The sequence below is a fragment of the Paenibacillus sp. FSL F4-0243 genome, assembly GCF_037963295.1.
Taxonomy (GTDB): domain Bacteria; phylum Bacillota; class Bacilli; order Paenibacillales; family Paenibacillaceae; genus Paenibacillus_AQ.
This window is the reverse complement of the sequence record NZ_CP150151.1, coordinates 5301643-5359313: the sequence shown is the minus strand read 5'-3', so window position 1 is coordinate 5359313 and position 57671 is coordinate 5301643. Positions and strand designations below refer to the sequence as shown.

Here is a 57671-nt window from a genome sequence, read left to right as displayed (position 1 = left end):
GTGCTTGTGATTGGTCTGATGCCTTTCTTTGAAGCTACCTTTGGCATTCTATCTGCCTTGAAGCTGGTAGAGTTGTCTAATCCGAACCATCCCTTATTGCGCAAGCTTCTTACGGAAACACCAGGAACCTACCACCATAGCGTAATGGTAGGTAACCTGTCAGAAGCGGCCGCAGAAGCGATTGGAGCAGATGGCTTATTGTGCCGGGTAGGATCGTATTATCATGATATTGGTAAAACAAAACGTCCGTTTTATTTTATTGAAAATCAGAATAATATGGAAAACCCACATGACTCTATTGAACCGAAGCTTAGTAAATCTATCATTGTAGCTCACGCCCGCGATGGGGTGGAAATGCAACGAGAATATAAGCTGCCCAAACCGATTCGTGATATAGCTGAGCAGCATCATGGGACGACGTTCCTGCATTATTTTTACCATAAAGCCCTGAAGCTAGCGGAAGAAAAAGGTGTAGAGCCTGATTTTACCGAGGAAGATTTCCGTTATCCTGGCCCTAAAGCCCAGTCGAAGGAATCGGCTGTTGTAGGAATTGCCGACAGTGTTGAAGCTGCGGTGCGATCCTTGCGCAAACCAACCGTCCTTCAGGTGGAAACGATGATTGAGAAGATTATTAAAAGTCGACTGGATGATCATCAGTTTGACGAATGTGATTTAACGATTAAAGAATTGGACATTATTGCACGGACGCTGAAAGAAACGGTCATGGGGATTTTCCATTCACGGATCGAATACCCAGAAGATGTGCGTAAGCCGAAAAAAGAGGAAGGGGCAGCTAACCCATGAGTTTGGAGATCGTTTGGGATAACGAGCAAGAAGAATACGAGATAATGGACGATCTCATAGCACTGCTGGAGAGCATTTTGCAAAAAGCAGGTGAAGCGGAAGGGATCGATCAGGGAGAGGTTGCGCTTACTTTTGTCGATAACACTCGTATTCATGAGTTGAACTTGGAATACCGGGGAATTGACCGTCCGACGGATGTACTTTCTTTTGCGATGAATGAAAGCGGAGAGGACGAGCTGGACATTATATACGAAGTAGAAGAAGGCGAAGCGCTGGAAGATGTTCCGGATGTACTGGGAGATATCATCATTTCCGTAACTCGTGCTCAGGAGCAAGCGCAGGAATATGGTCATTCGCTGGAGCGTGAGCTTGGTTTCCTCTTTGTGCACGGGTTTCTGCATTTGTTAGGATATGATCATCAGGATGAAGCTTCAGAGGCTGAAATGATGTCTAAGCAAGAGAAAGTACTAGCTCAGGTTGGGTTGACTCGCTAATGGTGAAGAACACGGCGGTAGGACATAAGAAGTTCTGGCACTCTTTTCGGTTTGCATCGCAAGGCATCGTGTCGGCATTCAAATCCGAGCTTAACATGAAGGTGCATTGCTGTTTGGCTGTGGTTGTACTTGTTGCCGCTGCCGTGTTCAGACTTCCGCTGGTCAGTTGGATGTTGCTGCTCTTCTCCATCACGCTTGTCTTAACCGCCGAGTTGCTCAATACAGCAATTGAAGCGACGGTAGACCTGATCTCGCCGGAGATTCACCCACTGGCTAAGAGGGCAAAAGATACCGCCGCAGGAGCTGTGCTTCTTACGGCGGTGTTTGCTGTCTTAGTCGGGGTCTATGTTTTTTACCACCCGGTGATGGACTGGATTACCGGACTTATGTCATAATCAGGTTACAATTCAATTCAGGGGAGAGGCGGACCCGCGTTTTGCGATTCCGCCTCTTTGGCTACTGGATGTTTAGGATGCGAGTTTTGTACGAAGAAAATTCAATGAAGTAATGCTAACAAAACTAAGTGGATGCTTTCGAAGCAAGTTTTGTACGAAGCAAATCAGTGAAGTAATGCTAACAAAACTTTAGGAGGACCCAAATATGGATTCCGCTCTTCTTATGCAAGAAGCGATTAAAGCACGTGCTAAGGCATATATTCCTTACTCCCGATTCGGAGTTGGAGCCGCCCTCCTTGATCAGGATGGTCATATTCATCACGGATGTAATGTAGAAAATGCTGCTTTTGGCCCAACCAATTGTGCAGAGCGGACTGCGTTATTCCGTGCCATTGCCGACGGTCATGCTATCGGTTCTTTCAAGGCAATTGCCGTTGTTGCCGATTCCGATGGCCCCGTATCTCCTTGTGGTGTATGCCGCCAAGTTCTGATTGAGTTGTGTTCACCAGACATGAAGGTTATCCTTGGAAACATGAAGGGCGATATTGTTGAGACCACGGTGGGAGAATTACTTCCCGGCGCTTTTGGTCCCGTAGATCTGAAGCAAGGACAAGCTCCAGAATAAAATGAGGGTTTGATTTAATGCCTGTTTAAAGGCGAATCAGGTATAGTTAGACGAAGGTTGCTACTTTAATTGCACAATGTACAGTTAAATGCTACTCTTTCGCACAAAAATGAAATTAGTTGCAGATAGTGCAATTAAATTTATGATATAGTCTATATTTGGCTCTTAAGACAGGATTTAATTGCACAGAATACAACTAAAACACCAAAACATAAATTCAAACTCAAATTAGTTGTACAAAGTACAATTAAAATTGTGCAGTCATCATCAATTAAGCTAGAATGATGCAAATTATGTGTTGTTAGAGTAACATTACGAGGTGAGCGCCGCGGCGAAGCCGCTAGCGATTCTTTGCACATCGTAACTTGAAACCCTGCCTGTAAGCTGCATCTCAGTAATCTTTATCCATGGTGAGCTTAATGCGAACCGTGTGAATAAGCGACAGTGAAGCGTGTCCCCGATAGGGGACGAAAGCGCTCATGCACGACCGTTTCTAATCCCGCCGAACGTTGCAGGTACGCCTATTTCCGGGTGTCCAGAGGGCCGGGGCCCCTGGGGTCCCCCTTGGCTAAGGGGGATTTAGGGGGATCGAAAAAGCTTTAAAAAAGATTGAATGATTGAAAAAGATTGAACTAGAAGGAAAGTATGGAAGGAAGATAATATGAAATTCAAATCAGGCTTTGTCGCAATTATCGGCAGACCGAACGTAGGCAAATCGACACTCATGAACCAGGTTATTGGACAGAAGATTGCAATCATGTCGGATAAGCCACAGACCACTAGAAACAAAATCCATGGGGTCTATACAACGAATAATTCGCAAATCGTGTTCCTGGACACACCAGGTATTCATAAAAGACAGTCCAAGCTAGGCGACTACATGAACCAAACTGCAATGAGCACGCTGGGTGAAGTTGAGGCTGTGCTGTTCCTTGTGGATGCTGCAGATGGTTTGGGCGGTGGAGACCGATACATTGCTGAGCAATTAAACGGACTTAAGACGCCAGTTATTCTTGTACTCAACAAGATCGATAAAATAGAGCCGGAAGCATTGCTCCCACTTATGGCTCAGTATAACAAGCTGCATAACTTTGCTGAAATCATTCCAATTTCTGCCAAGATGGGTAGCAATGTTAACACGCTGTTAGAGCAAGTCGCTAAGTATTTACCAGAAGGTCCGCAATACTACCCAGAAGATCAAATTACGGATCACCCTGAGCAATTTGTGTGCGCAGAACTAATTCGTGAGAAGATTCTGCATTTGACGCGCGAAGAAGTACCGCATTCCATTGCTGTGGCTATCGAAGATATGAGGGTTGAGCCGAATGGTGTTGTGCATGTGTCTGCCGTTATTTTTGTTGAACGTGATTCTCAGAAGGGGATCATTATTGGTAAGCAAGGTGCGCTGCTGAAAGAGGTTGGCAGACGTGCTCGGACTGACATTGAGAACCTTTTGGGTTCGAAGATTTTTCTGGAGCTATGGGTAAAAGTGAAAAAAGACTGGCGTAATCAGGACCGCGTTCTGCGGGATTTGGGCTTCCATAAAGACCTTTAAGATCTTTATCCGTCATTCCTCGTTTGGCAGGAATTGCAAGGATAGAACCTGGCTCATCGCACATCCTAATTCTTGAAGAGACATCGTCTTTCCCAAGAAAGGATGAATACGAATGCGAAACTTTTCGTGGAAGTATTTTGCAATGACAGGAGACGTCGATGCTTACCTGCTATACAAGGAAGCTGGCTATCCACTTGAAGACAGTGGATTACAGCTAGTGGAAGAAGAGAAGGTCTGTGATGAAGAAGCGCAATAAGGACTGGTTGCTTGCCGAATGGTTGGGGGAAGAGGCATGCTACACAGGGTGGAAGGGATCGTCATCCGCAGCATGGACTACGGCGAGGGGAACGCAATTATTACGCTTTGCACCGAGAACGCCGGGAAAGTAGGAATTCTGGTACGAGGTGCTAAGAAGGTTAAGAGCCGCCATGCTGCCCTGATCCAGCTGTTCACCGTCGGGGAATTTGTTTTTTTTAGAAATAACGGAGGTCTTGGAACGCTGAATTCCGGCGAGATCACGAAGTCTCACCACCCTCTGCGTGAGGATTTGATTAAAGCAGCATATGCATCATACGCTTGTGAACTGCTTGATAAAGTCCTGCATGATGAGGAGACGGGGAGCTTCTGGTTTCGCCAGCTTACGGCCTGCTTGAACGCACTTGAAGAAGATAAGGAACCTGGAGTTATCATAAATGTTTATGAAATGAAGATTTTGCAAGCAGCCGGTTATGGTCCAGAGTTCGACACCTGTGTGATATGTGGAGCAGAAAAGCCTGATGAACAACTGCTGATAAGCCCTCGCCTTGGTGGAGCACTCTGCCGCAGCTGTAAACATAATGATCCTCCAGCAATGGAGGTCTCTGCTCGTGCGTTGAAATTACTACGCTTATTCGCCAGACTTGATCTAACTAGATTAGGGAATGTGGATGTCAAAGAAAGCAGCCGTGATGAGCTAAAAAAAATTATGCGTGCCTTTATGGATGTGCAGCTTGGATTAAAGCTAAAATCACAGAATTTCCTGGATCAGCTCGACAAGTACAAGATTTGACGAAATCTGATTTTTCCGTTACTATAGGAACAGTTTAATTATAAGATTATCGCCGTTTTGCTCCACTTCGGGAGAACGTGCATTGATCGGGAAAGTAATGAGCGATATTGTCGCGATTCAGCGAGCTGGGGGTAGTGAGAGCCTGGCGGGACAATGTTCATGAACATGGCACCCGGGAGTACGGATATGGCGAATGAAAGTGGATTTCGTTCTTGTCTTTAGCAAGTGATATTGCTGAATCAAGGAATGGAATCAAGTAGGGTGGAACCGCGGGAGAATAAGTTAAGCTCTCGTCCCTATGTCTGTTAATCAGGCATGGGGGCGGGGGTTTTTTGTTGCTGTCAGGAGCGAAAAATGCCGCCTCCATGGTAAGAAGTTTTAAGCAAGATGAACTAAAAAACTTGTAAAGCGAAGGAGACGGTATTATGAACTTTCAGCAGATGATTTTGACGCTGCAGCAGTTCTGGGCTGAACAGAACTGTATTATCGTACAGCCTTATGACACTGAAAAAGGCGCCGGCACGATGAACCCTATGACATTTTTACGCTCACTAGGTCCTGAACCATGGAGAGTTGCGTACGTAGAGCCTTCACGTCGCCCATCCGATGGACGTTATGGGGAGAATCCGAACCGTCTGTATCAGCATCATCAATTTCAAGTCATTATCAAACCATCGCCTGATAACATTCAAGAGATTTACTTGGATAGTTTGAAAGCACTCGGCATTGATCCGCTCTTGCATGATATCCGTTTTGTTGAGGATAACTGGGAGAACCCTTCACTGGGTTGTGCAGGTCTAGGATGGGAAGTATGGCTAGATGGTATGGAAATCACTCAGTTTACGTACTTCCAACAGGTCGGTGGAATTGAGGCCAATCCAGTTGCCGTAGAAATTACTTACGGAATGGAGCGGCTAGCATCCTACATTCAAGATAAAGAAAATGTATTTGATCTTGAATGGGTTAGCGGCATGACTTATGGTGATGTTTTTCATCAACCGGAGTTTGAACATTCTACTTACACCTTTGAAGTATCTGATGTAAAAATGCTATTTTCACTGTTCAACATGTACGAAGAAGAAGCGCGTAGAGCGATGGAGCAGCATCTTGTGTTCCCTGCCTATGATTACGTGTTGAAATGCTCACATAGCTTTAATCTGCTGGATGCACGTGGAGCCATCAGTGTTACTGAACGGACTGGATTTATTACCCGAGTGCGTAATCTTGCCCGCTCTGTAGCGGCAACATATCTTGAGGAACGCGAGAAGCTTGGCTTCCCGCTGCTGAAGAAAGAAGGTGCTGACCGTGTCTAAAGATATCCTGTTTGAGATCGGTCTGGAGGAAATTCCTGCACGTTTTATCCGCGCTGCGATGGAACAGCTGCAAGATAGAACATCCAAGTGGTTGGATTCTGCACGGATTACCCATGCTGGAGTTACTGCTTATGCAACGCCACGTCGTCTCGCTGTTTTTGTTAAGGATGCGGCTGAGAAGCAAGAGGATATCAGCGAAGAAGTCAAAGGACCATCACGCAAAATCGCACTGGATGCAAACGGAGACTGGAGCAAAGCTGCTTTAGGATTTGCCCGTAGTCAGGGTGTATCTCCGGAGCAATTTACGTTCAAAGAGTTAGCTGGAGTAGAGTATATATATGCTACTAGAAATAGTGCTGGGGTAGAGACAGCTTCGCTTCTTTCAGAAGGGCTTTTAGGGATTGTAAATGCGATGACTTTTCCGAAAAACATGCGTTGGGGAGCTTACGATTTTAAATTCGTGCGTCCGATTCGCTGGTTAGTTGCTCTTTTCGGGAAAGATATTATTGATTTGGAAATTACGGATGTAAAAGCGGGTAATGTGAGCCGTGGACATCGTTTTCTGGGTACAGAGACTGTAATTTCGGAGCCTGCACAATATGTTGAGAGCATGCGTGCGCAGCATGTCCTTGTAGACGTGAAGGAACGGGAAGAATTGATCCTGAAACAAATCAATCAATTGGCTGAAGAAAAAAGCTGGACGATTGCGATCAAAGAGGATCTTTTGGAGGAAGTACTGTTCCTAGTTGAAACACCAACCGTGTTGTTCGGAACCTTCGACCCATCTTTCTTGAACATTCCACAGGATGTGCTGATTACTTCGATGCGTGAGCATCAGCGGTATTTCCCGGTATTTGATGCAGCGGGCAAACTTCTGCCTTTCTTCGTAACGGTGCGTAACGGGAATGCAGTATCTTTGGATGTTATTGCTAAGGGTAATGAGAAGGTACTCCGTGCTCGTCTATCAGATGCCAAATTCTTCTATCAAGAAGATCAAAAGATGAAGATTGATGATGCACTAGCCAAATTGGAGAATATCGTCTACCATGAAGAGCTTGGCAGTGTTGGAGATAAAGTGCGTCGTATTCGCCAAATCTCCGATCGTCTTGCTGTAAAGTTGGGATTGTCTGATATAACCCTTTCTGAAGTAAGTCGGACTGCTGATATTTGCAAATTCGACCTTGTGACTCAAATGGTTTATGAATTCCCAGAACTTCAAGGCACCATGGGTGAAGATTATGCACGCAAAGCAGGAGAACCTGAAACTGTGGCAAAAGCAATCTTCGAGCATTATCAGCCAAGGTTCGCGGGTGATGCAGTACCATCGACGGATGCCGGTTCAGTTGTCAGCATTGCGGACAAGATCGATACGATTGTAGGTTGCTTCTCTATCGGTATTATCCCAACAGGCTCTCAGGATCCTTACGCACTGCGTCGCCAGGCTGCAGGGATTGTTCAAATCGTGCTGGAGCATAAATTGCCGATTACGCTGCGCGAGATTTTTGAAGCAGCGATTGAAATTCATAAAAATTCAGGGAATTCGAAACATTCTGACGATGAACTACGTATAAACCTGTACGAGTTCTTCGGTCTGCGTGTTAAACGACTTTTATCCGACAATGTACGCTATGATGTTGTGGACGCTGTTACAGCAGCTGGCTTTGACAACGTGGTAGATGTTGTGGGCAGAAGCCGTGCGCTTATGGGTACTGTGTTAGACCAAGCAGACTTTAAAATTACAGTAGATTCACTCACTCGTGTCAGTAATTTGGCAGCTAAAGCAACCAGTGAAGTGATTGATCCTTCTTTACTTAAAGAAGATGCTGAGCTGAAGCTGTACAATACATGGCAGGAATTACACACACCGTATCTTGAAGCGATGTCCGCGAATAATGCCGAAGAAGCACTCCGTATTCTCTCGGGTCTAAAAGATGCTGTTACAGCATTTTTCGATTCCGTTATGGTTATGGCAGAGGATGAGCAGGTACGTGCTAACCGTTTAGCTTTGCTAGCTGGTATTGATGCTGACTCCAAGGCGTTTGCTGATTTTGGCAAGCTCGTTTGGTAAACGACTTAGCACCGAAGTTCCCGGCTGAATTCAAGATTCGACATTTGATTAAAGGACAGCTTTTTGAACAACATCTATAAGAAAAGTTTGTGTCTTATGGTATAGAATGTTGGTTTGGGGTATAAATATACGGAACGGTGCCAATGCGTCATTTGACATCCGTTCCGTATTTATGCATAGAAAGAAGGATTTCTTGCGGTAAGGGCGTATATATATTACACAGGAAATTGGTGATGATCATGGAGAAGAAGTCCCGGTCTAGAACTATAGTCGTGGATGGGGATGCTTGTCCGGTCAAAAAAGAGATTGCTGAAGTTGGCCGCGCCTTTGGTGTGCCGGTACTGATGGTATCTTCTTATGACCATGCACTGAAAGCTGAAGAGGGTGTAACGGTTGTGCAGGTGGACCGGGGAGATCAGAGCGCCGATCTATATATTGCCAATCATATTTCTGCTGGAGATGTGGTATTGACTGGGGACTATGGTCTCGCAGCACTTGCGCTCGGGAAACGTTGCAGTGTTCTTTCTTTTCGTGGCCAGGAATATGACGATTCCAAAATGGATTTTATGTTGGAAGGCAGGCATGCCAGGGCCGTGGAACGAAGACGGGGACATTATTCTAAGGGTCCAAAACCTATAACGGCAGAAGAAAAAATATATTTTCAACATAAAATGACAAAACTTTTAATACTTTTGCAGGAGAATGTGGAGCAATAGCGAATTATATTTATTTGTTAAGAATTGAAGGTGGTTGAAGTGGCTAGCGGACACGGGAATATTCCGGAAGAAGTTATCGAAAGCGTGCTTGCACGTCATGATATTGTCGATACAGTCGGTAAGGTAGTCCATTTGTCCAAGCAGGGGAAATATTTATGGGGCCTCTGCCCGTTCCATTCGGAGAAAACCCCTTCCTTTACAGTTACCCCCGACCGGGGAGTATTTCATTGCTTTGGCTGCGGCATGGGTGGAAATGCCATCAAATTTAGGATGGAAATCGAAGGATTAACCTTCCCCGAAGCCGTCAAAATAATGGCTGAAGAAAGTGATATTCCCGTTCCTGAAGGTAAGGGAGGCCTAATGTCTCCTCCTGATCCGGAACGCGATCGGTTGATTCAAGCTTATGAATGGTCTGCAAAGTTTTATCATTACTTGCTGAAGAATACGGAACACGGCAAAGCCGCAATGGAGTATTTAAGAGCCCGGAACTTCAGCGATAAAATGATTGACCAGTTTCAGATCGGATATGCTCCGGACCGCTGGGATACTTTGCTACAATTTTTGGAGAAACGGAATTTTGACCTTGCTGAGATGGAGAAAGGTGGACTCTTGTCTGCCCGAGGTGAGGGTAAAGGCTATATAGACCGTTTCCGTGGTCGGATTATTTTTCCGATTGCGAACCGCACAGGCAAGGTGATTGCGTTTGCCGGAAGAATTTTTGGTGAAGGACAACCCAAGTATCTTAATTCTCCAGAGAGTAGATTGTTTAACAAAAGCCGGATTTTATACAATTTGCACCAGTCTAAAGCATCCATCCGCAAAACGCGGCAAATCGTCCTCTTTGAAGGATACGGAGATGTCATTTCGGCCTGGGAAGCAGGTGTGCATAACGGTGTAGCAACAATGGGAACATCTTTAACTGAAAGTCATGTAGCACTGATGAAGAGTCTGGCCGATGAAATTGTACTGTCTTATGACGGTGACCGGGCAGGACAAGCAGCTGCTATGAAGTCCATTCCAATGCTTGAAGGCAGTGGCTTGCGTGTAAAGATCGCCTTACTGCCAAGCGGACTCGATCCAGATGAATTCATCTCAATGCATGGTGGAGAAAGGTTTATGGATCAGGTTATTGATTCAGCGGTTTCATCCATAAAATTTAAGCTTATATATCTGAAAAAAAACCATATACTCCTAGAGGAAGATGGCAAAATTGCCTACGTCAAAGAAGCTTTGGAGGTCATTGCTTCGTTACATTCCTCGACAGAGAGAGAGGTTTACCTAAGGGAAATCGCTTCTGAGCTGGAACTTTCATATGATAGTTTGAAGCAGGATTGTAATTTACTTAGGGCATCGATGCAAAAAAACATCCCTGAAGGGGATAATAACGACAAAAGGTGGAATAATGGTAGGCATAAAAAAGGGCAAGTGCAGACACCAACTTTGCTGCCCGCTTATCATGTTGCGGAACGGCGTCTACTGTCCTTTATGATTCAGGACCCGGAAGCCGCCACGTATGTGGGCGAACGCCTCGGAGAAGATTTCAACATCGATGATCATGCGGCAATTGCCGCTTATCTATATGCCTATTACGCGCAAGGCAAACCACCCGGCATTAGTCGGTTTCTATCATCGCTTCAGGATGATCGTCTAGAGAAAACTGCTACATCAATTTCCATGATGGATACACCTCCAGACTGGAATATGCAGGTGCTGGATGATTGTATCCGTGAAGTACGGAAATACCCACTGCAGCGCAAGATGGATCAGAAGCGTGAAGAGATGATTCAGGCGGAAAAGTCAGGTGACTTTTTGCGTGCGGCACAAATAGCAAGTGAGATTATAGCCCTAGAGAGACAATGAAATGTTGACAGGATGTACCTAGGGAGGAGGGAGTCGAATTATGGCGAACGATCAGCATACTGAATTGGAAGCAGAATTTACTTTGGATCAGGTTAAGGATCAGCTTATTGAGCAAGGCAAGAAAAGATCATCATTGCTATACAAAGATATTATGGAGAAATTATCGCCGTTTGATCAAGACCCCGAGCAAATGGAGGAGTTCTATGAACAACTCAGTGATTTGGGGATTGAAGTTGTAAACGAGAACGATGAGGAGGTTAACAGCCTCCGGCCAAATGAGGACAATGAAGACAAAGAGGGCGATGAGTTCAGCTTTGATGATGATTTGTCACTGCCGCCAGGGATTAAGATTAATGACCCTGTCCGTATGTATCTAAAAGAAATTGGACGCGTTCCGCTGTTGTCGGCTGACGATGAAGTAGAGCTTGCTATGCGGATTAAGAATGGTGACGAGGAAGCCAAACGTCGTCTCGCTGAAGCGAACCTACGTCTTGTAGTAAGTATTGCTAAACGTTATGTTGGACGCGGTATGCTGTTCCTTGATCTGATTCAGGAAGGTAACATGGGTCTGATCAAAGCGGTAGAGAAATTTGACCATAACAAAGGGTTCAAATTTAGTACGTATGCAACTTGGTGGATTCGTCAGGCTATTACCCGCGCGATTGCGGATCAGGCACGTACGATTCGTATTCCTGTACACATGGTCGAGACGATCAACAAGCTGATTCGTGTCTCTCGTCAATTGCTGCAAGAACTGGGACGTGAACCTTCGCCAGAGGAAATTGCGGCTGAGATGGAGCTGACGGTTGAGAAAGTTAGAGAAATCATGAAGATTGCCCAAGAGCCAGTATCGCTCGAAACACCGATCGGTGAAGAAGACGATTCTCATCTGGGAGATTTCATTGAGGATCAGGAAGCCTTGGCTCCTGCGGATGCAGCAGCTTATGAACTGCTGAAGGAACAGCTGGAGGATGTACTGGACACGCTCACGGAGCGTGAAGAGAATGTACTTCGTCTGCGTTTTGGCCTAGATGATGGCCGGACGAGAACACTTGAAGAAGTGGGCAAAGTGTTCGGTGTTACCCGCGAACGGATTCGCCAGATTGAAGCTAAAGCATTGCGTAAGCTTCGTCACCCTAGCCGCAGTAAACGGCTTAAGGATTTCCTTGAATAGTATTTCATGAACTGGACCTTCTGCTGCTCAGTAGCAGGAGGTTCTTTTATTTGAATTACGACCCTAAAAGTGCTGACCCTGTGTATCTGGAAAGAAGGATGAGCCAGTGAATTTGGAAAAACGCGAAATTATTATAAAAGAGATTCAATATTGGAGAAACAACAGATTGCTACCAGAGCAATATTGCGACTTCTTAACCAACCTGTATGATGATGAAGCTGCGGCGAAGGATAGAAATCCGATTTCGCTGAAGAATCTACAGCAGGGAAACATCAAAATTTGGCTGTTTGGTTTTGGAATTATTTCCTTGATTTTCTTGATTAGTCTTTATTTTAGCGTTTTTCCCTGGCCTTTGCAACTTGCAACAGCACTATCCGTATTAATTATTTGTTATGGATACTCAGCGGTTTACAGGACCCGAAATCATGTTATTAGTCTTATCCTGGCGGGGCTGGGCAGTGTGTTATCGCTTGGTTTTGGGCTATGGCTGATTGCTTTGCATGATCTTGATCCTCAGCTCTGGAGACCGATTCTGATTGGGGCTTGCGGCTTGTTATGGTGTATTCTGGGATTTGTGCTCCGTATAGGCTTGCTGCAGTATTGCGGTTATGCTTTTTGGGCCTTATTATATGCGGGATTCTTCGGTGGAAAACGCCCTGAGGCTTCGATGCTAGAGCTTGAGCTCTTATGGCTTCCACTCTGTGTAATGATGGTGTGGCTGAGCTGGCTATTACATCACAAAGTTAAAGGCGTTGCCAGTGTTTTTTTTGCAGTGGGAGTATCACTATGGATGATGCCGGAACTCGATGCTCTTTTATTGAGGCAGGATTATCCACAGTGGATTTCGTTTATGCTAATTCTAAAAATTGCGGTAGGCTTGGCCCTGCTGTTCTTGTTTCGAAAAAAATGGATAACGTGGGTGGCAATATGAACAATGTGAAATTATCAGATCGACTTCAGCAATTGCTGGAACAAATTCCGCAAGGAGGCAGGTTGGCAGACATCGGCTCTGATCATGCTCTGCTTCCTGTGGCTGCTGTAGAAAGCGGTAAGGCTGTATTCGCAGTAGCAGGTGAGGTAAACCCGGGTCCCTTTGAGGCTGCTTGTAAGGGCGTTGCAGAGGCCGGACTAGGGAAGGTAATCTCGGTGCGTCGAGGAGATGGCCTTGAGGTACTGGAACCTGGTGAAGTTAATTGTATCACGATCGCTGGCATGGGAGGGGCTTTAATTGCTTCGATTTTAGACCGTGGTCAGAGTCAAGGCAAGCTAAAGGATGTTACAACACTGGTACTTCAACCGAATGTGGGCGAGGATATTTTGCGCCGCTGGCTGTTAAATAATGAATGGGTTCTTACCTCTGAAAGTATTCTGGAAGAAGACGGCAAGTTATATGAAGTATTAACAGCTGTTCCAGAGGATACTAATGCTGGAATTACGAATGCCAATGTATATCGTGAGGTAACGCTAGGTAATTCTGCTATGGTTCGTGGTCAGGATACCTTGCTGCAGATGGGGCCTTTTCTGATCCAAGCACCGAATGAAGTGTTTTTTGCCAAGTGGCAGGGAGAGATTCAGAAATTGGAAGGCATCCTGACATCATTGTCACGTTCAGAACTCGAATCTGCGGAGAATAAACGGAAATTAATTCGAGAACAGATCAAGGAGATAACGGAGGTGCTGCAATGCTTGCCAAAGGACAAACAGTAATTCAATATATGGAGCAGCTGGCTCCAAAGCATTTAGCTGAAGATTGGGACAAAGTCGGTCTGCAACTAGGTTCCTTACAGAAAGAAATAACCAATGTGCTGGTTGCACTGGATGTTAATGATGAAGTCGTCGAAGAGGCAATTCGTCTCGGCTGTAATCTAATCATTGCCCACCATGCGATTATTTTTCGTCCGCTGCAAGGGATTCAAACAGACACTCCAATGGGCCAAATGTATGAAAAATTGATTAAAAATGACATCGCGGTTTACATCAGTCACACTAATTTGGATGTTACCGAAGGTGGAATGAACGATTGGATGGCGGAAGCACTTGGCATAGAAAACGGAGTGCCTATCAAAGACATTCATTCAGAGCAATTGTCAAAGCTGGTTGTGTTTGTGCCGAAGGATCATCATCAGAAGGTACTGGATGCCATTTTGAATGCAGGAGCAGGGGCAATCGGCAACTATAGTCATTGTAGCTTCAATATCGAGGGATACGGGACTTTTATTCCGGGAGAAGGCACAGATCCTTATATCGGGGAAAAAGGGAAGCTGGAGCGTGCTGAGGAGATCCGTATTGAGACAATCGTGCCACACAGTATCCGCAATAAAGTGGTACAGGCTATGCTCAAGGCTCATCCTTATGAAGAGGTTGCCTATGATTTGTACACGATGGATCTTAAAGGCCGCAGTTTAGGGCTTGGGCGGGTTGGAAAGCTCAAAGAGCCTACCACACTTGGGCAATTCGTTGAGACGGTAAAAAAAGGTCTGAAAGTTGACCATGTACGTGTTGTGGGTGATTTGGATCGTCCAATTCGTAAAGCGGCTGTTCTCGGTGGTTCGGGTGGAAAGTATTATAACAGTGCTATTTTCCGCGGTGCGGATGTGTTGGTTACGGGAGATCTTGATTACCATACAGCACAGGATGCCGTGCTCGCTGGGATCACTCTGATTGATCCAGGACATAATGCAGAGAAGATCATGAAAGAGAAAGTAGCAGAGTGGATGACTGGGAAACTGGTGGAGCATAAGTACGATACAGCTGTACATGCTTCGCAGGTGAATACGGAGCCATTTAAGTTCCTATAAAATTGCCATTTAATAATGCTTGTGCCAGACATGTGATGTCTGTATAATATATAATGTTGTTCGGAAAGTTTGACAGACAATCGCCGGTGACGTGAAGACGTCACGGGAGGAAAGTCCGGGCTCCATAAGGCAGGATGCTGGATAACGTCCAGTCGGCGCGAGTCGAAGGATAGTGCCACAGAAATGGACCGCCGATGGCCGCCTTAGGGCGGCACAGGCAAGGATGGAACCGAGGTGTAAGAGACCCCGAGGAACGCTGGTGACTTCGTTCCTGGTAAACCCCATCTGGAGCAAGACCTAATGAGACGCAGCAGATTCCTTTATTGGAATAGGCAGCCTTAGCCTGAGGCGCGTCTAGGTTGGTCGCTGGAGCTGTGCAGTAATGTACGGCCTAGATAGATGATTGTCGCTTATGGTGGGAGGGTAGTTCCCGATTGAACCACGACGAGCACAGAACCCGGCTTACGGCAAACTTTCCTAACTGCAACGTTATGATAACAACAACAACCATACAAGCGGCGGCGTATCTCGGGAAACCGGATCACGTCGCTTTTTTAAAATATAAGAAAGTATAAGTTTCACTTTATACATTATCCTTATATTTCTCGCAACGCTTACCATCCTTATAAAGACGCCGAAGGTGTTTATGCTCGTGGCAAGAAGATATGTAGAAAGTGGGAAACGTGTAGCATGGGTAATTATCAGATTTGCGGGTTCTGCGGACATTTATATGAACGAAACAATAAGAGGATGTGCAATAGTTGTGATGAGATGTATCAGAGAATCAGGCGTATCGTAGAGACTTCACCCGACACGATGGTATTAAATATATCCCTTCAAACAGGGGTAAGTGTCAGTCGAATCATGTCTTTCGTTGAAAATGGATATTTTAGGCTCAATAAAGATAGCATAGAAGTATCTAAGAAATAAATTTAAGCATGGCTGAGAAATAAAAAAACCCGGCTTACTCATCCCACAAAGGATGAAGAAGCCGGGTTTTTTAGCATGATTACGATTGAACGGAGGGTTGACTCTCCCGCCATTGTACCAATGCCTTCTCCAGACGCTGAACAGCAACGGGTACAAGCTCAGGTGGCGTATGTGTGAAATTCAGACGCATCTTATTCTTAAGGGGCTGTGATGAATAGAACACTTCACCTGGAACAAAAGCAACACCATTCTCTACTGCAAGAGGAAGTAATTCCTTCGTGTTGATCTCTTGGGAAAGCGTTAGCCATAGGAACATACCGCCTCGTGGCTCCAGAAAATGAGCTCTTTCCCAGTTCTGTGATCGGAGTTCCGCCGATAAGAGCTTCATTCGAGAATAATATTTTCGTGAGATGACACGGATATGCTGCTCAATATCGAAATGCAGCAGCAGTTCATCTAAAGCGCGCTGGTCAATGGTGCTAGAATGCAGATCAGCTGCTTGCTTTGCTTTGGCGATGGTCTTGATTAGATTGGAATTGCCGATAATCCAGCCGGTACGCAGGGCAGGGGCTACGATTTTGGAAAAAGTTCCAGTGTAAGCGACACAATAATCGCCACCATAACTTCTGTCGATGGACGCTAGTGAGGGTGGATAAAGATCTTTTTTCTCCTCAAAGGTTATTTCACCGTAGGGATTATCCTCCAAGATAAGAACATTGTAGCGGCGGCAAATTTCCACCACTTTTTCACGGCGTTCCTTACTCCAGGTTGCTCCTGAAGGATTGTTGAAGGTCGGAACTGCATATAGGAGTTTGGGCCGTAATTTTTGTATTTGATCTTCCAGGTGATCTGGCAGAATGCCTTGCTCGTCATTATTTATCGTATGAATATCAGCTCGGTAAGAGCCGAGTACCTGTAAAGCTGCTAGATAAGTGGGGGCTTCAACAAGTACAGCATCACCGGGATCAAGTAGTATTTTACATAGTAGATCTATGGCTTGCTGGGAACCTGTGGTCAGAATCATCTCAGACGCTGTTACAGGGATTCCTTGCCGAGTAAGTCTTTCAGCGATTTTGTCACGTAGTGGAGTAAAGCCCTCGGTTAGTCCGTATTGAAGCGCTGAGGTATCGCTGGAGAGTACACGGTTATAAGCGTCTCGTACTGCCTCTAAGGGAAACAAATCCTCCCCAGGCAGCCCGCCCGCAAGTGAAATAATGTCATTGCCCTGTGTAACCTTTAGGATCTCACGAACGGCTGACGATCCTAGATGATTGGCTGCGGCCGAGTATTTGATATCCATAAATGAGTTCTCCACCTTTCAATTTGGTGCTATCATAATAGGAGTACTGTATAACAGTAAAGCGTTGAATATAACAGTGGAGGTGAAGGGTTCATGCATATCGATTTGATTCGCACCAGCAGTAAATCTCTGCCTCATCAAATCAGTGAAACCCTAAGTCAGCGGATCTCATCAGGATTGCTCCAGCAAGGTGTCCGGCTGCCCTCCGTAAGAAGTTTGGCTACAGCTTTGAGAGTAAGCCAGGTTACAGTAAGCAAGGCATACGATGTGCTTGAGAAGCGGGGACTTATTTATTGCAGACAAGGAAAAGGCTGCTTTGTAGCCGACCCTGAACACACCAGATGTCAGGAAGATGGTCGCTGGCAGGATGTATATGATGATTATTTGCCGCGAGCTCAGCTTTGGCGCAATTTTGATTACTCTGAAGTTAAGTATCCCTTTCATATAGCTGCAATTCATAGTGAGTTACTTCCTCTAAAAAATATTGGGGACTCCTTCGCATCATTAGTTACGCAGCAGCCGGAGCTTATGGCAACCTATGGGAACTTCCAAGGTGATCTGGAGCTGCGAGGAATTATGAGAGATCATTTAAAAACACGTGGAATTGCACTTACTTCCTCTGATGTAATGATCACAAGCGGAACTCAGCAAGGCATTGATCTGGTTGCTCGTACGTTTGTCGGACCTGGGGACACAGTGTATCTTGAGGCTCCTAGTTATACAGGAGCTATAGATGTTTTTGCAGGACGAGGTGCAGAGATGATTTTTGTACCTACGGACGGTGAAGGGATGCGGGTGGATATTCTCACAAGAATGTGTGATCAAAGACCGCCTAAGCTAATTTATACCATCCCTACTTTTCAGAATCCAAGTGGAGTAACCATGAGCATAGCAAGAAGACAACGTCTGCTGGAATTAGCCCGCAGTTACCGTTGCCTTATTGTTGAGGATGATCCATTTAGTGATTTATATTTCCATGCGCCTCCGCCGCCTACGATCAAATCGATGGATTCCGAAGGGCATGTAGTATATATGAAGAGTTTCAGTAAAGTTATTGCACCCGGCTGCAGAATTGCCTGTGTAGCCGCTAGTGGGAATATTCTGTCACGACTTATCGCTGCCAAGTCCGCAAGTGATTTAGGGAGTCCGCTGCTTACACAAAGGGCGGTACTGCCATTCATAGCGGGCAAGTATGAAACCTATGCTGCTCAGTTACGAGTTACACTCCGTGGTCGCATGGAAAAGGCGGCGAAGCTTCTGAAGCTTTACGCGCCGCCTGGAGTAAAATATATTCTCCCAGAGGGTGGTCTTAATCTCTGGCTGGAGTTGCCGGCTTCACCTGATATCGGAAGGCTACATGAGCTGGCCGAACAGGAGAGCATTTCTTTTTTACCGGGTGATGTTTGTTACTCTGCGGAGACCCCTTCCCGGCATATCCGTTTGTGTTATTCACAAATGAATGAAAAGGATATGGAGGAAGGCTTACGATTATTTCTCCGTTTACTTGGTAGATTTTTGAAGATGGGTGGTTAAGGTTGTTACTTAGAGTTACTTAATCTTTGTTTCAATTGATTCATTTGTTTTTGTACATGCTGTGGCCATAGCTGTAGTGGAACCTGATTGCCGCTAGCGGCTTGCAATGTTTTATAGATATCGACCTGACCCCAGCCAAAATATTTGTCATGCCCGGGAGTGCCTAAATCAACAGCATTTTTGGTCATAAGATCCATAACTTCCGTATTCGTTAGATTCGGATTTAGTGAACGCACCAGACCCGCCAGCGCAGCGACATGAGGACTGGCCATCGATGTACCGGATAACGCGGCATACTGGCTGTCTGGGTAAGTGCTTGCTATGCTTTCTCCGGGTGCTGCGACATCAATATAATCGCCGTAGTTGGAGAAGGAAGCTTTTTCCCCTGAAGCATTTGTTGCAGCTACTGCAATCACTTCGGGATACGCAGCAGGAAAACCTGGTCGTTCTGTATTATCATTGCCTGCAGCAGATACGAGGACGATATCTCGGTCGTAGGCATATTTGATCGCGTCATGAAGAAACTGGGAATCCGCATAGTTACCTAAACTCAAGTTTATGACTTTCGCACCGTTGTCCGCTGCCCAAATGATTCCTTCTGCAACAGAATAAGTGGTACCTGCTCCTGAATTATCGAGTGCTTTTACCGGAAGGATCTTGTTGTACCAGCTGATTCCAGCTACTCCCTCTCCATTATTGACCAGGGCGCCTATAATTCCAGATACATGTGTGCCATGTCCAACATCATCTTCTGGAGTGGAGCCATTGGTGATCGCGTTATACCCTGTCAAAAGCTTACCCTTCAAATCCGGATGATTGATCTGGACTCCCGTATCCACTACGGCTACGATCACTTCTTTACTTCCCTTAGAAAGATTCCAGCCCAGCTCCGTTTCGATCGCTGGCAGATTCCATTGATAGGTGGAGAATAACATGTCATTTGGAGTAACTGTTCCCTCTGCGTTTTTAGATATCGTATCATTGGTTAAATACATATAGTGAGGCTCCGTATATTCGGGGTGCCATTTATTGGTGAAATAGTCTTTGAGCTCATAATAAGTCATCTTCTCCGAACGGAAAATATAGGCATACCCAAGCTTACGTGGCTTCTTGCCGTTGATATCAGCGGTTATCGTTTGAAGCTGCCCCGGAGTAGGTGAGTTGTTGCGGAAACGTACGACAATTTCATTCTCATAAAAATGGCTGGCGTTTTCGTTATCATGACCGGTCTTAACGGTGATATCTTTTAAATTATCGGTATGAACGGATTCTACACGGTACTTACCTTCCTTCGGATAAGGAATGAGACGCAGGTTCTTCAGCTGATGGTCTGCCACACGACCAAGCACCTTTTGGTTAATAAGTGCAATGATGCCTACATTTTTTTCTTTGTTCCGCTGAGCGATAAAGTAATATTTCTCCTTACTGATTGTAAACGTTGGAGATTCATAGGATTGATGACCATGGATCGCTGATTTCGCCGTCTTAAGATATTTTTGCAGCTGCTGATTCTCCTGTTCGGTTCCTTGAGGAAATGAAGAGGACTTAAAGGTTTCCGTTTTTTGCTTGCGAAAATCAATCCACATAAGCATAGTGATAAATCCGTGGTTCTGCTGCAAACGTTTTGCATACACTGATTTATCATGAAGCGAAGTCATTCCATCCGTTTCAGAGAGGAGCTTAGTCAAATGTCTGCTGACATCCACTCTATTCAGATGATCCGTCGCATCAACATCTTGAGATAAGGAGCTTTTCTTCAATGATTTTTCCTGTGAAGGGTTTGGTGCTGAATGTAGGGCTGAAGTTGGAGCAGGATTTGGTACAGCAACATTAGCGACTTCTCTGGTCGTCGTCCCATTAGTGGCAGGACGTAGCGCAAAGGTAAGTAATACAACTGTGAACGCAGCTGTTACCAAACCTGCAACCGTTAGATTTTTACGTGACATGATTTCCGCTCCTCTACGCATTGTAATGCCTATAGGTTTAGAAGAGAGCGTATGTTTTATGCATCTTAGAAAAGGATACCTTCCTAACGTTTTTTATGATAATATCAGAGAGAATAAGCATCTTGAGTTCGCATCCTGATATTGCAGGAGATACGTCGATAGATGTTCTTTTAATTTTCAGAAGGTTAGACTTCTCTGTGTTTGCATCCTGATATTGCAAGAATAAAGAGATATGTCTAAAGACTATTTCTTCATAAGATTAACTTTATTGACTACAAGAGCAGGGAATAATAAGGGGGAGCAACCGCCATGTCAGCAGCCAATGTGCAGAAATTATGTGAATCGACGAGAGACAAACTTAAAGATGTGATTGATAAGATGGAAATTTTTCTGAACGAGCATGCATTGCCTCAGCTTGTAACAGAAGATGATGAAGAAACTGTACAATTTTATCAAGGATTTCTGTCCGATGTCCGTCATCTGTTAGTGTTCTCGGAAATGTCTTATGAGAAGCTGGGAGTTGCGCTGCGTCGTGCTACATTCGATGAATCTTTTGCGCAGAAAGCGCTTTATAATGTATATCACTATGGCGTGAATAACTTCTTCTATCCAAAGAATGAAAGCTATTCTGAAGATGGACGTTATGCTTATACTGGACAGGATGCTATCCGTTTCCGTAAAAAGCCAGTTCGTCCGGCGCGTGATATCATTCTAGAAATTACCAAGACCTATGAAGAGCTACGCGATGACCTTACTTATTATGAGAACGACTATTTGACTGAGAAACGTATGCAAAATCAGGTTTAACAGTTCACTAGTTCGTGTAAAGGATCAGCACTTCGTCATAATGACGAGAGCTGATCCTTTTTTGACGTATTAGAATTTATATATTTGGAGCCCGCACAAAGTACCTGAGTACGTATCGAAGCACCCCCCCCCACTTTGTGGGGATATTTTGCGTGGGCATCGTTACATCAACTGGAAACCATCCTGTCGAATAGGGGGTAAATCGTGCGGACATAATGAAGCCGAGGTGATAAATATGTCGAGTGTAAAGCCATTAGTCAAATGCAGTGTAAGCAATTGTCATTATTGGGGCGAGCATAATTTATGCCGGGCAGAAGAAATTATTATTGAGATCGACAAGCACGCTGGCAGTGGATTTAAAGAAGAATATGCTGAAGAAATGACGAATGAAGGTCACCACGATCAAGTCGCAACATCGTCTGCAACATGCTGTTTAACATTTAAGCCGAACTCCTAGGAGGCCGCCCTAATGGACAGAGAAAAGGAACATGAATCAGGTTCATCAAATGAACAATCCGGTCCGAGAAAAGTTATTTTGCGTCCGCGCAGAGTAGACTATCCACGCCGGGACAGAGAACATCAAGAGGAATATGCCGCAGAGGTGAATCCGGTTTCGATGCCGATCCGGGATACAACACCACGCGTGGCGAGTGAAGCTAAGGAGCATGAAGAGGAATATAGTGGAAGCAAAGCGATAGGTTATACTGGGCTAGCTATGGGTATTGCCTCCTTGTTTCTCTGGTCCATCATACTTGGGCCCATTTCAGTTGTGATTGGTTATTATGCATATGCCAAGGAGCAAAAAACGCTTGGGGCATGGGCGATGGGGTTAGGGATTGTATCCACACTTAGTTACTTTGTGATGATACCCTTTGCTCGCTAAAAATGAACTGGTAAGTTTGAATTATAACAGGCTTTAGACCTAAATATCAGGGTCTGAAGTCTGTTTTTCATTCCAGCATATAGCAATAATCTCGGATAAAATGTAATATTAAGCCGTAATTCATCGAAATCTAAGGTTAGACCAATAGATATGATTCAACAGGATCAAAGGAGTGCGCCGGTATGGAGATTAATCCCGCTGTAACCAATGGGTTAGGGCAGCTTAAATGGGTAAGCTTAAAGAGTGCAACCGACAAGAGTAGCTCAGCAAATGAAACTAAAAGATCGGGCGCGTCAGCCTCTCAATTTGCAGCAATGCTTCAAGCTTTATCTTCTAACTCGTCTAATGGCAGGGATACAAACTTCTTGACGTCACTTCCGGATGCTTCATCAGTTAGTAGCTTGTTATGGCAACAGATCGGAACAGCTGAAAGCATCGATAGTGTAATTTCCGGGGAAATAACGGATACTAAACCAACAAGCTATGATGATCTGATTCAAACGGCGAGTGCTAAGTACGGGGTGCCAGTCGATTTGATAAAAGCTGTGATTGATACAGAATCTTCCTTTAATCCAAACGTTGTCTCTTCGGCTGGTGCTAAAGGATTAATGCAATTAATGGATGGAACAGCGCGTGGGTTAGGGGTTTCTGATTCATTCAATCCTGCTCAAAATATTGATGGTGGTGTACGCTATCTGTCTTATCAATTGAAACGCTTTGACGGACAGGAAAAGATGGCATTAGCGGCTTACAATGCAGGGCCTGCAAGGGTAATTAACCTTGGAGTTAGCAATGATCAGGAATTATTGGAGAAACTTACACTGCTCCCTAAAGAGACGCAGTCTTATCTCACTAAAATAGAACGCGCTCGCGCGGAATACGCTGTATAATAAAAAGGATCAAACAGGTATTTCCCTTAAACCACATGCTGGTATTTGGGATCACCGTTTGATCCTTTTTCGAAATTTAAAAAAAGAATGATTCTGTACTTTAAAGAAGTAAAGGAGACAATCGATATATGCTTTACTGGGATTATGCCGCCGCCACACCACCCTATGAAGACGTGGTGAAGACGATGGAACAAATTATGAAGCTGCATTATGCTAACCCGTCCTCCTTACACCGTGCCGGTAGTGAAGCGGCAAAGCTGATCAGGCGTTCACGAGAAGTATGCGCGGCTGCGTTATCTGTACAACCAAAGGAGATCCTATTTACATCTGGGGCTACGGAGAGTAACAATTTAGCCATTAAAGGTGCTGCTTTGCAATATCAGTCAAGAGGACGTCATCTGATAACTACGGAAATAGAACATCCCTCTGTGTATGAAAGTTGTCTGCAGCTGCAGCAAAATGGCTGGGAGATTACTTTTGTAGCACCTGACAGCACTGGAATGATTGATCCAGAGCGAGTGGCTGCTGCAGTACGGCGTGATACCGTACTCGTAAGTGTGATGCATGTAAATAATGAAATTGGAACAATACAGCCGCTGATGGAGATTGGCAGGCTGATTAAATCCGTAAATCCACGAACCTTATTTCATGTGGATGGCGTTCAGGGATATGGTAAGCTTGCTGTTGACCTTAAAGGATGGAAAGCGGATCTTTACAGCTTGTCTCCTCACAAAATTCGAGGTCCTCGCGGAGCGGGGCTTCTCTATATTAAAGAAGGAATCCAACTGTTCCCCTTACTTTCAGGTGGTTCTCATGAAGAGGGACTACGTGCTGGAACTGAGAATGTACCTGCAATTGTTGCTTCTTCCAAAGCCGTGCGGATGGGTGTTGAGCAGCGCGAAACCTTCTATGCCCGATTGCTCCCACTTCGGGATCGGCTGTTACGCTTCTTGCACAGCGTTCCTGAATTTGTTATAAACAGCAGAGAGGATGGAGCCCCTCATATTGTGCATTTCTCATACCCTGGCATGAAAGGGGAAGTGTTCGCCCGTAAGCTGGAGGAACTAGGGATGGCTGTTTCTACTCGATCGGCTTGCTCCTCCCGGCTGGCAGAACCTAGTCGTGTTCTATTATCTATGGGGAAAGATGTCTCTGTAGCTTCAGGAGGCATCCGCATCAGTTTCGGTGATAGTCACACTGAAGAAGATGTCGCAGCGCTTGAGAAAGCACTAATTACTGCGGTACGAGCTTTAAAGATTGCTGAAGGAGGTATGAAGTAACTAATGAGTGTGATGAATCAAGAATCTGCTAAAGGCAGTGCCAATAGTATTGATTATGCCGATATGCTGCTTTTGCGTTTCGGGGAGTTTACATTAAAGGGCAAAAACCGTGCCAGATTTGAGAAAACGGTACTACGTCATGTGAAAGAAATGATTAAGCCATATCCAAAGGTGGTTCTAACCAAAGAATTTGGAAGAATTTACGTGGAACTGAATGGAGAAACTGCTGCCCCATTGGTAGAAGCATTGAAGAATGTATTCGGAATCGCTTCTGTCAGTCCGGTAAAGGTGGCCAAGTCAGATCTCGAGGATATTGTGGCTGTCAGCCGTCATTTTTTGGAGATCATCGCTCCTGCACCGGGAACTACATTTAAAGTTAATGCACGCCGGGTGTGGAAAGAGTTCCCATATGGCTCCATGGAGATGAATAAGCTAGTCTCGACACCACTGCTGCAAGGCTATTCCGGACTTACTGTGGATGTAAAGTCACCTCAATTGGAGCTGAAAGTCGAAATTCGTCAAGGTCATACTTTTATATTTTGTGAAAATATTGCTGGTGTTGGTGGATTTCCGCTTGGTACGAATGGAAAAGCGATGTTATTGCTGTCCGGAGGCATTGATAGTCCTGTAGCCGGTTGGTCATCCATGCGTCGTGGACTCGAAGTGGAGTGCGTACATTTCTATAGTTATCCTTATACGAGTGAGCTTGCCCGGCAAAAGGTGGTTGATCTTACGCGGGTATTGTCACGATATGCGGGAGTCATCAAGCTACACTTAGTACCTTTTACAGAGGTGCAGACATCTTTTACCGGAATAGGTCAGGATAATCTGATTATTACGTTGATGCGTCGAGCTATGCTGAGAATTACTACACAGCTTGCTGAACGTGAGGGTGCCCTCGCGATCGTAACCGGTGAAAGTCTTGGACAGGTAGCTAGCCAGACGTTACCAAGTATGAATGTGATCGGTCGTGCGACAGAACTTCCTCTTTTACGTCCGCTGGTAATGATGGACAAAAGTGATATTGTAGAGCTGTCTAAGAATATCGGCACCTATGACCTGTCAATTCTTCCTTATGAGGATTGCTGTACATTATTTGTACCTAAATCACCTACAACGAATCCGAATTTACGGATTGTAGATAAGATTGAAGCTACGCTCCCAGGTTACTCTGCATTACTGGACGCAGCGATTGAAGCCACGGAGACCGTGCTGATCACTCCGTATGGAGATGAGAAGCCTAAAGATGTAGTAAGTGCTCAGGCTGGATTACAGGAAGAATGGTTCTAATATTATAAACAAAAGGCTGTCTCATTCGTAGCAACATCTACGGTTGAGGCAGCTTTTTTGAATTATTATGGCTTGATTGGCGTCTCCAGTGTCCTCCAATTAAGATGCCAACAATGATCACAAATATAAACAGAGCTCTCAATAGTGGATGCTGCTCAAAAAATGGGGATAGCTGCTGCTCATCTGTAATCATGCTTGAGGCTGTAAACCCTAGGACTGCTGAGCCAATATAAATAATCCATGGATATTTGTTGATTAATTTAATAAAGAGAGTGCTTCCCCAGACCACAATTGGAACGCTGATTAACAGTCCTATGACAACTAGAGAGATATTGTGCTTAGCGACTCCCGCAATGGCGATGACATTATCCAGCCCCATCGCAGCATCGGCTAGAATGATTGTACCCACAGCGGCCCCTAAGCTTTGACCAGCCTTGATATTCGTTGAATTGTTCTCATCTGTTAACAGCTTATAGGCAATTAGAATAAGTAAAATCCCGCCTGCCAGCAGTAACCAAGGGATTTTTAATAACCATACGACCAGAACCGTTGCGAAAATCCGTAATACGACGGCACCTGCTGTTCCAAGCACAATTGCTTTTTTTTGAGTGCTGTTCGGCAAATTACGCGCAGCAAGTCCGATGACTATGGCATTGTCTCCCGCCAGAATGAGATCTAGAAAAATAATATTGAGCAGTGATAATACAAACTCCCATATGGATGTATTCAAGGCATAGTCACCCCTAAAGTTAGTTAAGATGAGCACGAAGATATGCTTAGTTTTGTATACGCAAAAAAAGGGGCATACATGCTTTCATCCTCAAAAAAAAGTTGGACAGGAAGCATAGCTTGTCACTTCCGAACATACATGTAGTTACATGTGATTCGGGGAGGTAAAAGCGAATGGAATCATTATTGCTCCTTGGTGAAATATTGATGATCAATCTTGTGCTGAGTGGAGATAATGCTATGGTCATCGCGATGGCCAGTAAGGACCTTCCGGAGAAGCACCGGAAGATTGCGGTATGGTGGGGAGCTGCGGGAGCTGTTATTCTGCGCTGCTTGCTTACTTTTGTCGCAGTATTACTGTTGAAAATCCCTTATATCCAGGCTGGAGGAGGAATTCTGCTGCTATGGATTGCGTTCAAGCTGCTGCTGGAAGAAGAGGAGGACCTTAGAGTCGCGGAAACATCCTCCGTATGGAAATCCATCCGAACGATTCTCGTGGCTGATTTTATTATGAGTCTTGATAATGTCCTGGCAATTGCCGGTCTAGCCAAAGGGGATTTGGCTTTAATTGTCATCGGGATTGCGCTCAGCATTCCGATTGTAGTATGGGGAAGTGGTCTCATTGTGGGGTGGCTGCATAGATTTCCGATACTCGTATTTATAGGCGCTTATATTTTAGCCTTTACAGCAGGTGATATGATGCTTCAGGATGCAAAATTAGGGACAATGCTCTCCTTTTTGCTCCCATCCACGCATTCCATACTGCCGATCGCTTTAGGAATATTAGTAGTTGTTACTGGAGCAATTAAACGAAGAACAACATCAGTAGGTTAATAAATTGCAATAAAAGGCAATACTACAAGGACATCTCCATAAATTGGAATCGTCCTTTTTTTGCGTATCAGAAAGTATATATTTGGGGCCCCGCAAAGTACCTGAGTACGCATCGAAGCAAAGCGCCACTTTGTGGGGATATTTTGCATGGTCAGTGATGGCATTTTGTGTATGTTTCAGATAATATATGAATAAGAATCCTGTCGTTTTCTGGGTATGAGACGGCAAGGTAATGAGGTAGACGTGAATTTGAAGGGATGGGTGAAGGATGTCTTCCAAGAATGACATGAGACTAGGTATATTCATTGTAGCTGCGGGCGTCTTGATTTTATTCGGTAAGCTGGGGGTCTTCGGATTTTTGGGACGAGCCCTTTGGCCGCTAGTGATTTTACTTCCAGGATTGGTTCTACATATGTTATTTTTTAGCCGCCGCGCTTCGGCAACAGTATTGATTCCCGCGGGAATATTAACGGTATATGGTTTATTGTTTGGTCTTTGCAATATATGGGGATGGGGGCTTATGAAATATTTATGGCCTGTGCTTCTGCTCGGCATTGCCGTAGGTCTGTATGAATATTCCATAAATTCTCCAAGACGGTCAGGGGGACTATCTGCAATTGCTGTAATATTAGGCGTTCTAAGCATAGCGCTTTGTATTTTCAGTCTTATGGGTACGGGTGTGATCTATCTAATTGGTATTGTATTCATCGTGGCAGGAATTTGGCTGATTACAGGTCGGGGTAGAACTCGTGGCCGAAATAGATGGTATCGAAGTTAATTAATGTTGGATCTTGTGAAAAAAAACGGAATTTGCCAACTGTTTTTTTCATAAAAAGACTTGCTTTTCATAGTGCTTTCACTATAATATTAATGTTATGTTGAAGCGTCGGCTTTCTGCCTGGCGCTTCTTTTGTGAGACTGCCGTGACATGCTAAGAATTTTAACAGTTTTAATTTGATAAATGAGAGGATTTGGATACAAATCATGCATTCAAGAAAAGATATTCGCAACATTGCGATCATTGCCCACGTTGACCATGGCAAAACAACACTCGTCGATCAGCTTCTTCAGCAATCGGGGATCTTCAGCGCACACGAACACGTACAAGAACGCGCTATGGACTCTAACGATATCGAGCGGGAACGCGGAATTACAATCCTAGCTAAAAATACAGCAATTACTTATAAAGAGTTTTTGATCAATATTGTGGATACACCTGGACACGCTGACTTCGGTGGCGAAGTAGAACGGATTATGAAAATGGTTGACGGTGTATTGCTGGTTGTTGATGCTTATGAAGGCTGCATGCCGCAAACGAAATTCGTTCTGCGTAAAGCATTGGAACAAAAACTTACACCGATCGTTGTCGTGAACAAGATTGACCGTCCAGCTGCTCGTCCTAAGGAAGTTATTGATGAAGTGCTCGATTTGTTCATCGAACTTGAAGCAAATGACGAACAATTGGAATTCCCGGTTGTCTATGCATCTGCTCTTAATGGTACATCAAGCATGGTTCCTGAGAAGCAAGATGAGACAATGCTTTCACTTTACGAAACAATCGTTGAGCATATCCCAGCTCCAACTGAAAGTGTAGAAGACCCGCTTCAATTCCTCGTAACGTTGATGGATTATAACGAATACTTGGGTCGTATTGCTATTGGCCGTGTAAACCGCGGTGTGATCAAACAAGGTCAATCTGTAACTGTAATTATGCGTGACGGTAAGAGTAAAACCGCACGTATTGAGAAATTGTTCGGGTTCCAAGGTTTAAAACGTATTGAAACAGAAGAAGCGGGCGCAGGGGATATCGTTGCTATCGCAGGGATCAAGGACATTAACATTGGTGAGACCATTGCTGATCCAGCGAATCCAGAAGCACTGCCTGTTCTTAAGATCGACGAGCCTACGATGCAAATGACTTTCCTTGTGAATAACAGTCCTTTTGCTGGTAAAGAAGGTAAATGGGTAACTTCTCGTAAACTGCGTGAGCGTCTCTTTAAAGAACTTGAGACAGATGTGAGTTTGCGTGTGGATGAAACGGATAGTCCTGATGCATTTATCGTTTCTGGACGCGGTGAGCTTCACCTTGGTATTCTGATCGAGAATATGCGTCGTGAAGGTTATGAAATGCAAGTTTCTAAACCACAAGTAATCATTAAAGAAATCGATGGTGTTAAATCGGAGCCACTTGAGCGTCTTATGATTGACATTCCTGAAGAAAGCATGGGCTCTGTTATGGAAAGTCTGGGCACTCGCAAAGCCGAAATGGTCAACATGATTAACAACGGTACGGGTCAAGTACGTCTGGAGTTCCTGATTCCTGCACGTGGTTTGATTGGTTACAACACTTACTTCTTGACTTTGACACGTGGTTACGGCGTTATGAACCATGCTTTTGACAGCTACGCTCCACTGGTTGCTGGTCAAGTTGGCGGACGTCATCAAGGTGTGCTTGTAGCCAGTGAGACTGGATCAACAACACAATATGGAATAGTGGGCGTTGAGGATCGTGGTATTCTCTTCTTGGATGCAGGTACAGAAATTTATGAAGGTATGATCGTAGGCGAGCATACCCGTGATAACGATATTATCGTTAACATCTGTAGAGAAAAAGCACTTACCAACATGCGTACCTCAGGTAAGGACGATACTGTAAAAATGAAGACACCACGTACCTTCTCTTTGGAAGGCGCACTTGAATATTTGAATGATGATGAATATTGTGAAATCACACCTAAATCCATTCGCTTGCGCAAAAAGATTCTGAACAAAGGCGAACGCGAACGTGTAGAGAAGCAACGTAAAATGGCACAAGCAAACGCGTAAGATCAGCTTATTATAGTAAAGAGCCGTCGGAGGTTTAACTTTCGGCGGTTTTTTTTATAACAAAAACTTCCCTTACTGATGATATAATGTAAACGTATCTTAAATTTGGGAGGAGTGCGGTATCTATGCAAGTCTGGTTTGCTGAGCATCCAATCGTCGCTTATATTGTTATTTTTATATTGCTTACATTTGTGTATAATCAGGTATTTCGTGTGAATCAAAAGTTATCGATTGGCAAAGAGATTATGCTGTACATAATGATGGCAATCGGCTCCGGCATGCTCCTCATTTTTCAACATGATAAGCTACCGATCATTCAGTGTCTGCTGGTCGCCGTCGGATTAATGCTGATGGTACGGATACGTTATATCGTAGAAGCTCGACAGAAGAGAAAGGCTGCAGCTGCAGCAAAAAGACAGTAATCGAAACTTTTACTGCTTATGCAACGTCTATTTAAGTGTAGCAATTTTAATTCCAAATGAAATGAAGAGGACTTTATTCTACTATGAGTACACGAAACAGCAGTTTACCTCCACGAGCAAGTGGTCAACAACCGAATAATAGAAAACAGCCTGTGAAGGGTGCTCCTAAGAAAAAAAAGAAGAAACCGCAAAAGAGAGGCTTTTTTGGCAGATTAGTTAGAATCCTGTTAACCTTACTCATTATTGCGATTCTTGGCGTATTGGGCTACGGGGGCTATCTGTATTGGAAACTTGAAAATGGGGTCTTTAATGCAGGTAGTAAAGGAACGGTTGCCCCAGGACATTCGGCTACAGAAAAACCACTGACGATGCTTATCCTGGGTACGGATAATAGACCAAAACATCAATCTAGATTGACAGATGTTATTATGGTTGCAGCGCTTAATCCTAAGACAAAATCAGCAACCATTGTCTCTCTTCCGCGCGATACCTTAGTTGAGCTCAATGGATACAAGCAAACGAAGATTAACGAATTCTATGCTCGCTTTAAGGGGAAAGAAGATTCTTCTGGTATTTTGGCAGAAGATGAGATGAAGACAATGATGGGGAAATATCTAGATATTGACGTAGATTATACAACGATTCTGGATTTTCAAGGCTTCCGCGATGTGGTGGACGAGCTTGGTGGAGTCAAAGTCAACATTAGCGATAATATGTGTTATACAGACAGCGTCGACGGTACGAATATCAATTTGAAAAAAGGTCCGGCGGAGCTTGATGGAGATAAAGCGCTAGATTATGTGCGATACCGTAAATCTAATTGCAAGCCTAAGACTAAGGGTTCAGACGATTTTGATCGGAACAAACGTCAGAATGAGGTCCTTCATTCACTGGTGGATCAGATGCAATCGCTTGGTGGAGTATTAAAAATAGGCAAGGTACTTGACGCAGTGGATAGTAATATGAAGACTGATATCGAAAATTCGCAGATTAAAGATATGATTGCGACTTATTGGAAGATTTCCAAAGATGATATCGAATTCAAGCCCGTGACTGGAACGTGGCGAAGTCCGTATGTATATATTAATGATGAGGAGCTTGAGGCTGCCAAGAAAAGCTTGCAGGATCGATTAGCAGGAGTTTCTGCTAATTCCACTTCAGAATCCACTGAGGCGCCTTAAAATCCTTAATAACACTTCGCCCTAAAATTGAATGCAAGTTTCAGCCTGTGCTATAATATAATAAATTGAATGAATTTACGCCGCATAGGGGGCCAGTACTTATGTCCGAAGCCGTTGCTCAGCTGAACGAAACCTTGTTATCGATGCTGCAATCGGAAACTTTTGTTCTTCTCAACACAGTTGATGCGGAATCAGGAGGTCCAACGTCCACGGCCATTTCGTGGATTTATGCAGTTAGTCCTAGTACTGTGCGTCTGGCTGTAGATCATCGTTCCAGACTCGTGAACAACATGAAGGTCAACCCGTTAGTAACCGTCACTGTGTTCGGTGAGGGCACTGTCTATGCTATTAACGGCAATGCCGTTGTAAAGCAGGATCCACTTCAGGATGTACCTTTCAAGATGTGCTGCTTTGATGTTGAAATTATGGCGGTGCGTAACGCGCTTTTTTATGGGGCGCAGCTTGAATCCGCCCCAAGATATGCAAAGGTTTATGATGGACGTGCCGCTGAGAAGCTGGACGGACAAGTATTTGCTGCCATGAAAAAAGCCTAGTGAGAATATCACTGGGCTTTTTTTGTCCTCTACTGTGCATTTTTAATCGGCTTAGTATCCTCTGGCAGCTGCGGCATGATTCGACCGATGATATCAGCCAGTTCGGATGAGAATCCGGAAATTGGATGTCCTTGAGAGATGTGACGGCTCATGTCCGCTAAGCGGCTGGAGAGATCCATATCGGCAGTGACAAGTGCACGTACGCTTCTAGGGTCTTTGCGGATAGCTTCCGCTACAGAATATTTAATGCTTCCAACACGTGATCGGTCTAGAGAACCTTCTACGTCAAGACCTACAATGGCTACCTTGTTCATGACTACACAGTGTGCACCATTCACACCAGGAACTCTTTTGGCCAACTGTTCAAAATGGTCCTTAAGTGCAATTTCACTTTCGCCCTTAACACTGACGGTGTGACCAGCTTTTGAGGTGGCCTTAGGATTAGTTGCACCATCGTTGGCCAATTGCCGAACCTCATGGTTTCCCGTACCCTTTACAGCATTCGCAGATTGTTTATTCTGAGGAGAGGGTGATGTCTTTTTATTAGCGATACCGCAGCTTGTCAATAGCAGCAGTACCAGCAACAGACACATTGATTTTCTCATATGTGATTACTCCTTTCAGCCAAGATCGTTTCTGTACCTTATCTTTTCCCTTGGCGGAAAGAGTTATGTATGATCAATCAAACCAGGCGCTGTGGAGGGGATAATATGAACAAGATATTTGTGCTAGATACCAACGTGCTTTTGCACGACCCCAATTCGATTTTCTCTTTCAAGGAGCATGAGGTGGTTATTCCGGCGGTTGTGCTGGAAGAAATCGACTCCAAAAAGCGCAACGCTGACGAAATCGGTCGAAATGCCCGCACGGTTTCCCGATTGCTCGATGGACTTCGTGAGCTAGGTCATTTGCATAGTGGTGTGGAGCTGGAGCATGGAGGCAAGCTGAAGGTAGAACTTAACCATCGCAGTTTTGTGAAGGTACAGGAAATGTTTGGTGAGGTATCTAACGACAATCGGATTTTGGCTGTAGCTCTCAACTATTTAATCGAAGAGAAAGAGAAGCCTGATCCGCGTCCCGTAGTGCTTGTGAGTAAGGATGTGCTGGTTCGTATTAAAGCGGATGTGCTAGGAATTACGCCAGAGGATTACTTGTCAGATCGCACTGGAGATTTAAATGAACTTTACACTGGTTACCAATCTCTGCAGGTACATCCGGCATTGATTGATGAATATTACAGTCACCGCTCTTTAACAGTTAAACAGCTCGGGTTGTCATATCCCTTGTACCCACATGAATTTGTGATCCTCAAGGATGAGATAGGCACGGGCAAATCAGCTCTTCTCAAAGTGAATAGTGATGCGACCCGTCTGGAGCCGCTTTATCTGGGCAATGATTCAGTTTGGGGGATCAGCGCCCGAAATGCTCAGCAACGAATGGCATTGGAGCTGCTTCTCAATGATGAAATCCCGCTTGTAACCATTACGGGTAAGGCTGGTACAGGGAAGACATTATTGGCGCTTGCTGCCGGACTATTCAAAGTTGAGGATGAGCATAAATACAAAAAACTGCTTATTGCTCGTCCAGTAGTTCCTATGGGTAAAGACATTGGTTATTTACCCGGAGAGAAGGATGAGAAGCTCAGACCCTGGATGCAGCCTATTTATGATAATCTGGAGTTTCTGTTCGACACCAAAAAAGCTGGCGATATAGATAAAATCTTAATGGGCTTAGGCAGCATACAGGTAGAAGCCTTAACTTATATTCGTGGCCGTTCAATCCCTGCGCAGTTCATTATTATTGATGAAGCTCAGAACCTTTCCCGTCATGAGGTGAAGACAATCGTCTCCAGAGCGGGTGAAGGAAGCAAAGTGATTCTTATGGGGGATCCGGAGCAAATCGATCATCCATATTTGGATGCTGCGAGTAACGGACTTAGTTATATTGTTGAGAAGTTTAAGCAGCAAGGGATTAGCGGACATATTACTTTGGAAAAAGGCGAGCGTTCCCGCTTGGCCCAATTGGCAGCGGATCTTCTCTAACCTTCAATCCTCTTTTCAGCCGGGAGAAGCATAAACTCCCGGCTTTTTCCTGCCCGCCCAGAAACGGCGGAGGAATTTAGTAGGTTATGATACATAAATGGAGAGCGGTTAGCGGAGGGGGAGGAATTGTTCTGGAGAAGCGACAGCGCTCGCCTTTGTCTTCAGATTTATACCGATAAGATATATAATCAATAAATCTGGGGACAACAGCGATCGGAAGAATAATCCGCACACGGAGCGCCCTTCGCTCACCAAAGAATTATGCACGAATAAACTCTTCCGTCGTTTCCCCTATATAATAGAAAGAGAACGTTTTCACATTCTAAAGACAAGCAGCGGCGGGTTTGGTAAAATAGGGGTGACGAATCATGGGGAAGGTGGGGAATTGTGCTGAAACGCAAAAATTATTGGCTGCTTTTTGCAATTTTACTACTATCGCTGACAAGCTTGTCACCCAGTATGGAATTGAGTACCAATAACGACCCACATCCTATGAAAAAACCACAAAGTCAGTCGACAAACCCCTCTTCAGGGGAAGAGGGAACTATAGATAGCCTGCGCATAACAGTATCGTTAAATAGTGAGGAATTCAATGAACTGGAGCTTTTAAGCAATCGTTATACTTTAGAAAGTGGAGTAAAGGTAATATTAAGAAATATTGATAGCGAGGATGCAGACGAAGTTTTGAAGCATGATCTAACCATCGGGGATAGCCCGGATATCGTTATGGCGGATGGACGAAGTATTCTCGACTGGGCTACACGTGGATATTTATTGCCGGTGGATGTGTATCAGAGCATTCCGGGAACTGCACCGTTAACTCAGTTAATCCCATGGATGCAATGGAACGGATATAATTGGGGAGTGCCGCTGGATATTGACCCTTATGTACTTGTTTATTCACCACAGCGTCTTGCGGAACTGGGATTCACTACCTTACCAAGAAGTCTGGAACAGTGGAACACGTTGCTTCAGAATGTGCTTAAAGAGCAAGGAAAATATTTGCTCGCAATGGATACACGTAATCCATATGGATTGTCCGCTGTTATGGAGAGTATGAACAGCAGCTTGCTATCGGATAACCAAGAAGTGATAAATTGGACTCAGAATGCTCGCAGTTATTTTTACCTTACCAGTCGATATAACAAAGATGTTTGGGATATGATTCAGAGCGGAAGCGTTGCTATTGCAGCTCTACCGCTATCTGAGTGGAAAAAACATGGGAATTCGTCTTTAGTTGCTGAAGCACCACTGACCGCAAGTAACGGGAGAGGACTTGAATCTTATTACAGCCGTTCCTTTGCACTTCCAGCTCAATCCCCAAATCCAAAGGAAGCCGTGAATTGGCTGACGTTTATCACTTCTGAGGATTCTCAAATGGATTGGCTGGAGAACACGGGAAGCTTGCCTGCACTGGATGTCCTATATCGTTCAGAGCATGATTTCAAATATAGGCTTCCTTTTGGAGTCGAATTATTACTGACAGAAGAAACCGCCCCGGAGGTCGAATTCCAAGGCGGCTGGAGTAAGATTGTTGAAGCAGTATCCTTACTGCTTACAGGAAAAATGGATGCGGCCGGGTACAAAGATTTCATCAAGGAAGGCTTAGAATGAGATAGAAAGTTTAACTTGGAGGACGCCTTCTTTACTATCTACTTCTGTGGCGCGGAGGAAAGAAACGATTTTTCCAGGGTAAAAGCCTAAATCAAATTCCTCCTCAAGTGTTCTTCTAGTGGTGTCAGGTAATTCGAGACCATTAAATACAACATGATCTACTTGGAATATAAGTCCGTTGATGGGTTCTTCCTGTATGATGTAGTGACCGGTTAATGAAAGGGCTAAAGCACCACTTTTTCCTGTGGCAGTAATCGTTCCGTCATTAAAATGAAATGCGAAATCGTTAAATAGCTTATTCTGGGACTGAAGGAATTCGTTTAAATCCTCTTCCTTCAGATTCAGAACATAAGTCATCCCCTTACGTGTAAGAACTCCCTCTCGATTCTGGACAAACTGCGGTAATTTATTCATTGCGGAAGACAATGCTTTGAAGTAGGTCTTTACCTCGCGCAAACCAATATTCTCCCAATATAATGTGAATTCTTGAAGTAGAGCGCTCATATTATCAGGATCACTACTGTCTTTAATCCCGCCTTCAATTTCTTTATTGAGCGCGGCTACCCTAATTTTCTGTTCCTCCAGAGCGGTTCGCAGCTGTGCAAGATCCTTCGAGCTGCGCTGTGCAGTCTGGAGGGTCTTCTTTAGATCCTTATATTGGTCCTCGTATTGTGTGAGAATGCTGCGGTCATTTCCGATAATAATTTCATAATAATCAAATAGTGCCAGAAATCTGCTAATGCTCTTCGCGGATAGAAATGCGGCCAAGAGACCGTCTCTATCCCCCATATAATAAGAACGAAGGACCGCGCCTGCACGCTCTTGTTGGTTTGCGATGGCAGATTTTTTCTGGATAGCTTGCTCTTCTAGGTAATCTACCTTTTCTTCAAGCGCTTTTTGTTCAGCTGTAATCTTGATGATCTCCCGTTCGATTTCTGCGGAAGATAAGGTCTGCTCCAGAAGTTTACGGGTTTCTTCATTATCTGGTATAGAGGAATTGAAAAAAGAACCGCTAGGATCGGCAGACAGGTACATCGTAGATTGTAACGGAAACAATGTACAGCAGAAGAGAATTAGTATGGTTGCCATCATGCGGCTTTGGGCATTGCGGGAGCGCACCACACCACCACCTTTTTTTGAAATTTAAGATAAGAATTTATCTGTTTCACTCCATAAATCATCCTTCTATTTCTCGTAGAAACGGAAACTGTCTGTAAAAGACGGCAAAACCGGTTCTTCCTGAATGGATATATGTATGTACTAATAATATGTTTAACCCTTCTAAAATAGCATACATACAAAAAATCCCCACAAAGTGAGGCTATCCTTCAATGCGTACACAGGTATTTGGGGGACCTCATATATAATATATTAACTGATAAACAAAAAAACGGAAGTGATCCTTATTAGATAAGGACCTCATCCGCTTCAAGAGAGTACTGCAATTTATAGTGGAAGACCCATTTGAAAGATCGTCCAATAGCTGAAACCGGTGAAAGTCAAAATCATGTATGCCCAGAAAAGTAGGACATAAGTTTTTTCAGTAAACTTCAAATAACCGAGAATTACGAAAAAAGCGGTTTGCAAAAAGAAAAGCAAGGCCATTTCTGTCAGACCTCCGGCGAAAGCCATCAATCCAATAGCCAATGTAAAAAAACCTAATACCCGAAACATGCGGTCCAAGAGAGAGTCCCCCTTCCAGTATGTATCTCACGAATATTCCTTCGACTTATTATACCCGTTCAGTAAAAATGTGTAAACGAATTCATTGAAAAAAATACACTAATCTTGAAAAAATGTGATTTTTATAATTGACTGAAGTGATTAGTGCTTGAAAAAAGAGAATTTATTACTTAAAGCGTATGATGTGGGCAGATAATGGAAATACAATTTAGTATCAAATAGATTCTATGAACTCTATGAGAAGCATAGAAATGGAGTAAGCAGCTTTTATCCCTATTCACTACCCGGCAGAGCTGTCGGTTATGGAGATGGTTATTTCAAGATGTTGTTAGGAGGTTTGGTTGGATGACAGCCGTTAGACAGGATGCTTGGAGTGCAGAAGATGATCTAATACTGGCAGAAGTAACCTTGCGCCACATTCGGGAGGGAAGTACACAACTTGCTGCTTTTGAAGAGGTGGGTGAGAAAATCGGCAGAACGTCGGCTGCTTGCGGATTCCGCTGGAACAGCTGTGTTCGAAAAAGCTATGAAGGTGCAATTGGAATCGCTAAAGGCCAACGTCAAAAGAGAAGTTACCTGAAAAAGCAACCGTCGGTAAGAGGAGCGCAGGTAGCGGGTCTGATTCTCGGGGATACCGATGAGGAATTCGGACGAGGCGAAGGATTAAGTGAAAACACATTATCCATTGATGCGGTTATACGTTTCCTGAGACAATGGAAAGGTACGATCCAGGAGGCAGGACGCCAGCTGAAAATGCTGGAGAGAGATTTGCGCGAGAAGGAAGATGAATTAACAGAATTAAGATCTGAGAATGAGCGGTTGTCAAAAGAGGTTAATCTTGCTCAAAGTGACTACCGGGTAGTCAATGATGATTACAAAGCTTTAATTCAGATTATGGATCGTGCGCGTAGGCTAGCTTTCTTAAACGAAGAAGAAGAAGAAATGAAGACTCGTTTCAAAATGGATGGGAACGGAAATTTAGAACGTATTGAATAAAAGATAGGCAAACTAAAACACCCGTAAGTGGTTCGCTTTATTAGCGCCATTTGCGGGCGTTTTGGTTTTGTATTGTCATTTATGGAGGACGACAACGGCGGTTCTTCTTGGTATATTAAGGCTATACTTAGAAAAATTGCGCTTGAGATCAACAGGAGGATCAGATGAAAATCGATATAATCGGTGCGGGTTCACTTGGGCTGCTTTTGGCAGGGAGGCTGACCCAGTCCGGGAATGAAGTGAGATTGTGGTGTCGAGGGGTAGAGCAGTGCCGGAAATTAAAAGATGAGGGCTTAACTGTGAGCTATGAGGATGGGCGCGATCCAATTTCGATTTCGGGGGATCGATTTGTGTCCGCACCAATAGAGGGATTTGCAGATGCCTATCTCCGTGAGGCTAGTGATTGGATCATAGTAACGGTTAAACAGGACATACTACATAATGTTTTACCTGAATTTCTAGCCCCTCTTAGGGAACAACAGGTACACATCATTTGTTTTCAAAATGGCATTGGACATATGGAGATGCTCAGTAACTTGCTGCCGAAAGCTAATTTATATGCTGCCGTAACAACAGAAGCTGCGAAGCGAAAGTCTTTAACTGAGGTCATTCATGCAGGTGCGGGGGAGGTATGGATAGGGAAATGGAGCTTAAAGGATGGACAAGCCCATAGTATACATACTGATTTACAAGTGAATTATTTAATAGAAGTTCTCATTATGGCAGGATTCTCAGCCTTTTTGTCGAATGAAGTGGATACCATGATTTACCGGAAGCTCCTAATCAATGCCGTTATTAATCCGCTCACAGCGATTTGGCGTATTCCAAATGGTGAACTGCTTGCTTCAGAAGAGCGCCTGCAGTTAATGAAAGAACTTTTTAGAGAAGCTACTATGGTATATGATGCCTTCGGAATTACTTATGATCATGATGCGTGGGATAACATTCTTAAAGTGTGCAGGACAACGGCTGGCAATACTTCGTCCATGCTGGCAGATGTTCTAGCTTCAAGAAGCACAGAAATTCATTGGATCAATGGAAGTCTTGTAGAAATGGCAGAACGCACTGGAACATTGGTTCCTTTACATCGCTTGATCTGCCAATTAGTTGAGGGAATATAGGTATGATCTCGGAGGAGAGGTGAAGCTATGGGATTGCTGATGAATTCGGTCGGTACTTTAAGTTTGATTCCAATAATACCGTTTTTAATTGTTTATTTCATTGGAAGAGGGTTAAAAAAAGATAAAAAGAAAACTTTTATGCTCGCTATGGACGTGACTACATTTTTTTTATTATTATCGGTCTCCGCATTATTTAACAACTTGTTTAATAACGGTTTTGGGTTTTATCTTATACTACTTATTGTATTAATATCCACTGGATTGATTGGAGGCGCTCAGAATCGACTGAAAGGAAAAGTAGATGGGAAGCGGTTATTTCGGGCAGTTTGGAGACTTTCCTTCTTTTTTATGAGCGTCGGATATTTATTATTTATGTTTGTAGGGCTAATTAAGTACATATCACAAGCGATGTAATGTTCCACTGCTCCGGTGAAGCGGCAACGTCACAAAAGTTTAAAGTTTTAATAAAAAAAGAATTTTCTGAAAACATACCACTAGATTTTTTTGACCACTGGTTGTATAATCATAAACCATATACCACATTCTATTTAGGGGGAACTGCTAGATGAAGAAGAGTAAAAGTCTATTGCTAATGCTTGCATTAGTACTTGTTATCGGCACAGTGCTTGCTGGCTGCGGCGGAAACAACGCAAACAGCGGCAATAAAGGTAATGCTGGTAACACTGGTAACACGGGAACTGGTAATGCGGCTACAGAAGAGAAATTGGCTGCGGACCAAACACTGAGAATCAACCTAAGCTCTGAGCCTCCAACATTTGACCCAGGATTGGCTCAAGATAGCCAAGCTCACACTGTCCTGACAACAATGTACGAAGGTCTGACTCGCATGAATGCTGAATCTGGTCAAGCTGAACCAGGTGTTGCTGAAAGCTGGGATGTTTCCGCTGACGGTCTGGTATATACTTTCAAACTCCGTGATTCACAATGGAGTAATGGCGATCCTGTAACAACAGAAGACTTCGTTCGCGCTTGGAAACGCGTGCTCGATCCTGCTGCTGCATCCGCTGCACCTTACGCTTATCAATTGTACTACATCAAAAATGCTCAAAAGTTCTACAACAAGGAAATTACCGATTTCAGTCAAGTAGGTGTCAAAGCGGTTGATGAGAAAACTCTCGAAGTTACTCTTGAAGCCCCAACTCCTTACTTCCTTGGATTGCTTTCCTTCTACACTTATTACCCTGTACACAAATCCATTGAGAGTAATCCAAAATGGGCAACAAGCAAAGATACTATGATCGTTAACGGTGCTTTCACTCTTACTGAGTGGACTACAGGTCAAACACTTGTTGTAACTAAAAACGATAAATACTGGGATAAAGATTCCATTAAACTTAACAAAATCGACTTCTCCCTTGTAAACAGCGGTGCAACTGAACTGCTCAGCTACAAGAACGGTGAATACGATCGTGCCGGTGGACCAACTGGTGAAATTCCATCAGAACAAATTCCAATCGTGCAAAAAGAACTTCCTAAAGAATTCAGCCGTAAAGGTATTGCTTCCGTATACTACTACGAATTCAATATCACTGAAAAACCTTTCACAAACGCTAAAATCCGTAAAGCTCTTGCAATGTCGATTAACCGTCAAGCTTTGATTGACAATGTAGTACAAGGTGGACAATTCCCAGCATTCGGTTATGTACCTCCGGGTATCGCTGGTGCTGATGGTGAATACCGTACAGCAGTTAAAGATAGCTATTTCACTGAAGATCTAGAACAAGCTAAAACTTTGCTTGCTGAAGGTCTGAAAGAAGAAGGTATGGATAAACTGCCTACATTCTCTTTGACTTACAACACAAGTGAAGGTCACAAGAAAATCGCTTTGGCGATTGCTGATATGTGGAAAAACAATCTTGGTATCGACGTGCAAACCGTTAACCAAGAGTGGGCTGTATTTATTGAAAACCGTCAAAACCTGAACTACCAAGTTGCACGTGCTGGTTGGACTGCGGATTACAATGATCCAATGACTTTCCTTGATATGTGGGTAACAGGTGGCGGTAACAATGATACTGGTTACGCTAACCCTGAGTATGATAAATTGATCAGCGAAGCTAAAGCAAGTACTGACTTGAAAGTACGTCAAGACAAGTTTGCAGCAGCTGAGAAATTGCTCATCGAGCAAGATCAAGTATTGATTCCTTTGTACTACTACACTAACAACTCCCTGACTAAAGAGTACCTCAAAGGTGTTACTCTTGACTTCAGTGGTGCAATTGACTTGACTCGTGGATACTTGCTTGAGCACTAAGATTTAGCTCATGTAATTTAAACAGAATAGTTAGTTGACTGAAGTAACACAATACTTCGGGATATATATGTGGAACTCCATATATATCCCTTTTTTTTGTATTTCCGTCTATTTGTTATTTATTGTTATTTATAACATATTTAGAAAATGGACAAAAATCCGTTTTTTTCATAAAATCAATATAATGCTCTCAAAAAAATTGTCGGAGGAGGTGTGATGGGGATGGTTCGTTATGTCGCAAATAAATTCTTCTATATGTTGGTTTCATTATTTGTACTGATTTCAGCAACTTTTTTCTTGATGAAAGCTATTCCAGGGGATCCGTTTACTTCTGAGAAAAAAGTACCGCCAGAAATTAAAGCGCGTTTGATGGAGCAATATGGTCTGGACAAGCCGCTCTCTCATCAGTATTTTAAGTATTTAGGTGATATTATCCAAGGTGATCTGGGTGTATCCATGAAACGCCTGAATCAAGATGTATCACATTTGATCGGTCAAACCTTTTCAGCGTCGCTGAAGCTGGGACTCGTCGCAATTGTTGTGGCGGTTATTGTTGGGGTTCTTCTCGGCATGTTAGCGGCACTCTATCACAGAAAGTTTCTTGACAGCGCCGCGATGGTGTTGGCAGTTCTGGGGATTGCGGTTCCGAGCTTTGTAGTCGCGTCATTATTACAGTATGTGTTCGCTTTCAAATTGGGTTGGGTACCGGTTTCAGGTTTTAAAGGACCAATCTATTATTTCCTTCCTGTAGCAGCGCTCTCGGCACAGCCAATAGCATTTATAGCGCGCTTGACACGTTCAAGTATGCTTGAAGTTTTGAATGCGGATTATATCAAAACGGCTAAGGCTAAGGGATTAAGCTGGATGGCTATTCTAAGCCGTCACGTACTTCGTAATGGTATCCTGCCGGTTGTTACTTACATGGGACCTATGACAGCTAACATCGTAACTGGTTCGGTTGTTATCGAGCAGATCTTTGGTGTTGGGGGTATTGGTAAACAGTTCGTGGAAGCGATTGGTGTCCGTGACTATACCGTTATTATGGGGATAACCATTTTCTATGGTGTACTACTTATGGTGGCCCGTTTCATTACTGATATTGCTTATGTATTGATTGACCCACGTATGAAATTAAGTGGAGGAAAGGAGGGCTAAAGAGTGGCATCTGATAATAACTTGTTAAAGAACATGAATCTAAAACCGGAAGATTTTCAAAAAGTCGGTGTAGATGAAAAAGAAGCCGAGGTTATTCAGCGGGAGAGTCTCTCTGCCTGGAAAGATTCTTGGCAACGGTTGCGTCAAAACAAAATGGCGATGACAGCGCTTGGGATTCTAGGCTTGATCGTGCTTGCAGCGATTATCGCTCCCTTATTCTCGAAATATAACTATTACTCCAATGACTTGATGAATACCAATAAGCCCCCTTCCTCCGATCACTGGTTTGGAACGGATGATCTTGGACGTGATATTTTCGTTCGTACTTGGTACGGAGCACGGATCTCCTTGATCGTTGGTCTAGCTGCGGCAGCCATCGACTTGTTTATCGGTGTTATCTATGGAGGTATTATGGGCTTCTTCGGCGGCCGTGTAGATAATATCATGAACAAATTCTCTGAAATTTTGTACTCCATTCCTTATCTGCTTGTTGTAATTTTGCTTTTGGTTGTGCTTGAACCAAGTCTTGGTACCATCATCCTGGCCTTAACCATTACGGGTTGGATTACGATGTCGTGGATTGTACGCGGTGAAATTATGCAGCTCAAGAATCGCGAGTTCGTATTGGCTTCCCGTTCCATGGGTGCAGGTTCTGCGAGACTGTTGTTCAAACACCTTCTGCCGAACGCAGTGGGTCCGATTATTGTAACGATTACACTTTCTGTACCAAATGCAATTTTTGCAGAGGCTTTCCTAAGCTTCTTGGGTCTTGGTGTACAAGCTCCTATCGCTTCACTTGGATCTATGATTAACGATTCACTCACCGGTTGGTTGTACTATCCATGGCGCTTCCTGTTCCCTGCCATTCTGATCAGTTTAACCATGCTTTCTTTCAACATTTTCGGTGATGGTCTTCGTGACGCGCTTGATCCTAAGCTGAAAAAATAGGAGGGGTATGGATGGAACCTATTTTACAAGTCAAAGATTTGCATGTTTCGTTTTTTGTTAAAGGCGGAGAAGTGCAAGCTGTCCGTGGTATGAATTTTGAAATTGGCAAAGGTGAAACGGTTGCCATCGTCGGCGAGTCCGGCAGCGGTAAGAGTGTAACTGCACAATCGATTATGCGGTTGATCCCTTCCCCACCCTCTAAAGTGAAAAAGGGAGAAATTATTTTCCAAGGACAAAATTTGCTAGACAAAAGCATGAAAGAAATGGAATCCATTCGCGGTAAAGATATTGGCATGATTTTTCAAGACCCGATGACTTCTTTGAACCCAACCATCAAAGTGGGCAAACAGATCACTGAAGTTTTGATTAAACATCAGAAAATGTCAGCGGCCGAAGCGAAAAAGCAAGGTATTGAGATGCTCAAATTAGTTGGCATCACAAATGCTGAGGCTCGCTTTAACCAATATCCCCACGAGTTTTCAGGCGGTATGCGCCAGCGTGTAATGATTGCAATCGCGCTAGCCTGCCGTCCGGCTTTACTCATAGCGGACGAGCCTACAACGGCTCTTGACGTAACCATTCAGGCGCAGATCATGGAAGTTATGAGAGAGATGCAGCAAAAACTAGGTACCTCCATCATTTTGATTACCCATGATCTTGGCGTCGTTGCCGGTATGTGTGATCGGGTAATTGTAATGTATGCAGGTGAAGTTGTGGAGACTGGAACAAGATGGGAAATCTTTAAGAATCCACAGCATCCATATACCAAAGGTCTGCTGCGCTCGATGCCGCGTCTGGACCAAAAGAAGGGCGAGCCGCTCATTCCGATCATCGGCACACCGCCAGATCTGATCAAGCCGCCGATCGGCTGTCCGTTCACCGCGCGTTGCAATGAAGCAATGCATGTTTGCGAACAAATCGATCCCGGCGCCACAGAATTCAGCGAAACGCATATGGCGCGTTGCTGGAATCTGCATTCGATGGCCAAGGAGGTGCAGTACTCTTGAGTAAGAACCTAATAGAAGTAGAAGGTCTTAAGAAATATTTTAATGTAGGTCAAGGCAAGGTTCTTAAGGCTGTTGATAATATTAACTTCTCCATCCGTGAGGGTGAGACGCTTGGAATGGTAGGAGAATCCGGTTGTGGTAAGACTACTGCTGGACGTACAATTCTTCGATTGTATGAGCCAACTGCCGGAAGTGTGAAATATAATGGTACAGACATTTATAAATTGCCTTCTAACAAAATGAAAGCAATGCGCCGTGACATGCAGATGATTTTCCAAGATCCGTACGCATCACTTAACCCGCGTTTTACGGTTTCTGATATCATCGGCGAGGCACTGGACATTCACGGAATGGCTGGCAGTCGTGCAGAACGTAAAAAACGGATCGAAGAGCTGCTCGATATGGTTGGTCTTAACCATGATCACGCTACTCGTTATCCGCATGAATTCTCTGGTGGACAACGCCAACGTATTGGGATTGCCCGTTCGTTAGCGGTAAATCCTAAGTTCATCGTTTGTGATGAGCCGATTTCCGCGCTTGACGTATCCATTCAGGCTCAGGTCGTAAACTTGCTTAAAGAATTGCAAGATCGTCTGGGATTGACTTATCTTTTCATCGCGCATGATCTGTCCATGGTTAAACATATCAGTGATCGCGTAGCAGTTATGTACTTGGGTAAAATGGTAGAATTGGCGGAAAGTGAAGAGCTTTATGCAAATCCTATCCACCCTTATACCAAATCTCTCTTGTCAGCTATTCCAATTCCGGATCCGGAAATTGAAGTGAACAAGAAACGTATTCACTTGCATGATGAGCTTGGTAGTCCTATTTATTCTGCTAACGAAAAGAGCAATGATAGTGACTTTGAATTAGTAGAAGTATCCAAAGGACACTGGGTAAGCAAAAAATTTGCTTAAATCTATAGCGAGTATTAGACAGGCGGGAGCGTTATGCTCTCGCCTCTTGTATGTAGTGGGGATATTTAATAATCATTTTAATGGATAAGAAAATAAAACGGCTGCTCTTGCATTGCTTTTTTTCAGGTATGTAATTCTTTTGACGCGGCCCCTGACTTTGGATACAATCATATAGAGTTTACGAACTTGGATTTACATATAACTGCTCAGTAGAACTGGAGGCACTAGCAAATGAATATTGTTAAGGAACCGCTCTCGGGTGGATCTGCACTCGCGCGCGACTATATAGAAAATTTTGAAAAAGTTAGTCATTTGTATGGTGGGGATTTCCGAAGCAAAGAGAGTAGAAGCATTCGGGCAGAATGGCTGGATCGTAGTGAGGGTCTCCGTGCAGACCGGACACAAGTTGCTGCATGTCTACGGCAATATAATGAAAAGCATAATTCACATGATGCGGTGATGTCTTCCCTGGCACTTTTAGAACAGCCGGGAACGTTAGTGGTTACTGGCGGACAGCAAAGCGGATTATTCACAGGACCACTACTTGTAGTATATAAAGCAATGACAACCATTATGGCGGCAAAAGAAGCAGCAGAACAGCTCGGTCGACCTATAATCCCATTATTCTGGATTGCAGGAGAGGATCATGACTGGGATGAAGTGAATCATACGTATGTATTAAATCGTACACAAGAGATTACAAAGATTAAGATAGAGAAATCAGAGGAGAAACGCTCCTCGGTGAGTAATATTCGTGTAGAAGATGAAAGCTGGCAGCAAGTAGTGGAACAGCTGGATGCGCTACTTCAAGATAGTGACTTTAAACCGCAAATTATGGAATTTATTCGATCTTCTTCGTTTAGAGCAGATAGTATGACGGATGCTTTTGCCAAGCTGATGGGTTCTTTATTTGGTAAATTTGGTCTGATCCTGCTCGATTCTGCTGATCCTAACCTTCGTAAGTTAGAAGAGCCTTTCTTTACTTCGCTAATTATGCAGAATGATGCACTGGAAACAGCGTACATGAATTCTGCTTCTGATATCGTGAACGCTGGGTATGAGCTTCAAGCTGACGTTACGGCAGGCAATGCCAACCTCTTTTATATACATGAAGGTGTACGATTATTGCTTCATAAGAAAGATGGCGTTTTTGCCGATCGCAAGGGCCAGGTATCGTTCACCCGGGATGAACTACTGGAGGAAGTGAAGGTTCATCCGGAACTATTCAGTAACAACGTGCTGACACGTCCGCTTATGCAGGATTATGTGTTGCCGGTTCTAGCAACGGTGCTAGGTCAAGGTGAGATTGCTTATTGGGCCATTCCGCATCGTGCGTTTGAGATCATTGGGGGACAAATGCCCCTGATCATCCCGAGAATGTCTTTCACAGTGGTGGAAGGTACGCTTCATAAGCATATGGATAAATATCAACTAAGCTTTGAGGACGTAAGACAGGGACTAGATCGTAAAAGACATGAGTGGTTGGCTGCACAGGATGAGCTGGGGATTGAACAACGTTTCGAAGAAACTAAAGCTACTTTCTCTGCCATGTACGAACCACTGATTGAGCAGCTTGGAACCATTCAGGCAGGTCTGCTAAAACTAGGGAATAACAATAAAGATAAGATTTTAGATCAGATCACTTTTTTACAAGCGAAAGCCCAAGATGCAATGGCAAAACAGAATGAAGCTGCAATCCGTCAATGGGAGCGAATCGAGCTGTCGTTAATGCCACTGGGTAAACTGCAAGAAAGAGTGTACAATATCATGTATTACTTGAACCGCTACGGACTTCCATGGTTAGATGAGCTGATGGCTATTGAACCGGATTATAGTGGGACGCATCGAATCATTTATATGTAGAGAAGTATTGCTCCATAAAACAAAGAAGTAACGCTCACAAAACTTGGATTATGCTTACGAAGCGAGTTTTACTGCGAAGTAAAACATAGAAGTATCGCTCCATAAAACTTTTAGGAGGTTTCATTATGAGTTCATCAAAACAAAATAGTATCGTGGCTGATATGTCACTCGCACCCGAAGGTCATTTGAAAATCGACTGGGTTCGTCAACATATGCCGGTATTGAACCGTATCCGTGAGCAGTTCGAAGCTGAGCAGCCATTCAAAGGACTAAAAGTATCTATTACGCTTCATTTGGAAGCTAAAACCGCTTATCTGGCGAAGGTAGTCAAAGCAGGCGGTGCAGAAGTAACTATTACTGGGTCGAATCCACTGTCTACACAGGATGATGTATGTGCGGCGCTTGTAGAGGACGGAATTACCGTATTTGCTAAATACAACCCGTCACCTGAAGAGTTCAAAGCCCTTAATATCAAGGCGCTGGAAAGTAAACCGGATTTGATTATTGATGATGGTGGGGATTTTGCTACATTGCTGCATTCGGAGCGTCCTGATCTAATGGAGAATATTCGTGGGGGGGCTGAAGAAACAACAACCGGCATCATTCGTCTAAAAGCTCTTCAAAAGCAAGGTGTGTTGAAGTTCCCAATGGTCGCAGTAAATGATGCTTATTGCAAATATTTGTTTGATAACCGCTATGGCACAGGCCAATCCGCATGGGATGGAATTATTCGAACAACCAACCTGATTGTTGCGGGCAAAACCGTAGTTGTTGTCGGATACGGCTGGTGCGGTAAAGGTGTTGCTATGCGTGCCAAAGGTTTGGGCGCAAAAGTGGTTGTCACAGAAGTGGATGCTATTAAAGCTGTTGAAGCACATATGGACGGTTTCGAAGTTATGCCTATGCTGGAAGCTGCTAAGGTTGGTGATTTCTTCGTTACAGTAACTGGTAATCGTTATGTCATTCGCGGTGAACATTATGATGTGATGAAGGATGGAGCAATCATGTGCAATGCAGGCCATTTCGACGTTGAAGTGAATAAGCCGGAATTGTCTGAAAGATCCGTATCTCAGCGTACTGTTCGCAAAAATATCGAAGAGTACCAGCTTCGCGACGGACGTAAACTATATCTGCTTGCAGAAGGCAGACTTGTAAATCTGGGTGCTGCGGATGGACACCCTGCCGAAATTATGGATACGACCTTTGCGCTACAAGCGCTGTCGTTAAAATATGTAAATGATAATTATAAGAGCATTGGCGTAAAAGTTGAGAATGTTCCTTATGAGCTGGATGAGCAGGTAGCACGCTACAAGCTGCAAAGTCTGGGCATTAACATTGATAGTCTGACTCCAGCACAAGTGGATTATTTGGACAGCTGGAATCTGAACGATTAATTACGGAACGCACAACAATAAAGTATATTAACCAAGTGTACCTTGAACTGAAGCAACTTTTGTAAAATATAAGAGAGTATAAGTTTTACGCTATACATTATCCTTATATTTCTCGCTTAAACGCTTCGGCGTCCTTAAAAGGACGCCGAAGGCGTTTAGGCTTGAAAAGCCATGCAGCGGACAAGATTCCGATTGTATGGCTTTTTTCTGTGGCGAAATGTTTTTTGGGCAACGATCCATCTGATTTAGCAAAAAATTCCTTTCACCAGAAAAAGGTTTTTGATTTTTAATGGCGAATCTATTATGCTTAAGTGGTGAAAAGTGGGGTAAAGTGGGGATTCGGGGATTAGGGGTGGGAAAAAGGATGTTCATGGGAGAGTATCAACACAGCATTGACGACAAAGGCCGAATTATTATTCCGGCTAAACTCCGTGAATTGCTTGGAACCTCCTTTGTGACGACCCGTGGTCTAGACTCGTGTCTATTTGTTTATCCCATGGAAGAATGGGCAATCATGGAACAAAAGCTAAAAAGCCTTTCACTGATGAAATCAGATGCCCGTGCATTCAGTCGCTTTTTTTTCTCAGGCGCAACAGAATGTGTATGGGATAAGCAGGGAAGGGTAAATCTGCCGGCCAATTTAAGGCAGTATGCCAAACTGGACAAAGACTGTGTTATTCTGGGCGTTTCGAACCGGGTGGAAATCTGGAACAAAGAGCTATGGGAGCAGTACTTCGAACAGTCCGAGGAATCGTTCAACGAAATTGCCGAAAAATTGGTGGATTTCAATTTTGATCTATAAAACACAATATCGAATACTGTCCTGGAGGGATGCAGCTTGTTTCACCACATCACGGTGCTTAAAGAAGAAGCGACAGAAGGGCTGCACATCAAAAAAGACGGAATCTATGTAGATTGCACTCTCGGTGGAGCAGGCCACAGCGCACTAATTGCTTCCAAACTTAGCGGCGAAGGCCGATTAATCTGTTTGGATCAAGATGATTGGGCTCTGGAGAACGCAAAAGAAAGACTAGCTGAATACGGAGACAAGGTTGTACTCATTAAGACTAATTTCCGTGATCTGGAGAGTGTACTTAAGGATGTGCCCTTTGTACCACAAAAAGATGGCATTCCCCAAGTGGATGGAGTCCTCTTTGACCTTGGCGTATCCTCTCCCCAGTTTGATGAGGGAGAACGCGGATTTAGTTATAATCATGATGCTCCGCTGGACATGCGGATGGATCAGACAGCGCTATTAACGGCTGCTGATATTGTGAATACGTGGTCTGAGCAGGAGATTGCCCGTGTGCTTTTCCAATATGGAGAAGAGAAGTTCTCGCGGAGAATCGCTAAGAAAATTGTAGACAGAAGAGAAGAAAGTCCTGTGGAGACCACAGGAGAATTAGCTGAGCTTATCAAGGAAGGTATTCCGGCGGCTGCACGAAGAACGGGAGGACACCCCGCTAAACGTAGCTTCCAAGGTTTACGGATTGCTGTAAACGACGAGTTGGGTGCTTTTGAAGAAGGATTACATAGCGCAGTACGTTGCCTTGCACCAGAAGGTAGAGTATCCGTTATCACTTTTCATTCACTCGAGGACCGAATTTGCAAGCAAATACTAAGCAGCTATTTAAGCAGATGTACATGCCCGCCTGACTTTCCGTTTTGTGTATGTGGCGCGAAAGGCACGCTTAAGTTAATCAACCGCAAACCGCTTGTGCCTTCTGAAGAAGAGCTTGAGCTTAATACTCGAGCCCGTTCAGCTAAGCTGCGCATTGCAGAAAAATTGTAATTGACGATAAAGGAGAGTCAGAGATGGCCTATACCCGCGGCAATTTAGCAGTTCAGCCCAAAAGAAAAGAAGAGGTAAACCCCCTTTACCGCGAGAAGACAAAAGTAGTTACCAAACGAAGAGTACTTCCGCTGCAAGAGAAACTTTTGTATATGCTGACGCTAGGAGTATGCGTTTTGGTGGCTATCACCCTGATTTCACGTTACGTTCATATTTATGATTTGAACTTGCAGGCCCAGAAATTAGATAAGGATATAGCGACTGCTAAGAAGCAAATTTCCACGTTTGAGATGGAGAAGCAGAACTTGGAGCAGAAGGTTGCCCAAAAGGCAAAAGATCTTGGATACGTAGCACCGGATGAAAATGCTACAATCTTTATTCCGGCGAATCCGATATCGACAGAAGGCGATAATTAGTGAGCGATTGGCAAGATCGCAATAAAAAAATTGTGAGGTTCGCTTATGGTAAAGAGAATAAAACTTCGCACGCTGTTTATAGGAGGGTGTATTACCCTCTTTTTTCTTGTTTTGATAGCTAGAGTGTTCTGGATTCAAGTTATGGAGGGTTCAGAATGGCAAGAAAAGGCTGCTACACTTTGGGCGCACACTTCGACTATCAAAGCAGAGCGAGGAACGATTTCTGACCGTAATGGGAGTGTGCTCGCAAGTGATGTTCCTGCTTATACTGTGGTTGTAAACCCGGCAGTCATTGCTGAAAAGGGAATTGGTGATGAGGTCGTTAAGGGATTGCATGAGTTACTCGGCAAGCCAGAAGATGAGCTGCGGAAGCTGGTTGAAGCGAAAGACGAGAACGGTAAATACCTCAAGAATCGTGAGGTTCGTAACGAAGGCTGGAAGATCGATCAGGAACTTGCTGATAAGGTGAAAGAATTTTATGTAGCCCTAGGTAAAGAGCATAAAATTCAAGAGACTGGGATTGGTCTTGTTAGAGAGCAGAAACGATATTACCCTAAGGGTTCGCTTGCTGCGCATATATTAGGCTATACAGATCGAGATGGCAAGGCGATTATGGGTCTGGAAAAATCCCTGGATGAACAGCTTAAGGGTGCCGATGGCAAGCTGCTTTATCAAAGTGACGGTCAAGGGGTTAAGCTGCCGGATTCAAAAGATACCTATAAACCTGTAGTAAATGGAAGTGATTTCAAGCTTACAATCGACAGTACAATCCAGCAATATATACAAGCGGCCATGGAAAAGGCATATGCGCAATATAAGCCGAAAAGTATGAGTGTCATTGCTGCTGATCCGAATACGATGGAGATTTTGGGGATGGCGAATATGCCTACCTTTGATCCTAATAAATATATGGATACGGGTGCTGATGCAGCGGGTTTCTACAATCATGCTATCAAATCAACTTATGAGCCCGGTTCGACCTTCAAAATTGTAACACTTGCTGCAGCTGTAGAAGAGAAGCTTTTTGATCCCGTAGCTACATTTCTGTCAGGATCTATCAGAATTAAGGGATACAGTAAGGCATTACATGATATTAATCGTTCCGGCTGGGGGCAAATCAGTTTCCTGGAAGGTGTGAAGCGGTCTAGTAACGTTCTTTTTGTAAAACTTTATGAAATGCTCGGACAAGATAGACTTTTACAGTATATTGATGATTTTGGCTTTAATGGGAAGACAGGAATCGATTTGCCAGGGGAAGCCAGTGGGGTCGTTAACCCTAACCTTGGACGTCCTATCGAAATTGCTACACTTGCATATGGGCATGGTAAAGTGCTAGTTACCCCGCTTCAACAATTGGTTGCTGTATCTGCTATCGCCAATGGTGGGAAACTGATGACTCCATATGTGGTAAAAGAGGTTACGGACCCAAACACCGGAGACACTAAGGTTACTCAGCCTAGTGTAGTGCGTCAGGTGATTGATGAGGCAAGCGCCAAGAAAACCGGTGAATACTTGGAGCAGGTAGTTGCCGACCAAGTCAAAGGTACAGGACGCAACGCTCACATAGAAGGTTACCGTGTCGCAGGTAAGACAGGAACGGCTATCAAGGTTGAAGGTAAGGACTACGTGAAGTCCAAAGTACTGGTCTCCTTTATTGGTTATGCGCCTGTGAATGATCCAAAGATCGCTGTTATTGTTATTATTGATGAACCGAACGTTGAGGTTGGCGGCGGTAAAGCTGCAGCTCCTGTATTTAAAGAAATCGTATCTCAGTCTCTGCAATACATGGGAGTTCCAAAGTTAGCGACTGAAACTAGCGATAAGGATAGTAAAAAAACAGTTGAATCTGAAGCGCCTGTGCTTCGGACCACACCTGATCTGATGGGCAAAACGATGAAGGAAGCAAGAGAGACGCTTCTGGATCAAGGATTTGATTTTGAAGTGGTCGGTGCAGAAGCATCTGTGGAAACCCAATATCCAGAGGCTGGAACGAAGCTTACTCAAGGACAGCGTATATACCTATTAAGCAAGCAAGGGGACAAGCCTACCATTCCAAAATTACAAGGAGAGTCGCTGCGTGATGCGCTTGAGATTCTAACACTTCTAAAAGTGGAGATTGCGGTAGAAGGCGAAGGATATGTCTCGGAACAGATTGAAGGAACAAAGAACGGCAAAACATTGGTTACTTTGAAGCTGAAACCATTAAATGATAAGAGTGAAGAGGATCCTGCAACTTCGACTGCTGATGAGGGTACGGAATCGGAGAGTGGGCCATAGGCTTGTTCTAACCCCTGTTTGTCCCGAATAGTCATGAAGATAAGAGCTCATGTCTATAGGTGAAAGCGGGGGAGAACGGAATGAAGGTTTCGAAGGTCGTAACACGGCGGAGAATGTTGTGGACGCTGCTGGGACTGGCAGTGTTATTCGGTTCGCTGGTCGTGCGTCTTGCTTATGTGCAATTATCCCAAGGCGAGAAATTAAGTGACAAGGTAGAAGATTCCTTGCGCCGCAATATTCCTTTTACAGCCAAGCGTGGTGAAATTTTGGATCGTGAAGGTATACCGCTGGCCTATAATATCAGTACGCCTACGGTTTATGCGGTGCCTGTGCAGGTGAAGGAGAAGCAAAAGACAGCGCAGCAATTGGCGCCTCTGCTTGGGATGACCGAGGAGAAGCTGATGAGCTTGCTGACTAAAAAATCAATGTCGGTGAAACTACAGCCCGGCGGCCGCAAAATTACGATGGAACTTGCCGCGAGCATCCGTGATTTGCAGTTGCCGGGCATCGTTGTCGCTGAGGATAGCAAAAGATATTATCCGTACGGCGATCTTGCCGCGCATATACTAGGCTTTACAGGTATTGATAACCAAGGGATTACCGGGGTCGAGAATATATACGATAATTTACTTAAAGGAATAGCAGGTAATATTTCGTATTTGTCTGACGCAGGTGGAAGACTCATGCCTGGATCATCGGAGAAGTATTCTGCCCCTCAGGATGGACTTAATCTGCAATTGACGATTGATAAACAGATTCAATCCATTATGGAACGTGAGCTGGATCAAGCTATGGTAAAATATCAGGCGCAGGGTGCTTGGGCTATAGCGATGAATCCGAAGAATGGTGAAATTCTGGCCATGGCTAGTAGACCGGGTTATGAACCGGGTTTATATAAGGAATATGATCCGCAGATCTATAATCGGAATTTGCCCATTTGGATGACTTACGAGCCTGGTTCGACGTTCAAAATCATCACACTTGCTGCAGCACTGCAAGAAGGTAAGGTAGACCTGCAAAATGATCATTTCTATGATCCTGGGTTTATCGAAGTGGCGGGTGCGAAGCTGCGCTGTTGGAAAAAAGGCGGCCATGGCAGCCAAACCTTCCTTCAGGTGGTTGAGAACTCCTGTAACCCTGGTTTTGTTGCTCTTGGGCAACGGCTGGGCAAAGAAACCCTCTTCAAATATATTCGTGATTTTGGTTTCGGCAGCAAAACAGGAATTGATCTAAACGGAGAATCTAATGGGATTCTGTTCAAGCTTAGTCAAGTAGGTCCGGTGGAGCTTTCGACTACGGCCTTCGGCCAAGGGGTCTCGGTTACACCTATTCAGCAGATTGCTGCGGTATCCGCGGCTATCAATGGTGGCAATCTCTATAAACCACATGTAACAAAATCATGGGTTAATCCGGAAACGGGAGAGACTGTATCAGAAGTGAAGCCTGAGCTTGTGCGGCAGGTCATTTCGGAGGAGACATCCAAGAAGGTGCGGGCAGCACTTGAGAGCGTGGTTGCCAAAGGCACGGGACGGCCGGCTTTTATCGACGGCTATCGTGTAGGTGGCAAGACGGGTACTGCACAGAAGGTTATAAATGGACGTTATTCTCCGACAGAGCACATTGTTTCTTTTATTGGCTTTGCGCCGGCGGATGATCCGCAGATCGTTGTCTACACTGCAGTGGATAATCCGAAAGGGATTCAATTTGGGGGTGTAGTTGCAGCTCCAATCGTGCAAAATATTTTGGAAGACTCGCTGCACTATATGAAGGTTCCTGAGCGCAGTGATCAGCTTCCAAAAACTTATAAGTATGGTGAAACTCCGATCGTGACCGTGCCTGACCTTACAGGTGCAACCGTACAAGATATCTATGAGGATTTAAATATGAATTTTAATCTGGCGCGTTCAGGCTCTGGCAATACGGTCATCAATCAGGCTCCGAAAGCTGGGGCAAGAGTAGAACAGGGCTCAACCATCAGGATTTATATGGGAGCTTCTAGTGAATAATGATAAAGGTATAAAGGTTCAGTTTGTATCCGAAAATGTAGAGTGAGGGATTACTATGAAAGTTAATGAATTATCTGCTTGTCTTGCCACTTCGCGTCTATATGGGGACGGGGAGGTGGAGATTACTGATCTTCAGACGGATTCCCGCCGTGTAAGTCCGGGTGATCTGTTTATCTGTTTACCGGGTCACACTGTAGACGGACATAAATTTGCGCCGCAAGCCGTAGCCTCTGGAGCATCTGCTATCGTATGTGAGCATAAGCTAGAGCTTGATATCCCACAGATCGTTGTGGATGACTGCCGTTTTGCGATGTCTGTCATGTCGAATGCATTCTTTGGCTCACCTAGCAGCCGAATGAGAATGATCGGGGTTACGGGTACAAACGGGAAGACAACTACGACTTATCTTATTGAGCGAATTATGCAAGACCAGAATATGAAGACGGGTCTGATTGGGACCATTCAAATGCGCTATGACGGCAAAAGCTACCCTATGTCAGGGACCACTCCAGAATCGCTAGATCTGCAGCGCTCGCTTCATGATATGGCCTCCAAAGGTGTGGAATGTTGCGTCATGGAAGTCTCCTCCCATGCGCTTCAGCAAGGACGTGTGAAGGGTGCGGACTTCCGTACAGCAATATTTACGAACTTAACCCAGGATCATCTGGATTATCATCATACAATGGAGGAGTATCGGGCGGTTAAAGGTCTATTCTTCTCTAGACTAGGAAATGTGATCTCTCCTTGGAAAGAAGAACGCAAATATGCGGTGCTTAATGCTGATGATGAGGCGAGCCACTATTTTGCAACCCAAACCGCAGCGGAAGTGATTACATATGGCATTGATAACAACGCTAATGTCCGAGCTTCGCAAATCTCGATCACTGCAAAAGGAACTTTTTTCCATGTAGATACGTTTAAGGGTGAGACGGACATTTCGCTTCGTATGGTTGGTAAGTTCAATGTCTATAATGCACTTGCGGCGATTACGGCAGCGTTGTTGGAAGATGTGTCACTGTCAGATATCAAGACTAGTCTTGAGGCGATTGATGGGGTAGCTGGACGGGTAGAGTCAGTAGATGAGGGGCAAGAATATGCCGTTATCGTTGACTATGCACATACACCAGACGGGCTGGAAAATGTATTAAGAACGGTCTGCGAATTTGCTACAGGTAAAGTGCTTACTGTGTTTGGCTGCGGAGGAGACAGAGACCGCACGAAACGTCCTTTAATGGGTAAGATAGCTGCAAAATATAGCGACATGATATTCGTAACCTCTGACAACCCTCGGACGGAGGACCCTGGGCTAATTCTGAAGGATATAGAAGCAGGACTAGTAGAGGATGGAGTCACCTCTGACCGGTATCATATGATTGTTGATCGCCGAGAAGCAATTGGGAAGGCTATTGAAATGGCAAGCTCTGGCGATGTAGTATTGATTGCGGGGAAAGGTCATGAGACCTATCAACTGATTGGCGGAGTGGTTCACGATTTCGATGACCGCATCGTCGCTAAAGAAGTTATAAGGGGTCGAAGCTATTGATTACAAGAACACTGGGACAAATTGCTGTGATGTGCGCAGGGGAACTTCCTGCTGCCGAAGCTATGAATATACCACTTACGGGCGTCGTTACTGACTCCCGTAAGATAACTACAGGCTGCCTGTTTGTCCCTCTAACGGGAGACAAATTTGACGGTCATCATTATGCAGCTACAGCTATGGCTGCTGGTGCTGCAGGGACCTTATGGCAGCGTGATAAAGGTCCTGCGCCTGAGGGTGGCGGAGTCATAATTGTTGAAGATACGCTAGAGGCGCTTCAGAAGCTGTCCGCTGCGTATTTAAATGAGGTCGCTCCGAAGGTTGTCGCAGTTACGGGCAGTAATGGCAAAACAACGACAAAAGATATCAT

53 protein-coding genes and 1 other RNA gene (2 of these 54 only partly in view) are annotated in these 57671 nt (G+C 44.4%); 48 read left to right on the top strand and 6 right to left on the bottom strand.

The features are described 5' to 3' along the window. The 16 genes from NSS87_RS23915 to rnpB all read left to right on the top strand — a co-directional run. A protein-coding gene (locus tag NSS87_RS23915) for an HDIG domain-containing metalloprotein (RefSeq protein WP_339243181.1) crosses the window boundary here: on the top strand, positions 1-804 show its 3' portion. It extends 1452 nt beyond the left edge of the window; only the last 804 of its 2256 coding nucleotides appear in the window; its start codon lies off the left edge, out of view; its stop codon occupies positions 802-804. After that, positions 801-1298 carry an rRNA maturation RNase YbeY gene (ybeY, locus tag NSS87_RS23910; RefSeq protein ID WP_339243179.1) on the top strand — a complete coding sequence of 166 codons (498 nt, stop codon included), beginning with the start codon at positions 801-803 and terminating at the stop codon, positions 1296-1298. The genes NSS87_RS23915 and ybeY overlap by 4 nt, the downstream gene beginning before the upstream one ends. Next, positions 1298-1693 (top strand): diacylglycerol kinase family protein, encoded by a 396-nt coding sequence (locus tag NSS87_RS23905; protein ID WP_339243177.1) that lies wholly within the window; start codon positions 1298-1300, stop codon positions 1691-1693. The genes ybeY and NSS87_RS23905 overlap by 1 nt, the downstream gene beginning before the upstream one ends. A 205-nt stretch (positions 1694-1898) precedes the next feature. Then, positions 1899-2318 carry a cytidine deaminase gene (locus NSS87_RS23900; protein ID WP_149647613.1) on the top strand — a complete coding sequence of 140 codons (420 nt, stop codon included), beginning with the start codon at positions 1899-1901 and terminating at the stop codon, positions 2316-2318. 661 nt (positions 2319-2979) lie between these two features. Next, complete coding sequence (gene era / locus NSS87_RS23895; RefSeq protein WP_042190933.1) at positions 2980-3873, top strand: GTPase Era; 894 nt, start codon at positions 2980-2982, stop codon at positions 3871-3873. Between the two features lie 112 nt (positions 3874-3985). Further along, on the top strand, positions 3986-4129 hold the full coding sequence (locus tag NSS87_RS23890) for a YqzL family protein (protein WP_076117313.1): 144 nt from the start codon (positions 3986-3988) through the stop codon (positions 4127-4129). A gap of 36 nt (positions 4130-4165) precedes the next feature. Next, positions 4166-4921 (top strand): DNA repair protein RecO, encoded by a 756-nt coding sequence (gene recO, locus NSS87_RS23885; RefSeq protein WP_339243171.1) that lies wholly within the window; start codon positions 4166-4168, stop codon positions 4919-4921. A gap of 425 nt (positions 4922-5346) precedes the next feature. Continuing rightward, positions 5347-6234, top strand: a complete 888-nt coding sequence (gene glyQ / locus NSS87_RS23880) for a glycine--tRNA ligase subunit alpha (protein ID WP_042130314.1) — start codon at positions 5347-5349, stop codon at positions 6232-6234. Further along, positions 6227-8302: a glycine--tRNA ligase subunit beta gene (gene glyS / locus NSS87_RS23875; protein ID WP_339243168.1), complete on the top strand. Its 2076-nt coding sequence runs from the start codon at positions 6227-6229 to the stop codon at positions 8300-8302. The genes glyQ and glyS overlap by 8 nt, the downstream gene beginning before the upstream one ends. A 233-nt stretch (positions 8303-8535) precedes the next feature. Further along, positions 8536-9018: a DUF188 domain-containing protein gene (locus NSS87_RS23870; RefSeq protein WP_339243166.1), complete on the top strand. Its 483-nt coding sequence runs from the start codon at positions 8536-8538 to the stop codon at positions 9016-9018. Between the two features lie 39 nt (positions 9019-9057). Continuing rightward, on the top strand, positions 9058-10878 hold the full coding sequence (dnaG, locus tag NSS87_RS23865) for a DNA primase (protein WP_042190927.1): 1821 nt from the start codon (positions 9058-9060) through the stop codon (positions 10876-10878). Between the two features lie 40 nt (positions 10879-10918). Further along, a complete protein-coding gene (rpoD, locus tag NSS87_RS23860) occupies positions 10919-12052 on the top strand; it encodes an RNA polymerase sigma factor RpoD (RefSeq protein ID WP_042130309.1) in 1134 nt (377 codons plus the stop codon). Positions 12053-12158: 106 nt separating this feature from the next. Then, positions 12159-12983 (top strand): hypothetical protein, encoded by an 825-nt coding sequence (locus NSS87_RS23855; protein ID WP_339243162.1) that lies wholly within the window; start codon positions 12159-12161, stop codon positions 12981-12983. A gap of 5 nt (positions 12984-12988) precedes the next feature. Further along, a complete protein-coding gene (locus NSS87_RS23850) occupies positions 12989-13759 on the top strand; it encodes a class I SAM-dependent methyltransferase (protein ID WP_339248655.1) in 771 nt (256 codons plus the stop codon). Next, a complete protein-coding gene (locus tag NSS87_RS23845; protein WP_339243160.1) occupies positions 13735-14850 on the top strand; it encodes a Nif3-like dinuclear metal center hexameric protein in 1116 nt (371 codons plus the stop codon). Before NSS87_RS23850 ends, NSS87_RS23845 begins: the two co-directional genes overlap by 25 nt. A 64-nt stretch (positions 14851-14914) precedes the next feature. Continuing rightward, positions 14915-15330, top strand: an RNA gene (gene rnpB / locus NSS87_RS23840) — RNase P RNA component class A. Between the two features lie 529 nt (positions 15331-15859). On the opposite strand, the gene NSS87_RS23835 is transcribed toward rnpB, so the two are convergent. Continuing rightward, entirely contained in the window at positions 15860-17080 is a 1221-nt protein-coding gene (locus NSS87_RS23835) for a PLP-dependent aminotransferase family protein (RefSeq protein ID WP_339243157.1), read from the bottom strand. Between the two features lie 93 nt (positions 17081-17173). Here NSS87_RS23835 and NSS87_RS23830 point away from each other — a divergent pair, with 93 nt between their 5' ends. After that, positions 17174-18613, top strand: coding sequence for a PLP-dependent aminotransferase family protein (locus NSS87_RS23830; RefSeq protein WP_339243155.1), 1440 nt, complete (start codon positions 17174-17176; stop codon positions 18611-18613). Positions 18614-18618: 5 nt separating this feature from the next. On the opposite strand, the gene NSS87_RS23825 is transcribed toward NSS87_RS23830, so the two are convergent. Then, on the bottom strand, positions 18619-20559 hold the full coding sequence (locus tag NSS87_RS23825) for a S8 family peptidase (RefSeq protein ID WP_339243153.1): 1941 nt from the start codon (positions 20557-20559) through the stop codon (positions 18619-18621). A gap of 309 nt (positions 20560-20868) precedes the next feature. Between NSS87_RS23825 and NSS87_RS23820 the strand changes: the two genes are divergently transcribed. From NSS87_RS23820 to thiI, 6 genes are all read left to right on the top strand, one after another. Beyond that, positions 20869-21366 (top strand): YpuI family protein, encoded by a 498-nt coding sequence (locus tag NSS87_RS23820; protein WP_042190914.1) that lies wholly within the window; start codon positions 20869-20871, stop codon positions 21364-21366. 235 nt (positions 21367-21601) lie between these two features. Next, positions 21602-21823, top strand: a complete 222-nt coding sequence (locus NSS87_RS23815; protein WP_042190912.1) for a DUF1540 domain-containing protein — start codon at positions 21602-21604, stop codon at positions 21821-21823. Positions 21824-21835: 12 nt separating this feature from the next. Continuing rightward, a complete protein-coding gene (locus tag NSS87_RS23810) occupies positions 21836-22249 on the top strand; it encodes a DUF5353 domain-containing protein (RefSeq protein WP_231573335.1) in 414 nt (137 codons plus the stop codon). Between the two features lie 182 nt (positions 22250-22431). Further along, the gene (locus NSS87_RS23805; RefSeq protein WP_339243150.1) at positions 22432-23139 is read left to right on the top strand and encodes a lytic transglycosylase domain-containing protein; all 708 of its coding nucleotides are present in this window, start codon (positions 22432-22434) and stop codon (positions 23137-23139) included. Positions 23140-23267: 128 nt separating this feature from the next. Then, the gene (locus NSS87_RS23800) at positions 23268-24419 is read left to right on the top strand and encodes a cysteine desulfurase family protein (RefSeq protein ID WP_076284775.1); all 1152 of its coding nucleotides are present in this window, start codon (positions 23268-23270) and stop codon (positions 24417-24419) included. A gap of 3 nt (positions 24420-24422) precedes the next feature. After that, positions 24423-25709: a tRNA uracil 4-sulfurtransferase ThiI gene (thiI, locus tag NSS87_RS23795; RefSeq protein WP_231573334.1), complete on the top strand. Its 1287-nt coding sequence runs from the start codon at positions 24423-24425 to the stop codon at positions 25707-25709. Between the two features lie 37 nt (positions 25710-25746). Here the strand turns inward: thiI and NSS87_RS23790 are convergent, their stop codons facing one another. Further along, positions 25747-26439, bottom strand: a complete 693-nt coding sequence (locus NSS87_RS23790) for a TerC family protein (protein WP_042190906.1) — start codon at positions 26437-26439, stop codon at positions 25747-25749. 173 nt (positions 26440-26612) lie between these two features. Between NSS87_RS23790 and NSS87_RS23785 the strand changes: the two genes are divergently transcribed. The 6 genes from NSS87_RS23785 (at position 26613) to NSS87_RS23760 (ending at position 32255) form a co-directional block, all read left to right on the top strand. Further along, positions 26613-27272, top strand: coding sequence for a TerC family protein (locus NSS87_RS23785; RefSeq protein WP_042190904.1), 660 nt, complete (start codon positions 26613-26615; stop codon positions 27270-27272). Between the two features lie 268 nt (positions 27273-27540). Beyond that, positions 27541-28050 carry a hypothetical protein gene (locus NSS87_RS23780; RefSeq protein WP_042190902.1) on the top strand — a complete coding sequence of 170 codons (510 nt, stop codon included), beginning with the start codon at positions 27541-27543 and terminating at the stop codon, positions 28048-28050. A gap of 206 nt (positions 28051-28256) precedes the next feature. Next, the gene (gene typA, locus NSS87_RS23775; protein ID WP_042190900.1) at positions 28257-30098 is read left to right on the top strand and encodes a translational GTPase TypA; all 1842 of its coding nucleotides are present in this window, start codon (positions 28257-28259) and stop codon (positions 30096-30098) included. Between the two features lie 125 nt (positions 30099-30223). Beyond that, complete coding sequence (locus NSS87_RS23770) at positions 30224-30520, top strand: YlaH-like family protein (protein ID WP_042190898.1); 297 nt, start codon at positions 30224-30226, stop codon at positions 30518-30520. 83 nt (positions 30521-30603) lie between these two features. Next, positions 30604-31701, top strand: coding sequence for an LCP family protein (locus tag NSS87_RS23765; protein ID WP_042190896.1), 1098 nt, complete (start codon positions 30604-30606; stop codon positions 31699-31701). Between the two features lie 101 nt (positions 31702-31802). Then, a complete protein-coding gene (locus NSS87_RS23760) occupies positions 31803-32255 on the top strand; it encodes a pyridoxamine 5'-phosphate oxidase family protein (RefSeq protein WP_042190894.1) in 453 nt (150 codons plus the stop codon). Positions 32256-32284: 29 nt separating this feature from the next. Here the strand turns inward: NSS87_RS23760 and NSS87_RS23755 are convergent, their stop codons facing one another. Continuing rightward, positions 32285-32860 carry a YhcN/YlaJ family sporulation lipoprotein gene (locus tag NSS87_RS23755; protein WP_042190892.1) on the bottom strand — a complete coding sequence of 192 codons (576 nt, stop codon included), beginning with the start codon at positions 32858-32860 and terminating at the stop codon, positions 32285-32287. Between the two features lie 105 nt (positions 32861-32965). Here NSS87_RS23755 and NSS87_RS23750 point away from each other — a divergent pair, with 105 nt between their 5' ends. Both NSS87_RS23750 and NSS87_RS23745 read left to right on the top strand, forming a co-directional pair. Then, on the top strand, positions 32966-34297 hold the full coding sequence (locus tag NSS87_RS23750; RefSeq protein ID WP_042190890.1) for a PhoH family protein: 1332 nt from the start codon (positions 32966-32968) through the stop codon (positions 34295-34297). A 387-nt stretch (positions 34298-34684) separates the two neighbouring features. After that, positions 34685-35911 (top strand): extracellular solute-binding protein, encoded by a 1227-nt coding sequence (locus NSS87_RS23745; RefSeq protein WP_339243142.1) that lies wholly within the window; start codon positions 34685-34687, stop codon positions 35909-35911. Here NSS87_RS23745 and NSS87_RS23740 read toward each other — a convergent pair. Beyond that, positions 35903-37030, bottom strand: coding sequence for a hypothetical protein (locus NSS87_RS23740; protein ID WP_231573333.1), 1128 nt, complete (start codon positions 37028-37030; stop codon positions 35903-35905). The two genes, NSS87_RS23745 and NSS87_RS23740, sit on opposite strands and share 9 nt — an antisense overlap. A 327-nt stretch (positions 37031-37357) precedes the next feature. Then, positions 37358-37594, bottom strand: a complete 237-nt coding sequence (locus NSS87_RS23735) for a DUF2626 family protein (RefSeq protein ID WP_042130273.1) — start codon at positions 37592-37594, stop codon at positions 37358-37360. 345 nt (positions 37595-37939) lie between these two features. Between NSS87_RS23735 and NSS87_RS23730 the strand changes: the two genes are divergently transcribed. The 17 genes from NSS87_RS23730 to murF all read left to right on the top strand — a co-directional run. After that, positions 37940-38590, top strand: coding sequence for an RsfA family transcriptional regulator (locus NSS87_RS23730; RefSeq protein ID WP_042130271.1), 651 nt, complete (start codon positions 37940-37942; stop codon positions 38588-38590). Between the two features lie 164 nt (positions 38591-38754). Then, positions 38755-39711 carry a 2-dehydropantoate 2-reductase gene (locus NSS87_RS23725; protein WP_339243139.1) on the top strand — a complete coding sequence of 319 codons (957 nt, stop codon included), beginning with the start codon at positions 38755-38757 and terminating at the stop codon, positions 39709-39711. 27 nt (positions 39712-39738) lie between these two features. Continuing rightward, positions 39739-40125: a DUF3397 domain-containing protein gene (locus NSS87_RS23720; protein ID WP_042190883.1), complete on the top strand. Its 387-nt coding sequence runs from the start codon at positions 39739-39741 to the stop codon at positions 40123-40125. Positions 40126-40276: 151 nt separating this feature from the next. Next, on the top strand, positions 40277-41986 hold the full coding sequence (locus NSS87_RS23715) for a peptide ABC transporter substrate-binding protein (protein WP_042190881.1): 1710 nt from the start codon (positions 40277-40279) through the stop codon (positions 41984-41986). A gap of 222 nt (positions 41987-42208) precedes the next feature. After that, on the top strand, positions 42209-43141 hold the full coding sequence (locus NSS87_RS23710; RefSeq protein WP_042190878.1) for an ABC transporter permease: 933 nt from the start codon (positions 42209-42211) through the stop codon (positions 43139-43141). 33 nt (positions 43142-43174) lie between these two features. Next, positions 43175-44089, top strand: coding sequence for an ABC transporter permease (locus NSS87_RS23705; RefSeq protein WP_042194363.1), 915 nt, complete (start codon positions 43175-43177; stop codon positions 44087-44089). Between the two features lie 11 nt (positions 44090-44100). Then, positions 44101-45096: an ABC transporter ATP-binding protein gene (locus NSS87_RS23700; protein WP_042190876.1), complete on the top strand. Its 996-nt coding sequence runs from the start codon at positions 44101-44103 to the stop codon at positions 45094-45096. Next, on the top strand, positions 45093-46013 hold the full coding sequence (locus NSS87_RS23695) for an ATP-binding cassette domain-containing protein (RefSeq protein ID WP_042190873.1): 921 nt from the start codon (positions 45093-45095) through the stop codon (positions 46011-46013). Before NSS87_RS23700 ends, NSS87_RS23695 begins: the two co-directional genes overlap by 4 nt. A 231-nt stretch (positions 46014-46244) precedes the next feature. Then, a complete protein-coding gene (bshC, locus tag NSS87_RS23690) occupies positions 46245-47876 on the top strand; it encodes a bacillithiol biosynthesis cysteine-adding enzyme BshC (RefSeq protein ID WP_339243134.1) in 1632 nt (543 codons plus the stop codon). Positions 47877-47998: 122 nt separating this feature from the next. Next, positions 47999-49270 carry an adenosylhomocysteinase gene (locus NSS87_RS23685; RefSeq protein ID WP_188114736.1) on the top strand — a complete coding sequence of 424 codons (1272 nt, stop codon included), beginning with the start codon at positions 47999-48001 and terminating at the stop codon, positions 49268-49270. A gap of 364 nt (positions 49271-49634) precedes the next feature. Next, positions 49635-50072 carry a division/cell wall cluster transcriptional repressor MraZ gene (gene mraZ, locus NSS87_RS23680; protein WP_036683674.1) on the top strand — a complete coding sequence of 146 codons (438 nt, stop codon included), beginning with the start codon at positions 49635-49637 and terminating at the stop codon, positions 50070-50072. A gap of 36 nt (positions 50073-50108) precedes the next feature. Further along, entirely contained in the window at positions 50109-51062 is a 954-nt protein-coding gene (gene rsmH, locus NSS87_RS23675; protein ID WP_042190866.1) for a 16S rRNA (cytosine(1402)-N(4))-methyltransferase RsmH, read from the top strand. A gap of 23 nt (positions 51063-51085) precedes the next feature. After that, positions 51086-51478 (top strand): septum formation initiator family protein, encoded by a 393-nt coding sequence (locus NSS87_RS23670; RefSeq protein WP_076284765.1) that lies wholly within the window; start codon positions 51086-51088, stop codon positions 51476-51478. A 45-nt stretch (positions 51479-51523) separates the two neighbouring features. After that, the gene (locus NSS87_RS23665) at positions 51524-53755 is read left to right on the top strand and encodes a penicillin-binding transpeptidase domain-containing protein (RefSeq protein WP_339243131.1); all 2232 of its coding nucleotides are present in this window, start codon (positions 51524-51526) and stop codon (positions 53753-53755) included. Positions 53756-53835: 80 nt separating this feature from the next. Continuing rightward, the gene (locus tag NSS87_RS23660; protein ID WP_042190860.1) at positions 53836-55761 is read left to right on the top strand and encodes a stage V sporulation protein D; all 1926 of its coding nucleotides are present in this window, start codon (positions 53836-53838) and stop codon (positions 55759-55761) included. 55 nt (positions 55762-55816) lie between these two features. Further along, positions 55817-57304, top strand: a complete 1488-nt coding sequence (locus NSS87_RS23655) for a UDP-N-acetylmuramoyl-L-alanyl-D-glutamate--2,6-diaminopimelate ligase (RefSeq protein ID WP_339243128.1) — start codon at positions 55817-55819, stop codon at positions 57302-57304. Continuing rightward, positions 57304-57671, top strand: partial view of a UDP-N-acetylmuramoyl-tripeptide--D-alanyl-D-alanine ligase gene (murF, locus tag NSS87_RS23650; RefSeq protein WP_339248651.1) — the beginning only. 1036 nt of this gene lie beyond the right edge of the window; the window shows 368 of its 1404 coding nt (coding positions 1-368); its start codon is at positions 57304-57306; the stop codon falls past the right edge of the window. The genes NSS87_RS23655 and murF overlap by 1 nt, the downstream gene beginning before the upstream one ends.

Coding starts and splice junctions, on each gene's coding strand:
- NSS87_RS23655 (WP_339243128.1), top strand. CDS start 55,817: ATGAAAGTTAATGAATTATCTGCTTGTCTTGCCACTTCGCGTCTATAT.
- ybeY (WP_339243179.1), top strand. CDS start 801: ATGAGTTTGGAGATCGTTTGGGATAACGAGCAAGAAGAATACGAGATA.
- NSS87_RS23890 (WP_076117313.1), top strand. CDS start 3,986: ATGCGAAACTTTTCGTGGAAGTATTTTGCAATGACAGGAGACGTCGAT.
- NSS87_RS23805 (WP_339243150.1), top strand. CDS start 22,432: ATGGAGATTAATCCCGCTGTAACCAATGGGTTAGGGCAGCTTAAATGG.
- NSS87_RS23870 (WP_339243166.1), top strand. CDS start 8,536: ATGATCATGGAGAAGAAGTCCCGGTCTAGAACTATAGTCGTGGATGGG.
- NSS87_RS23905 (WP_339243177.1), top strand. CDS start 1,298: ATGGTGAAGAACACGGCGGTAGGACATAAGAAGTTCTGGCACTCTTTT.
- NSS87_RS23835 (WP_339243157.1), bottom strand. CDS start 17,080: ATGGATATCAAATACTCGGCCGCAGCCAATCATCTAGGATCGTCAGCC.
- mraZ (WP_036683674.1), top strand. CDS start 49,635: ATGTTCATGGGAGAGTATCAACACAGCATTGACGACAAAGGCCGAATT.
- NSS87_RS23815 (WP_042190912.1), top strand. CDS start 21,602: ATGTCGAGTGTAAAGCCATTAGTCAAATGCAGTGTAAGCAATTGTCAT.
- NSS87_RS23820 (WP_042190914.1), top strand. CDS start 20,869: ATGTCAGCAGCCAATGTGCAGAAATTATGTGAATCGACGAGAGACAAA.
- NSS87_RS23770 (WP_042190898.1), top strand. CDS start 30,224: ATGCAAGTCTGGTTTGCTGAGCATCCAATCGTCGCTTATATTGTTATT.
- NSS87_RS23720 (WP_042190883.1), top strand. CDS start 39,739: ATGGGATTGCTGATGAATTCGGTCGGTACTTTAAGTTTGATTCCAATA.
- NSS87_RS23765 (WP_042190896.1), top strand. CDS start 30,604: ATGAGTACACGAAACAGCAGTTTACCTCCACGAGCAAGTGGTCAACAA.
- NSS87_RS23760 (WP_042190894.1), top strand. CDS start 31,803: ATGTCCGAAGCCGTTGCTCAGCTGAACGAAACCTTGTTATCGATGCTG.
- NSS87_RS23730 (WP_042130271.1), top strand. CDS start 37,940: ATGACAGCCGTTAGACAGGATGCTTGGAGTGCAGAAGATGATCTAATA.
- bshC (WP_339243134.1), top strand. CDS start 46,245: ATGAATATTGTTAAGGAACCGCTCTCGGGTGGATCTGCACTCGCGCGC.
- NSS87_RS23755 (WP_042190892.1), bottom strand. CDS start 32,860: ATGAGAAAATCAATGTGTCTGTTGCTGGTACTGCTGCTATTGACAAGC.
- thiI (WP_231573334.1), top strand. CDS start 24,423: ATGAGTGTGATGAATCAAGAATCTGCTAAAGGCAGTGCCAATAGTATT.
- NSS87_RS23810 (WP_231573335.1), top strand. CDS start 21,836: ATGGACAGAGAAAAGGAACATGAATCAGGTTCATCAAATGAACAATCC.
- NSS87_RS23725 (WP_339243139.1), top strand. CDS start 38,755: ATGAAAATCGATATAATCGGTGCGGGTTCACTTGGGCTGCTTTTGGCA.
- NSS87_RS23830 (WP_339243155.1), top strand. CDS start 17,174: ATGCATATCGATTTGATTCGCACCAGCAGTAAATCTCTGCCTCATCAA.
- NSS87_RS23715 (WP_042190881.1), top strand. CDS start 40,277: ATGAAGAAGAGTAAAAGTCTATTGCTAATGCTTGCATTAGTACTTGTT.
- NSS87_RS23900 (WP_149647613.1), top strand. CDS start 1,899: ATGGATTCCGCTCTTCTTATGCAAGAAGCGATTAAAGCACGTGCTAAG.
- NSS87_RS23665 (WP_339243131.1), top strand. CDS start 51,524: ATGGTAAAGAGAATAAAACTTCGCACGCTGTTTATAGGAGGGTGTATT.
- NSS87_RS23710 (WP_042190878.1), top strand. CDS start 42,209: ATGGTTCGTTATGTCGCAAATAAATTCTTCTATATGTTGGTTTCATTA.
- NSS87_RS23845 (WP_339243160.1), top strand. CDS start 13,735: ATGCTTGCCAAAGGACAAACAGTAATTCAATATATGGAGCAGCTGGCT.
- era (WP_042190933.1), top strand. CDS start 2,980: ATGAAATTCAAATCAGGCTTTGTCGCAATTATCGGCAGACCGAACGTA.
- glyQ (WP_042130314.1), top strand. CDS start 5,347: ATGAACTTTCAGCAGATGATTTTGACGCTGCAGCAGTTCTGGGCTGAA.
- NSS87_RS23825 (WP_339243153.1), bottom strand. CDS start 20,559: ATGTCACGTAAAAATCTAACGGTTGCAGGTTTGGTAACAGCTGCGTTC.
- NSS87_RS23750 (WP_042190890.1), top strand. CDS start 32,966: ATGAACAAGATATTTGTGCTAGATACCAACGTGCTTTTGCACGACCCC.
- NSS87_RS23660 (WP_042190860.1), top strand. CDS start 53,836: ATGAAGGTTTCGAAGGTCGTAACACGGCGGAGAATGTTGTGGACGCTG.
- NSS87_RS23700 (WP_042190876.1), top strand. CDS start 44,101: ATGGAACCTATTTTACAAGTCAAAGATTTGCATGTTTCGTTTTTTGTT.
- NSS87_RS23780 (WP_042190902.1), top strand. CDS start 27,541: ATGTCTTCCAAGAATGACATGAGACTAGGTATATTCATTGTAGCTGCG.
- NSS87_RS23670 (WP_076284765.1), top strand. CDS start 51,086: ATGGCCTATACCCGCGGCAATTTAGCAGTTCAGCCCAAAAGAAAAGAA.
- recO (WP_339243171.1), top strand. CDS start 4,166: ATGCTACACAGGGTGGAAGGGATCGTCATCCGCAGCATGGACTACGGC.
- NSS87_RS23705 (WP_042194363.1), top strand. CDS start 43,175: ATGAATCTAAAACCGGAAGATTTTCAAAAAGTCGGTGTAGATGAAAAA.
- NSS87_RS23800 (WP_076284775.1), top strand. CDS start 23,268: ATGCTTTACTGGGATTATGCCGCCGCCACACCACCCTATGAAGACGTG.
- NSS87_RS23785 (WP_042190904.1), top strand. CDS start 26,613: ATGGAATCATTATTGCTCCTTGGTGAAATATTGATGATCAATCTTGTG.
- rpoD (WP_042130309.1), top strand. CDS start 10,919: ATGGCGAACGATCAGCATACTGAATTGGAAGCAGAATTTACTTTGGAT.
- typA (WP_042190900.1), top strand. CDS start 28,257: ATGCATTCAAGAAAAGATATTCGCAACATTGCGATCATTGCCCACGTT.